The sequence below is a fragment of the Streptomyces sp. NPDC002206 genome (assembly GCF_053593595.1).
The window spans coordinates 303,023-359,765 of sequence record NZ_JBSFCW010000005.1; the positions used below are offsets into that span (position 1 = coordinate 303,023).

The 56,743-nt window shown below is 70.3% G+C and carries 48 protein-coding genes and 3 pseudogenes (2 of these 51 cut by a window edge); 28 read left to right on the forward strand and 23 right to left on the reverse strand.

What is annotated here, in order from left to right:
* Positions 1–641 carry the 3' portion of an HTTM domain-containing protein gene (locus ACWCP8_RS13635; RefSeq protein WP_451116014.1) on the forward strand. 607 nt of this gene lie to the left of the window's left edge, so the window shows 641 of its 1,248 coding nt (coding positions 608–1,248); the start codon falls outside the window, past its left edge; it ends in the stop codon at positions 639–641.
* A gap of 113 nt (positions 642–754) precedes the next feature.
* A complete protein-coding gene (locus tag ACWCP8_RS13640) occupies positions 755–1,393 on the forward strand; it encodes a TrmH family RNA methyltransferase (RefSeq protein WP_451116079.1) in 639 nt (212 codons plus the stop codon).
* Positions 1,394–1,486: 93 nt separating this feature from the next.
* On the opposite strand, the gene paaN is transcribed toward ACWCP8_RS13640, so the two are convergent.
* Positions 1,487–3,187, reverse strand: a complete 1,701-nt coding sequence (gene paaN / locus ACWCP8_RS13645) for a phenylacetic acid degradation protein PaaN (protein WP_451116016.1) — start codon at positions 3,185–3,187, stop codon at positions 1,487–1,489.
* Positions 3,188–3,311: 124 nt separating this feature from the next.
* Between paaN and ACWCP8_RS13650 the strand changes: the two genes are divergently transcribed.
* Positions 3,312–3,905, forward strand: a complete 594-nt coding sequence (locus ACWCP8_RS13650; RefSeq protein ID WP_451116018.1) for a TetR/AcrR family transcriptional regulator — start codon at positions 3,312–3,314, stop codon at positions 3,903–3,905.
* 138 nt (positions 3,906–4,043) lie between these two features.
* Here the strand turns inward: ACWCP8_RS13650 and ACWCP8_RS13655 are convergent, their stop codons facing one another.
* Positions 4,044–4,550, reverse strand: a complete 507-nt coding sequence (locus tag ACWCP8_RS13655; RefSeq protein WP_382829386.1) for an Lrp/AsnC family transcriptional regulator — start codon at positions 4,548–4,550, stop codon at positions 4,044–4,046.
* A gap of 264 nt (positions 4,551–4,814) precedes the next feature.
* On the opposite strand from ACWCP8_RS13655, the gene pdhA (ACWCP8_RS13660) reads away from it, so the two are divergent.
* The 7 genes from pdhA (ACWCP8_RS13660) to ACWCP8_RS13690 all read left to right on the forward strand — a co-directional run bounded on the left by pdhA (ACWCP8_RS13660) (position 4,815) and on the right by ACWCP8_RS13690 (position 13,528).
* The gene (gene pdhA, locus ACWCP8_RS13660; RefSeq protein WP_352263875.1) at positions 4,815–5,978 is read left to right on the forward strand and encodes a pyruvate dehydrogenase (acetyl-transferring) E1 component subunit alpha; all 1,164 of its coding nucleotides are present in this window, start codon (positions 4,815–4,817) and stop codon (positions 5,976–5,978) included.
* A complete protein-coding gene (locus tag ACWCP8_RS13665; RefSeq protein ID WP_355999664.1) occupies positions 5,975–7,003 on the forward strand; it encodes an alpha-ketoacid dehydrogenase subunit beta in 1,029 nt (342 codons plus the stop codon). Before pdhA (ACWCP8_RS13660) ends, ACWCP8_RS13665 begins: the two co-directional genes overlap by 4 nt.
* Complete coding sequence (locus ACWCP8_RS13670) at positions 7,003–8,391, forward strand: dihydrolipoamide acetyltransferase family protein (protein WP_451116020.1); 1,389 nt, start codon at positions 7,003–7,005, stop codon at positions 8,389–8,391. The genes ACWCP8_RS13665 and ACWCP8_RS13670 overlap by 1 nt, the downstream gene beginning before the upstream one ends.
* A gap of 65 nt (positions 8,392–8,456) precedes the next feature.
* A complete protein-coding gene (locus ACWCP8_RS13675) occupies positions 8,457–9,305 on the forward strand; it encodes an NTP transferase domain-containing protein (protein ID WP_352263869.1) in 849 nt (282 codons plus the stop codon).
* 260 nt (positions 9,306–9,565) lie between these two features.
* Positions 9,566–11,302, forward strand: a complete 1,737-nt coding sequence (locus tag ACWCP8_RS13680) for a molybdopterin molybdotransferase MoeA (protein ID WP_451116081.1) — start codon at positions 9,566–9,568, stop codon at positions 11,300–11,302.
* Positions 11,260–12,393 carry a potassium channel family protein gene (locus tag ACWCP8_RS13685; RefSeq protein WP_352263867.1) on the forward strand — a complete coding sequence of 378 codons (1,134 nt, stop codon included), beginning with the start codon at positions 11,260–11,262 and terminating at the stop codon, positions 12,391–12,393. Before ACWCP8_RS13680 ends, ACWCP8_RS13685 begins: the two co-directional genes overlap by 43 nt.
* Before the next feature lie 148 nt (positions 12,394–12,541).
* Positions 12,542–13,528, forward strand: a complete 987-nt coding sequence (locus ACWCP8_RS13690) for an NAD(P)H-quinone oxidoreductase (protein WP_352263865.1) — start codon at positions 12,542–12,544, stop codon at positions 13,526–13,528.
* 103 nt (positions 13,529–13,631) lie between these two features.
* On the opposite strand, the gene ACWCP8_RS13695 is transcribed toward ACWCP8_RS13690, so the two are convergent.
* From ACWCP8_RS13695 to ACWCP8_RS13710, 4 genes are all read right to left on the reverse strand, one after another.
* The gene (locus ACWCP8_RS13695; RefSeq protein WP_352263863.1) at positions 13,632–14,177 is read right to left on the reverse strand and encodes a bacterial proteasome activator family protein; all 546 of its coding nucleotides are present in this window, start codon (positions 14,175–14,177) and stop codon (positions 13,632–13,634) included.
* A 134-nt stretch (positions 14,178–14,311) separates the two neighbouring features.
* Positions 14,312–17,170 carry an FtsX-like permease family protein gene (locus ACWCP8_RS13700; RefSeq protein WP_352263861.1) on the reverse strand — a complete coding sequence of 953 codons (2,859 nt, stop codon included), beginning with the start codon at positions 17,168–17,170 and terminating at the stop codon, positions 14,312–14,314.
* Complete coding sequence (locus tag ACWCP8_RS13705; RefSeq protein WP_352263859.1) at positions 17,167–17,952, reverse strand: ABC transporter ATP-binding protein; 786 nt, start codon at positions 17,950–17,952, stop codon at positions 17,167–17,169. Before ACWCP8_RS13705 ends, ACWCP8_RS13700 begins: the two co-directional genes overlap by 4 nt.
* A gap of 144 nt (positions 17,953–18,096) precedes the next feature.
* The gene (locus ACWCP8_RS13710; RefSeq protein ID WP_451116024.1) at positions 18,097–18,714 is read right to left on the reverse strand and encodes a PadR family transcriptional regulator; all 618 of its coding nucleotides are present in this window, start codon (positions 18,712–18,714) and stop codon (positions 18,097–18,099) included.
* 112 nt (positions 18,715–18,826) lie between these two features.
* On the opposite strand from ACWCP8_RS13710, the gene ACWCP8_RS13715 reads away from it, so the two are divergent.
* Complete coding sequence (locus tag ACWCP8_RS13715; protein WP_451116026.1) at positions 18,827–19,651, forward strand: hypothetical protein; 825 nt, start codon at positions 18,827–18,829, stop codon at positions 19,649–19,651.
* Positions 19,652–19,906: 255 nt separating this feature from the next.
* Here ACWCP8_RS13715 and ACWCP8_RS13720 read toward each other — a convergent pair whose 3' ends face one another.
* Positions 19,907–21,562 carry a protein kinase domain-containing protein gene (locus tag ACWCP8_RS13720; protein WP_352263853.1) on the reverse strand — a complete coding sequence of 552 codons (1,656 nt, stop codon included), beginning with the start codon at positions 21,560–21,562 and terminating at the stop codon, positions 19,907–19,909.
* Positions 21,563–21,863: 301 nt separating this feature from the next.
* On the opposite strand from ACWCP8_RS13720, the gene ACWCP8_RS13725 reads away from it, so the two are divergent.
* Positions 21,864–23,429 (forward strand): protein kinase domain-containing protein, encoded by a 1,566-nt coding sequence (locus tag ACWCP8_RS13725; RefSeq protein WP_451116028.1) that lies wholly within the window; start codon positions 21,864–21,866, stop codon positions 23,427–23,429.
* A 23-nt stretch (positions 23,430–23,452) separates the two neighbouring features.
* Here the strand turns inward: ACWCP8_RS13725 and ACWCP8_RS13730 are convergent, their stop codons facing one another.
* The 3 genes from ACWCP8_RS13730 to ACWCP8_RS13740 all read right to left on the reverse strand — a co-directional run bounded on the left by ACWCP8_RS13730 (position 23,453) and on the right by ACWCP8_RS13740 (position 25,745).
* Complete coding sequence (locus tag ACWCP8_RS13730; protein WP_355999699.1) at positions 23,453–24,436, reverse strand: phosphotransferase; 984 nt, start codon at positions 24,434–24,436, stop codon at positions 23,453–23,455.
* Between the two features lie 63 nt (positions 24,437–24,499).
* Positions 24,500–24,934, reverse strand: a complete 435-nt coding sequence (locus ACWCP8_RS13735) for a pyridoxamine 5'-phosphate oxidase family protein (protein ID WP_352263849.1) — start codon at positions 24,932–24,934, stop codon at positions 24,500–24,502.
* Between the two features lie 151 nt (positions 24,935–25,085).
* Positions 25,086–25,745: a response regulator transcription factor gene (locus ACWCP8_RS13740; RefSeq protein ID WP_352264251.1), complete on the reverse strand. Its 660-nt coding sequence runs from the start codon at positions 25,743–25,745 to the stop codon at positions 25,086–25,088.
* 338 nt (positions 25,746–26,083) lie between these two features.
* On the opposite strand from ACWCP8_RS13740, the gene pdhA (ACWCP8_RS13745) reads away from it, so the two are divergent.
* The 3 genes from pdhA (ACWCP8_RS13745) to ACWCP8_RS13755 are packed head-to-tail and all read left to right on the forward strand — an operon-like array spanning position 26,084 to position 29,663.
* Positions 26,084–27,232: a pyruvate dehydrogenase (acetyl-transferring) E1 component subunit alpha gene (gene pdhA / locus ACWCP8_RS13745; protein ID WP_352263847.1), complete on the forward strand. Its 1,149-nt coding sequence runs from the start codon at positions 26,084–26,086 to the stop codon at positions 27,230–27,232.
* Between the two features lie 2 nt (positions 27,233–27,234).
* Positions 27,235–28,215, forward strand: a complete 981-nt coding sequence (locus tag ACWCP8_RS13750; RefSeq protein WP_030930280.1) for an alpha-ketoacid dehydrogenase subunit beta — start codon at positions 27,235–27,237, stop codon at positions 28,213–28,215.
* A gap of 11 nt (positions 28,216–28,226) precedes the next feature.
* The gene (locus ACWCP8_RS13755; RefSeq protein WP_451116031.1) at positions 28,227–29,663 is read left to right on the forward strand and encodes a dihydrolipoamide acetyltransferase family protein; all 1,437 of its coding nucleotides are present in this window, start codon (positions 28,227–28,229) and stop codon (positions 29,661–29,663) included.
* On the opposite strand, the gene ACWCP8_RS13760 is transcribed toward ACWCP8_RS13755, so the two are convergent.
* Positions 29,650–29,859: a hypothetical protein gene (locus tag ACWCP8_RS13760; RefSeq protein ID WP_451116032.1), complete on the reverse strand. Its 210-nt coding sequence runs from the start codon at positions 29,857–29,859 to the stop codon at positions 29,650–29,652. The two genes, ACWCP8_RS13755 and ACWCP8_RS13760, sit on opposite strands and share 14 nt — an antisense overlap.
* 105 nt (positions 29,860–29,964) lie before the next feature.
* On the opposite strand from ACWCP8_RS13760, the pseudogene ACWCP8_RS13765 reads away from it, so the two are divergent.
* A pseudogene (locus ACWCP8_RS13765) lies at positions 29,965–30,096 on the forward strand (Scr1 family TA system antitoxin-like transcriptional regulator); the annotation flags it as partial.
* Positions 30,082–30,225, forward strand: coding sequence for a DUF397 domain-containing protein (locus ACWCP8_RS13770; protein WP_451116083.1), 144 nt, complete (start codon positions 30,082–30,084; stop codon positions 30,223–30,225). The pseudogene ACWCP8_RS13765 and the gene ACWCP8_RS13770, both read left to right, overlap by 15 nt.
* 51 nt (positions 30,226–30,276) lie before the next feature.
* Here the strand turns inward: ACWCP8_RS13770 and ACWCP8_RS13775 are convergent, their stop codons facing one another.
* Positions 30,277–31,176, reverse strand: coding sequence for a D-alanyl-D-alanine carboxypeptidase family protein (locus tag ACWCP8_RS13775; protein ID WP_451116034.1), 900 nt, complete (start codon positions 31,174–31,176; stop codon positions 30,277–30,279).
* A 173-nt stretch (positions 31,177–31,349) separates the two neighbouring features.
* Between ACWCP8_RS13775 and ACWCP8_RS13780 the strand changes: the two genes are divergently transcribed.
* On the forward strand, positions 31,350–32,024 hold the full coding sequence (locus ACWCP8_RS13780) for a GntR family transcriptional regulator (protein WP_352263839.1): 675 nt from the start codon (positions 31,350–31,352) through the stop codon (positions 32,022–32,024).
* Positions 32,021–33,331 (forward strand): MFS transporter, encoded by a 1,311-nt coding sequence (locus ACWCP8_RS13785; RefSeq protein ID WP_352263837.1) that lies wholly within the window; start codon positions 32,021–32,023, stop codon positions 33,329–33,331. Before ACWCP8_RS13780 ends, ACWCP8_RS13785 begins: the two co-directional genes overlap by 4 nt.
* A gap of 73 nt (positions 33,332–33,404) precedes the next feature.
* Here ACWCP8_RS13785 and ACWCP8_RS13790 read toward each other — a convergent pair whose 3' ends face one another.
* Positions 33,405–34,229: a maleylpyruvate isomerase family mycothiol-dependent enzyme gene (locus ACWCP8_RS13790; RefSeq protein WP_451116037.1), complete on the reverse strand. Its 825-nt coding sequence runs from the start codon at positions 34,227–34,229 to the stop codon at positions 33,405–33,407.
* 183 nt (positions 34,230–34,412) lie between these two features.
* On the opposite strand from ACWCP8_RS13790, the gene ACWCP8_RS13795 reads away from it, so the two are divergent.
* The gene (locus tag ACWCP8_RS13795) at positions 34,413–35,213 is read left to right on the forward strand and encodes a carbon-nitrogen family hydrolase (protein ID WP_355999624.1); all 801 of its coding nucleotides are present in this window, start codon (positions 34,413–34,415) and stop codon (positions 35,211–35,213) included.
* Between the two features lie 195 nt (positions 35,214–35,408).
* Positions 35,409–37,226 carry an NHL domain-containing thioredoxin family protein gene (locus tag ACWCP8_RS13800; RefSeq protein ID WP_451116039.1) on the forward strand — a complete coding sequence of 606 codons (1,818 nt, stop codon included), beginning with the start codon at positions 35,409–35,411 and terminating at the stop codon, positions 37,224–37,226.
* Between the two features lie 41 nt (positions 37,227–37,267).
* On the opposite strand, the gene ACWCP8_RS13805 is transcribed toward ACWCP8_RS13800, so the two are convergent.
* From ACWCP8_RS13805 to ACWCP8_RS13825, 5 genes and pseudogenes are all read right to left on the reverse strand, one after another.
* Positions 37,268–37,468: a hypothetical protein gene (locus tag ACWCP8_RS13805; protein WP_451116041.1), complete on the reverse strand. Its 201-nt coding sequence runs from the start codon at positions 37,466–37,468 to the stop codon at positions 37,268–37,270.
* Between the two features lie 98 nt (positions 37,469–37,566).
* Positions 37,567–37,788, reverse strand: a complete 222-nt coding sequence (locus ACWCP8_RS13810; protein WP_382829309.1) for a DUF6458 family protein — start codon at positions 37,786–37,788, stop codon at positions 37,567–37,569.
* Between the two features lie 221 nt (positions 37,789–38,009).
* Positions 38,010–39,308, reverse strand: coding sequence for a M18 family aminopeptidase (locus ACWCP8_RS13815; protein WP_352263829.1), 1,299 nt, complete (start codon positions 39,306–39,308; stop codon positions 38,010–38,012).
* A 69-nt stretch (positions 39,309–39,377) separates the two neighbouring features.
* Positions 39,378–39,746, reverse strand: a pseudogene (locus ACWCP8_RS13820) (hypothetical protein).
* Between the two features lie 117 nt (positions 39,747–39,863).
* Positions 39,864–41,690: an acyl-CoA dehydrogenase gene (locus ACWCP8_RS13825; protein WP_328626994.1), complete on the reverse strand. Its 1,827-nt coding sequence runs from the start codon at positions 41,688–41,690 to the stop codon at positions 39,864–39,866.
* Positions 41,691–41,863: 173 nt separating this feature from the next.
* Between ACWCP8_RS13825 and ACWCP8_RS13830 the strand changes: the two genes are divergently transcribed.
* From ACWCP8_RS13830 to ACWCP8_RS13840, 3 genes are all read left to right on the forward strand, one after another.
* The gene (locus ACWCP8_RS13830; protein WP_030930244.1) at positions 41,864–42,304 is read left to right on the forward strand and encodes an SseB family protein; all 441 of its coding nucleotides are present in this window, start codon (positions 41,864–41,866) and stop codon (positions 42,302–42,304) included.
* A 173-nt stretch (positions 42,305–42,477) separates the two neighbouring features.
* The gene (locus ACWCP8_RS13835) at positions 42,478–43,440 is read left to right on the forward strand and encodes a pirin family protein (RefSeq protein ID WP_352263823.1); all 963 of its coding nucleotides are present in this window, start codon (positions 42,478–42,480) and stop codon (positions 43,438–43,440) included.
* Positions 43,441–43,527: 87 nt separating this feature from the next.
* On the forward strand, positions 43,528–44,661 hold the full coding sequence (locus ACWCP8_RS13840; RefSeq protein ID WP_451116044.1) for an AI-2E family transporter: 1,134 nt from the start codon (positions 43,528–43,530) through the stop codon (positions 44,659–44,661).
* Between the two features lie 43 nt (positions 44,662–44,704).
* Here the strand turns inward: ACWCP8_RS13840 and ACWCP8_RS13845 are convergent, their stop codons facing one another.
* The gene (locus ACWCP8_RS13845) at positions 44,705–46,783 is read right to left on the reverse strand and encodes an ATP-binding SpoIIE family protein phosphatase (protein WP_451116046.1); all 2,079 of its coding nucleotides are present in this window, start codon (positions 46,781–46,783) and stop codon (positions 44,705–44,707) included.
* 173 nt (positions 46,784–46,956) lie between these two features.
* On the opposite strand from ACWCP8_RS13845, the gene aspS reads away from it, so the two are divergent.
* The 3 genes from aspS (at position 46,957) to ACWCP8_RS13860 (ending at position 50,934) form a co-directional block, all read left to right on the forward strand.
* A complete protein-coding gene (gene aspS / locus ACWCP8_RS13850) occupies positions 46,957–48,774 on the forward strand; it encodes an aspartate--tRNA ligase (protein WP_451116048.1) in 1,818 nt (605 codons plus the stop codon).
* A gap of 142 nt (positions 48,775–48,916) precedes the next feature.
* The gene (locus tag ACWCP8_RS13855; RefSeq protein ID WP_406428550.1) at positions 48,917–49,858 is read left to right on the forward strand and encodes an intradiol ring-cleavage dioxygenase; all 942 of its coding nucleotides are present in this window, start codon (positions 48,917–48,919) and stop codon (positions 49,856–49,858) included.
* Positions 49,859–50,112: 254 nt separating this feature from the next.
* Positions 50,113–50,934: a hypothetical protein gene (locus ACWCP8_RS13860; protein WP_451116050.1), complete on the forward strand. Its 822-nt coding sequence runs from the start codon at positions 50,113–50,115 to the stop codon at positions 50,932–50,934.
* A gap of 123 nt (positions 50,935–51,057) precedes the next feature.
* Here ACWCP8_RS13860 and metG read toward each other — a convergent pair whose 3' ends face one another.
* Positions 51,058–52,662: a methionine--tRNA ligase gene (metG, locus tag ACWCP8_RS13865; protein ID WP_352263815.1), complete on the reverse strand. Its 1,605-nt coding sequence runs from the start codon at positions 52,660–52,662 to the stop codon at positions 51,058–51,060.
* Positions 52,663–52,851: 189 nt separating this feature from the next.
* Between metG and ACWCP8_RS13870 the strand changes: the two are divergent.
* Positions 52,852–53,093: pseudogene (locus tag ACWCP8_RS13870) on the forward strand (two-component sensor histidine kinase); the annotation flags it as partial.
* Here the strand turns inward: ACWCP8_RS13870 and ACWCP8_RS13875 are convergent.
* The 3 genes from ACWCP8_RS13875 to ACWCP8_RS13885 all read right to left on the reverse strand — a co-directional run.
* Positions 53,024–54,697 (reverse strand): VWA domain-containing protein, encoded by a 1,674-nt coding sequence (locus tag ACWCP8_RS13875; RefSeq protein ID WP_451116053.1) that lies wholly within the window; start codon positions 54,695–54,697, stop codon positions 53,024–53,026. The pseudogene ACWCP8_RS13870 and the gene ACWCP8_RS13875 overlap by 70 nt on opposite strands.
* 358 nt (positions 54,698–55,055) lie before the next feature.
* Entirely contained in the window at positions 55,056–56,024 is a 969-nt protein-coding gene (locus tag ACWCP8_RS13880; RefSeq protein WP_451116055.1) for a hypothetical protein, read from the reverse strand.
* Positions 56,024–56,743, reverse strand: partial view of an APC family permease gene (locus tag ACWCP8_RS13885; RefSeq protein ID WP_451116085.1) — the final stretch only. Its footprint extends 768 nt past the window's final position; only the last 720 of its 1,488 coding nucleotides appear in the window; its start codon lies beyond the right edge, outside the window — the gene reads right to left on this strand; its stop codon occupies positions 56,024–56,026. The genes ACWCP8_RS13880 and ACWCP8_RS13885 overlap by 1 nt, the downstream gene beginning before the upstream one ends.

The window sequence follows — 56,743 nt, forward strand, 5'->3', positions numbered from 1 at the left end:
GCACCTGGTGGCTGCCGGCCCTCTTCTGGGGGATGTGGATCGGCCACGGGGCCTGGTGGGCCGTGAACCGCTACGCACCGCAGAGCGAGCCGCGCACACTGCTCGATGTCATCGCCAACCTCGTCCACAACGCCACGCTCGTCGTGATCATGGCCGAGGTCTGTCTGATCTACGCGACAGCGGGTTGGTACAAGATCCAGGGATCGCGGTGGCAGGACGGCACGGCGCTGTACTACCCGCTCAAGCTCGACTACTTCACGCCCTGGCCCGCACTGTCCGACATCCTCGCGTCCAGCGGTGTGATGGTCATGATCCTGACGTACGGCACGGTCGTCGTGCAGGTCGCCTTCCCCTTCACCCTCTTCAACCGGCGTGTCAAGAACGTCCTGCTCGTCGCCATGATGTGCGAGCACGCCGGCATTGCCCTGTTGCTGGGTCTGCCCTTCTTCTCGATGGCGATGATCGCCGCAGACTCCGTCTTCCTGCCGACGGTCTTCCTGGTCTGGCTGGGAGACCGGGTGACGCTCGGGCGGCAGCTGCTGTTCTCGCGCGCGGACCGGGTGGTGCCCGAGCAGCGGCGCAGCGGCGACGAGGAGGCCCCGCAGCACAGCGGAAGCGGTGGCCATACGCTCGTCGGGTGAGCAGCGATACCGGCAGCACCGGCCGTACCAGCAGTAGCAGCAGTCCCAGCAGTCTCAGCAGCGAGGATCCGTCGAACGCAGCCCTTGCCGCGGGTGAGCCGCCCGTGGAGCCGATGCAGTACGACGACGGGTTCGGGGCGGAGATCGGTGTCGGGCCGCATGCGCTGCCCTGGCCCGAGGGCGAGCGGTACGACCCGGGGCTGCTCGCCCACGGCGACCGGCGCAATGTAGGCGACGAGTACCGCTACTGGACGCGGGAGGCGATCGTCGCCGATCTGGACCTACGACGGCACGACTTCCATGTGGCGGTGGAGAACTGGGGACACGACTTCAATATCGGATCGGTGGTGCGCACCGCGAACGCTTTTCTCGCCAAGGAGATCCACATCGTGGGCCGACGGCGCTGGAACCGGCGCGGCGCGATGGTCACCGACCGGTACCAGCATGTGCGGCACCATCCCGACACGGCCGATCTGACCGCCTGGGCGGCGGCCGAGGGGCTGCCGATCATCGGGATCGACAATCTGCCGGGGGCGGTGCCGCTGGAGCGGACCGAGCTGCCGCGCCGGTGTGTGCTGCTCTTCGGGCAGGAAGGACCGGGGCTGACGGAAGAGGCCCGCAAGCACGCGACGATGGTCTGCTCGATCGCGCAGTTCGGCTCGACGCGGTCGATCAATGCGGGGGCTGCGGCGGCCATTGCCATGCATGCGTGGGTGCAGCGGTACGCCGATATTCCGGAGGCCGGGGTCTGAGGGGCCGGGGACACTGGAGCCAGGGGGTTCTGCCTGCCCCCTGGCTCCTGCTCCTGCGCCCCCAGCGCCGGAAGGACTGAATACGGGTCCTTGCTAGGCCTGGCGGCGGACCTCCACCATGCGGAAGCGGTTCGATACGAATGCTCCGTCGCACAGGGCGGCGTTTGCCGCAGGGTTGCCGCCCGAGCCGTGGAAGTCGGAGAAGGCTGCTGTCTGGTTGACGTACACCCCGCCCGTCAGGTTCAGCGAGAGCTGGGCCGACTCGTCCAGGCAGACGTCCTCCACCGCGCGCTCCACCTCCGGCGAGGTCGTGTACGCACCGACCGTCATCGCGCCCTTGTCGCGGATCGTGCGGCGCAGCAGCTCCACCGCGTCCGCCGTCGAGTCGACCGCGACCGCGAAAGCGACCGGTCCGAAGCACTCCGAGAGATAGGCCGCCTCGTCGTCCGGCTTGGTGCCGTCGAGCTTGACGACGAGCGGGGTGCGGACGACCGCGTCGGGGAACTCCGGGTTGGCCACCTCGCGCGACGCCAGGGCGATTTCGCCCAGTCCGGCCGCCGCCTCCAGCCGGGCCTTCACCTCCGGGTTGACCAGCGCACCGAGCAGTGCGTTGGCCCGGGCGTCGTCTCCGAGCAGGCCGGTGACCGAGGCGGCGATGTCACCGACCACCTCGTCGTACGTCTTGTCGCCGGCGTCCGTCGTGATGCCGTCGCGGGGGATCAGCAGGTTCTGCGGGGTGGTGCACATCTGGCCGCTGTACAGGGAGAGGGAGAAGGCCAGATTGGCCAGCATGCCCCGGTAGTCGTCGGTGGAGTCGACGACGATCGTGTTGACCCCGGCCTTCTCCGTGTAGACCTGGGCCTGGCGGGCGTTGGCCTCCAGCCAGTCGCCGAAGGCGGTGGATCCGGTGTAGTCGATGATCCTGATCTCGGGTCGGACCGCCAGGGCCTTGGCGATGCCCTCGCCCGGCCGCTCGGCGGCCAGACAGACCAGGTTGGGGTCGAAGCCGGCCTCACTCAGCACCTCGCGGGCCACCTGCACCGTGAGCGCCAGGGGAAGCACGGCGCGCGGATGCGGCTTCACCAGGACGGGATTACCGGTGGCGAGGGAGGCGAAGAGGCCCGGATAGCCGTTCCACGTGGGGAACGTGTTGCAGCCGATCAGCAGCGCGATGCCGCGGCCTGCCGCGATGAACGACTTGTGCAGCTGGAGTGGGTCGCGCTTGCCCTGGGGCTTGGACCAGTCCGCGGTCCGCGGGGTGCGGATCTGCTCCTCGTACGCATACGTCACCGCTTCCAGGCCGCGGTCCTGGGCGTGCGGGCCGCCCGCCTGGAACGCCATCATGAAGGCCTGCCCGCTCGTGTGCATCACGGCGTGGCCGAACTCATGGGTGCGGGCGCTGATCCGCGACAGGATCTCCAGACAGACCAGGGCCCTGGTCTCGGGCCCCGCCTCGCGCCAGGCAGCCATCCCCGCACGCATCGCCGGAAGCAGTACGTCCAGGTCAGCATGCGGATATTCGATGCCGAGCTCCGGACCGTAGGGAGAGACCTCCCCGCCCGTCCAGCCGTCGGTGCCCGGCTGGCCGAGGTCGAGCCGGGTGTGCAGCACGGCGTCGAACGCGGCCTTGCCCTCGGCAGCGCTCAGGCTGCCCGGGGCGCCGCCGTCGCCGTACGCCTTCGGATGCTCGGGATGCGGGGACCAGTAGGCGCGCGTACGGATCGCGTCGAGGGCCTGGTCGAGCGTGGGGCGGTGCTTCTCGGACAGCAGTTGCGGGGAGAGCTCGGCGGCCATGACGGACCAACTCCTCATCGAGCTGGGCAGGGACGGGCGGACAGAGTTAGAGTAACCGAACGATCGGTCGGGACAAGGGGGGCCCACGGAACCTGTGGACAACTCGTAGGGGAGGATCGCGGACATGACCACGGCCAAGCGGGACACGTACACCCCGGAGACTCTCCTCACCGTCGCCGTCCGTGTCTTCAACGAGCGCGGTTACGACGGCACGTCCATGGAGCACCTGTCCAAGGCGGCCGGCATCTCCAAGTCGTCCATCTACCACCATGTCGCGGGCAAGGAAGAGCTTCTGCGACGTGCGGTCAGCCGGGCGCTGGACGGGCTCTTCGGGATTCTCGACGAGTCCGGGGCGACGCGGGGGCGCGCGATCGAGCGGGTCGAATACGTCACTCGCCGTACCGTCGAGGTGCTGATAGCCGAACTGCCCTACGTCACGCTGCTGCTGCGCGTGCGGGGCAATACGACGGCCGAGCGCTGGGCCATGGAGCGAAGGCGCGAATTCGACCAGCGGGTGGCCGAGCTGCTGAAGGCGGCGGTCGACGATGGTGATCTCCGCTCCGACGTGGACATACGGCTGGCGACGAGGCTGCTCTTCGGGATGGTCAACTCCCTGGTGGAGTGGTACCGGCCGCAGCCGGGCGGCGGCGCCGAGGGGGAGCAGCTGGCGGACACGGTCGTTCAGCTGGCATTCGAGGGGATGCGTTCCAGCCGCTGAACCGCCCACGGTCGTACCGGGAAGACCGCCACCCTGCCCGCCGGCTGTCGTCCTGCGTGTGCCTGTCTTCCTGAGCGCTGCAGTGATGCTCGCGACCGGCGGTGGGGGCAGCGGGGGCGCGGCTGTGCGTGATTCGCGCTAGCTGAGTTCGGTGGGGCGGTCCGGGCCCGGGGCCAGGTCGGTCTCCTCGAACACCAGGAGCGTGCGGGTGGAGAGCACCTCCGGGATGGCCTGGATCCTGGTCAGGACCAGCTCGCGCAGCGACCGGTTGTCCGGGGTGTGCACCAGCAGCAGTACGTCGAAGTCGCCGCTGACCAGCGCGATGTGTGTCGCCCCCGGCAGTGCCTGGAGCTGCTCGCGCACCGTCCGCCAGGAGTTCTGGACGATCTTGAGCGTGATGTATGCGGAGGCGCCCTGCCCCGCCCGCTCATGGTTCACGCGCGCGCTGAAGCCGCGGATCACTCCGTCGTCGATGAGCCGGTTGATCCGGGCGTAGGCATTGGCGCGCGACACATGGACGCGGTCGGCCACCGACCGTATCGAGGCTCGGCCGTCCGTCTGGAGCAGTCGGAGGATGTCGCGGTCGATGGAGTCGAGCGGGCGCGCGGGCGGAACCTGGCCCGGGTCCTCGGCCCCGTCGGCCATTTGTTCAGCTGCCATGTCCCCGTGCCTCCCTGTCTTGGACGACCTGCCCCTATCCCAGGCTGTGGAGAACCGTTTGTCCACAGGCTGACGGTGCCTGTAGCCAAAATGCGCTCGCGACCGAACAATCGGTAGGTGAGGCACACCACATCCGCGCCTCGGACAGTGCTCGACATTTCGACGTATTCAGCCACCCCCCGATATTGGGCGACCCCTCGATATCGCCAGACGCTGCTCGATATCCCTCGATGCCAGGAGGTGCTTGTCATGACGGTCCAAGAGCTGCCCGGCGCGGCCGCCTACCGGCCCACGCCGCCCCCGGCCTGGAAGCCGCTCACCGACCCCGCGCCGCTGCTCCCGGACCCCGAGCCGTACCGCGTTCTCGGTACGGACGCCGTGGCCGACGCAGACCCCGAGCTGCTGCTGCGGCTCTACGCCGAGCTGGTGCGCGGGCGGCGGTACAACGCCCAGGCCACCGCCCTCACCAAGCAGGGCCGGCTCGCCGTCTACCCGTCCAGCACCGGACAGGAGGCCTGCGAGATAGCTGCGGCGCTGGTGCTGGAGGAGCGCGACTGGCTTTTCCCCAGCTACCGCGACACCCTCGCGGCGGTGGCGCGCGGCCTCGACCCGGTCGAGGCACTGACCCTGCTGCGCGGTGACCGGCACACCGGTTACGACCCGCGCGAGCACCGCATCGCCCCGCTCTGCACCCCGCTCGCCACCCAGCTGCCGCACGCGGTGGGCCTGGCCCACGCGGCGCGGCTCAAGGGGGACGACGTGGTGGCGCTCGCCATGGTCGGCGACGGCGGGACCAGCGAGGGCGACTTCCACGAGGCGCTGAACTTCGCGGCCGTCTGGCGGGCCCCGGTGGTCTTCCTGGTGCAGAACAACGGCTTTGCGATCTCCGTACCCCTGGCCAAGCAGACGGCGGCGCCGTCGCTGGCGCACAAGGCGGTGGGGTACGGCATGCCGGGCCGTTTGGTCGACGGCAATGACGCGGCCGCCGTGCACCAGGTGCTCGGCGAGGCGGTGGCGCGGGCCCGGGCGGGTGGCGGTCCGACCCTGGTGGAGGCCGTGACCTACCGGATGGACGCGCACACCAACGCCGACGACGCCACGCGCTACCGCGGCGAGAGCGAGGTGGAGGCGTGGCGGGCGCACGACCCGATCCAGCTCCTGGAGCGGGAACTGACCGCGCGCGGGCTGCTCGGTGAGGACGGCATCGAGGAGGCGCGCGCGGCTGCGGAGCGGATGGCGGCCGGGCTGCGCGAGCAGATGAACGCCGATCCGGTGCTCGACCCGATGGACCTCTTCGCCCATGTCTACGCGGAACAGACCGCGCAACTGCGGGAGCAGGCAGCCCGGCTGCGGGTGGAGCTGGACGCCGAGCAGGGCCAGGACGGTACGAGTGGTGCGGGGGACGGCCGATGACCACGGCGGCGATGGCCGGCAAGCAGACGGACAAGGCCAAGCCGGCCACCATGGCGCAGGCTCTCGGGCGTGCGCTGCGTGACTCGATGGCCGAGGACCCGGCGGTGCACGTCCTCGGTGAGGACGTCGGCACGCTCGGCGGGGTCTTCCGGATCACCGACGGGCTGGCGAAGGAGTTCGGCGACGACCGCTGTACGGACACGCCGTTGGCCGAGGCGGGCATCCTCGGTGCGGCCGTCGGCATGGCGATGTACGGGCTGCGGCCTGTGGTGGAGATGCAGTTCGACGCGTTCGCCTATCCGGCGTTCGAGCAGCTCATCAGCCATGTCGCCAAGATGCGGAACCGGACCGGGGGCGCCATGCCGCTGCCGATCACGGTGCGGGTGCCGTACGGCGGCGGGATCGGCGGGGTCGAGCACCACAGCGACTCCTCGGAGGCCTACTACATGGCGACGCCGGGCCTGCATGTCGTCACGCCTGCCACGGTCGACGACGCATACGGGCTGCTGCGGGCCTCGATCGCCTCCGACGACCCGGTGATCTTCCTGGAGCCGAAGCGGCTGTACTGGTCGAAGGCGGCATGGTCGCCGGACGCGCCGGTGGAGGTCGAGCCGATCGGGCGAGCCGTTGTCCGCCGTCCCGGGCGCAGCGCGACGCTGATCACGTACGGGCCGTCCCTGCCGGTCTGCCTGGAAGCCGCGGAGGCGGCCGTCGAGGAGGGCTGGGACCTCGAAGTGGTCGACCTCCGTTCGCTGGTGCCGTTCGACGACGAGACGGTTGCCGCTTCCGTGCGGCGTACCGGTCGAGCGGTTGTCGTTCATGAGTCGTCCGGGTTCGGCGGCCCCGGTGGGGAGATCGCAGCTCGGATCACCGAGCGCTGCTTCCACCACCTGGAGGCGCCGGTGCTGCGGGTCGCCGGGTTCGACATCCCGTATCCGCCGCCGATGCTGGAGCGGCACCATCTGCCGGGCGTGGACCGGGTGCTCGATGCGGTCGCGCGGCTGCAGTGGGAGGCGGAGAGCTGATGCCACAGGTGCTCGAATTCAAGCTGCCCGACCTCGGCGAGGGCCTGACCGAGGCGGAGATCGTCCGCTGGCTGGTGGAGGTCGGCGACGTGGTCGCCATCGACCAGCCGGTCGTCGAGGTCGAGACGGCCAAGGCGATGGTGGAGGTGCCATGTCCCTACGGGGGCGTGGTGACCGCCCGCTTCGGCGAAGAGGGTGCGGAACTTCCGGTCGGCGCACCGTTGTTGACGGTGGCTGTGGGGTCCACGGCAGGCGACCTTCCCGGGGATCTCTCCGGCAAGGCCGCTGCAGGGGCCGAGTCGTCCGGCAATGTGCTGGTGGGGTACGGGACGGGGGCGCCGGCGGCGCGACGTCGGCGGGTGCGGCCCGAGGCGATCTCGGTTGCCGCGGAGCCGGGCCCGGTGCCTGTGATGGCTCCTGCTCCGGCACCGGGACCGGCCCCTGCGTCGGTTCCCGATGAGGTGTCGGGACCCGTGGCGGTCGTCTCTCCGTTGGTACGGAGGCTGGCGCGGCAGCACGATCTCGATCTGCGGCAGTTGACGGGGTCGGGCCGCGACGGGCTGATTCTGCGGTCCGATGTCGAATCCGCGATCAGGGCTGCGGCGAACGGGACGGCGGTGGCGCCGCCGGTGCCGGTCCCGGTGTCGCCCTCTGCCTCGGGGCCGGCCCCGGTGTCGGCCTCGGCTGCCGGGGAGCGGATTCCGTTGCGCGGTGTACGGGGCGCGGTCGCCGACAAGCTGGCGCGCAGTCGGCGCGAAATTCCCGATGCCACGTGCTGGGTCGACGCGGATGCCACCGAGCTGATGGCTGCCAGAGCCGCGATGAACGGCGCCGGTGGTCCGACCACGGGGCCCAAGGTGTCGGTGCTCGCCCTACTGGCCCGTATCTGTACGGCGGCCCTGGCCCGATTCCCCGAGCTCAACTCGACGGTGGACCTGGACGCCCGGGAGATCGTGCGGCTGCCCGCCGTCCATCTCGGCTTCGCGGCCCAGACGGAGCGAGGGCTGGTCGTCCCTGTCGTACGGGATGCGCAGTCCCGTAACGCGGAGTCGATCGGTGCCGAGATCGGCCGGCTGACCGAGGCGGCCCGGACGGGCACGCTGACCCCGGCGGATCTGACCGGCGGTACGTTCACGCTGAACAACTACGGGGTGTTCGGGGTCGACGGGTCGACGCCGATCATCAACCACCCCGAGGCGGCGATGCTGGGTGTCGGCCGGATCGTGCCCAAGCCGTGGGTGCACGGGGGTGAGCTGGCCGTGCGCCAGGTCGTCCAGCTCTCGCTGACCTTCGACCACCGGGTCTGCGACGGCGGCACGGCGGGCGGCTTCCTGCGGTACGTGGCCGACTGCGTGGAACAACCGGCGCTGCTGCTGCGCACGTTGTAGGAGGAGGACGAGGAGGGAGGGGGCGGGGAGGTTCAACGGGAGCGTGTGGCACGCATACTCGGGGCATGACCGCGTATGACGCCATCGTTCTTGCCGGAGGGGCCGCCAAGCGCCTCGGGGGTGCCGACAAGCCGGCCGTTCGGGTCGGTGGCCGGGCACTGCTCGACCGGGTGCTCGCCGCCTGCACCGATGCCGCCACCACCGTCGTGGTGGGCGGTCGCCGGCCCACCCCGCGCGCTGTGACCTGGACACGCGAAGAGCCGCAGGGCGGGGGCCCGTTGGCGGCACTCGGCGCCGGGGTACGGCATACGAGCGCGGAGCGCGTGCTCGTACTCTCCGCCGACCTCCCGTTCCTGGGGGAGAGCACGGTCGAGGCGCTGCTGGCCGCCGCCGGGCACGGGGACCGTGACGGGGCCCTGTGCGTCGATCAGGACGGCCGGGACCAGCCCTTGGTCGCGGTCTACCGCGCCGAACCGCTCCGCCGCGAGCTGGCTCTGCTCGCCACCGAGCACGGCGGTCTGGCCGGACTGCCGCTGCGGTTGCTGACACACGAACTGGACCTCGCCCGCGTCGAGGCGGGTCCGCTCGCCTCGTTCGACTGCGACACCTGGGAAGACATTGCTGCAGCCCGGGCCCGTATCAGAGAGCATGGGACCGTGCTGGACGAATGGATCACCGCAGTCAAGAACGAACTGGGCATCGAACTCGACGTCGACACCGGCGTCCTGCTCGACCTCGCCCGCGATGCCGCCCACGGCGTCGCCCGGCCCGCCGCGCCCCTGACGACGTTTCTGGTCGGGTACGCGGCGGCGAAGGCGAGCGACGGTGGGGGCGGACCCGAGGCGGTGGCCGAGGCTGCTCGAAAGGCGACCGCGCTCGCCCTCCGCTGGGCGGACGAGGCCGAGACGCCATGACGGCGTACCCACGCAAGGCCGAAGATGGCCCGGCGGCGGAACGGGCACCGGCTCCTCCGCCGGACCCGGGGAGCAGGCGCCCGACGGCTGAGTATGCCGCCGCGGTTACTCCGCCGGCGGTCGGGGCGGCCGGGTCGGTTGAGGCGGTCGGGGCGGCCCGGGTGAGCCGCGCCGCGGAGGAGGCCGGTGCCGTCGAGCCGGCCTGCCCGACGGACTCAGGCCGGGCGGCCGGGGTGGCTCACGGCGACGGGCAAGCCCCGATGGCGGAAGTGCCCCGTGCTGCCGATGCGACCCGTGCTGCCGACGTGCCCCGTGCTGCCGACGCGACCCGTGCCGCTGAGCAGGCCCGTGCCGCCGAGGAGGACCGTGCTGTCGATCAGGCTCTTGCGCTGGTTGCGGGGCAGTCTTCGCGTGAGCCTCGATTCGTGGCTCAGTCGCAGCCCCAGGTCGGGGACTCGGCGCAGAGCCCCTGGCAGAGCACTGGTCCCAGTTCCGGCCAGAGCCCCGAACACGGACCCGGCCCCAGCGCCGCCAGTTCCGGGGGCACTCCTCGCCAGGTTTCCGACCACAGTTCTGACCACCGTTCCGACCACAGTTCTGGTCACAGCGCTGCCCCGAGCCCCGGTCACAGCCCTGATCAGAAGCCCGGCAACGGTCCTGGCAACGGTTCCGGTCACGATTCCGGCCGGAGTTCCGGTCAGGCCCCCGCTCGCGACCGGCGCAGACAGGCCACCGCCTGGCGTGAGGCTCGTGCTCTTGCCGCGCGGGCCGGGCGCGGCGCCGCCCCCCGTACCCAGCGTCTCCCCCTCGACCGGACACTCGGACACGTGCTGGCTGAACCCCTGGCCGCGCTCACGGATCTGCCGTCGTTCGATACGTCCGCCATGGACGGCTGGGTCGTCGCCGGACCTGGCCCCTGGGCGCTCGGCAAGGGCGAAGGCGGGAGCGGAGATCTGGGCATCCTCGCCGGGCACAGCACGCCGGCCCCGCTCCCCGACGGTGATGGCGTACGGATTGCCACGGGCGCCCGCATCCCGGCGAATGCCACTGCCGTGATCCGGAGCGAACACGCCCATGTGGACGAGGCCAAGGGGCTGTTGTACGCACAACGGCAGGTGGTCCCCGGGCAGGACATCCGGCCGCGCGGCCAGGAGTGCCGATCCGGCGATCAACTGCTGCCCGCCGGAACTCTGGTGACGCCCGCTGTCCTCGGCCTGTCCGCCGCTGCCGGATACGACGAGTTGGTGACGGTCCCCCGCCCGCGTGTCGACGTCCTCGTCCTCGGGGACGAACTGCTCACCGCCGGTCTGCCGCACGACGGGCTGATCCGGGACGCTCTGGGCCCCATGATCGGACCCTGGCTGCGGGCCCTGGGCGCCGAGGTCTCCGCCCCCCGCCGTCTCGGCGACGACGCGGAGGCTCTCCAACACGCTCTCACCACCTCCGAAGCGGACCTTGTCATCACCACCGGGGGCACTGCGGCGGGTCCGGTCGACCATGTCCACCCGGTCCTCGCCAAGATCGGCGCCGGGCTGCTGGTCGACGGCGTAGCCGTGCGCCCCGGCCACCCGATGTTGCTGGCCCGGCTGCCCTCCGGTGGCCCGTATCTCGTCGGACTGCCCGGCAACCCGCTCGCTGCCGTCTCCGGTCTCCTCACGCTCGCCGAGCCTCTCCTGCGTGGGCTGGCCGGCCGCGCACCGGAGGAGCCGTACCGGGTCGTCGTACGCGACGAGGTGCACGGCCACCCGCACGACACCCGCTTGGTCCCCGTCGTCCATCGGGTCAGATCGGCAGAGGGCACCGGCAGCGCGGCCGGTGCCGGCGTCGAGCACGTCGTGCCTCTGCACTACAACGGGCCGGCCATGCTCCGCGGGATCGCCGCCGCCGACGGGCTGGCCGTCGTACCACCGGGCGGGGTGCGGTCCGGCACCGAGGTGGAGATCCTCGATCTGCCGTGGGCCCCGGCGACTCCGTGGACGGAAGGGTGTTTCACGTGAAACTTCCCGGCCACGACGCGATGGCCCGGCGGTTCGACGAGCACCTCGTGACCACCCGGATCCTGCTTCCGCGCCGAGTCGTCGACCGGCCTCTCCGGCAGGTCGCCAAGCGGCTGTTGATGGCGATACTGGTCCTGGCCGCCACGGTGCTGATCGTCTGGCTCGACCGTGCCGGCTACCACGACGCTGCCGATGGCTCGGTGGATCTGCTGGACGCCGTCTACTACTCGACGGTCACCCTCTCCACCACCGGGTACGGCGACATCACTCCGTACAGCGACACCGCACGGCTGACCAATGTGCTGCTCGTGACACCGCTGCGCGTGCTCTTCCTGATCATTCTGGTCGGCACCACCCTGGAGGTCCTGACGGAGCGGACCCGGGAGGACTTCCGGCTGAACCGTTGGAGAACCAACTTGCGTGACCACACCGTTGTCGTCGGCTTCGGCACCAAGGGCCGGTCGGCGATCCAGACGCTCTGCGCCACCGGTCTGAAGAAGGAACAGATCGTGATCGTCGACCCGGCGACCAAGGTGATCGAGTCCGCCAACGCCGAGGGGTTCGTGGGGGTCGTCGGCGATGCGACGCGCAGCGATGTTCTGCTGCGGGCCGAGATCCAGAAGGCGCGACAGGTCATCATCGCCACTCAGCGCGACGACACGGCGGTGCTGGTCACACTGACCGCGCGGCAGCTCAATCGCGGCGCGAAGATCGTCGCTGCGGTTCGCGAGGAGGAGAACGCCCCGCTGCTGCGGCAGTCCGGAGCCGACGCCGTGATCACCAGCGCCAGTGCGGCAGGCCGGCTGCTCGGCCTCTCCGTCCTCAGTCCCAGTGCGGGCACGGTGATGGAGGATCTCATCCAGCAGGGCACCGGCCTCGATCTTGTCGAACGGCCGGTGATAAAGGCCGAGGTCGGCAAGAGTGTCCGGGAGACCGATGATCTGGTCGTGAGCGTGCTGCGCGGCCACCGGCTGATCGGTTACGACGATCCGGCTGCCAGTCCGCTGCAGTTGACGGATCGCCTGATCACGATCGTGCGTGTCTCGGGCCGCGCCACGCCACTGAATACGCCGCGCCAGCAAGGGGCGTGACAGCCTGTGGTGACTAGTCCGCGATCGGTCGCGCGCCTCGGACAGAAGGCGGGCAACGTGTCGTCCGCCTCGGACGGCAGGCGACCGCGACGCGTCGTAACCCCGCCACCGACCCGTCGCGCCGCCGCCACGGAGTAGCCTCGCCGCCATGCATGCGATCACAATCCCCGCACCCGGCGGCCCCGAGGCGCTCGTATGGGCCGAGGTCCCCGATCCCGTACCCGGCGAGGGCGAGGTCCTCGTCGAGGTCGTGTCCAGCGCGGTCAACCGCGCCGATGTTCTGCAACGGCAGGGCTTCTACAACCCACCGCCCGGCGCGTCCCCGTACCCCGGTCTGGAGTGCGCCGGCCGGATCGCGGAGGTCGGCCCCGGTGTCACCGGCTGGTCGGTCGGCGACGAGGTGTGTGCGCTGCTCGCGGGCGGCGGTTACGCGGAGAAGGTCGCCGTACCTGCCGGGCAGCTTCTGCCCGTGCCGGACGGCGTCGATCCGGCAGTGGCCGCGGCACTGCCCGAGGTGACGGCCACGGTCTGGTCGAACGTGTTCATGGTGGCCCATCTGCGCCCCGGCGAGACGCTGTTGGTGCACGGAGGCTCCAGCGGTATCGGCACGATGGCGATCCAGCTCGCCAAGGCCGTGGGCGCACGGGTCGCGGTGACCGCGGGCGGTCCCGAGAAGCTGGCGCGGTGCGCGGAGCTCGGAGCCGACATCCTGATCGACTACCGGGAGCAGGACTTCGTCGAGGAGCTGAGCAAGGCGACGGACGGGGCGGGCGCGGACGTCATCCTCGACATCGTCGGTGCGAAGTACCTGGACCGGAATGTGAAGGCGCTCGCCGTCAACGGCAGGCTCGCCATCATCGGCCTCCAGGGTGGCGTCAAGGGCGATCTCAATCTGGGCGCTCTGCTGAACAAGCGCGCCGCGATCACCGCAACGTCCCTGCGCGGGCGTCCGCTCGCCGAGAAGGCCGCCATCGTCGCCGCCGTGCGCGAGCATGTGTGGCCGCTGATCGGCAGTGGCGTGGTCCGACCGATCGTGGACCGTACGCTGCCGATGCCGGACGCCGCGGAGGCTCACCGGGTGGTGGAGTCCAGCACCCACATCGGCAAGGTGCTCCTGCGCACGCCGGCGGCCTGAACGCGGCCGGAGAGACAGCGGGCCCGGCACACGCTCCTGTGTGCCGGGCCCGCTGTTCGTATGTACGTGGATGAGGTTGAGGTACGGAAACCGGCGTACGGCCTTACAGGTACGGGCCCGATCGGATCGCTCCGTGCGGGTCCGAGTCGTCGTCCTCGTGACCGCTGCCCGGCGGAAGCGCGCGGCGCATCTGTTCCAACTGCGCTCGGGCCGCCATCTGCTGGGCGAACAGTGCCGTCTGGATGCCGTGGAAGAGACCCTCCAGCCAGCCCACCAACTGGGCTTGTGCAATCCGGAGTTCCGCTTCGGAGGGGACCGACTCCTCAGTGAACGGCAGGGAGAGCCGTTCGAGCTCCTCCACCAGTTCCGGCGCGAGGCCGTCCTCCAGCTCCTTGACGGAGCTTGCGTGGATCTCCTTCAGCCGGACCCGGCTCGCCTCATCGAGAGGAGCCGCCCTGACCTCTTCCAGGAGCTGCTTGATCATGCTGCCGATGCGCATGACCTTCGCGGGCTGTTCGACCATTTCTGTCACCGGGACCTCACGCGATTCGTCGTCAGTACCACCACCGCCGCCGATCGCCATGCCGTCCTGTCCCACTACGAGGACTTGGGGGTGCTCGTGCGACCGTTCATTCCTCGGCATCTCCATGCCGCCATTGTCTCGCACACGTGCTGTTCAACAGGGTGGTGCCCCCGAATACGGTTGATCCACCATTCTCGGGGGCAATGAAACCGCCCGGTCAGCCCCGCAATCAGCCGTCGACCACAGTGTCCGGCCGCGCGTCACCCGGCCCGGCGCGCCACGGTCTGCCGTGAGCGGGTGAACGCCGCCGCACCCAGCCCGGCCAGCAGCGGTACCACCACGGCCAGCAACCCAATGGTTGCCCACGGCAGCACGATCGGCGTGTATGCGGATGCCATCGGCTCCGCCCGCATGTTCTTCAGCGCCTCACGCAGATCGATGAGCCGGAGCGCCACCGCGGGCACCAGACCGGCCGCCGTACCGAGCAGGACGCCGGTGAGCGCGACGACCAGGCACTGGAAACCGGAGAGGGTGCGCCGCACGCGTGGGGGTGCACCCACCGCGCTGAGCGTGGTGAGGTCTGCCTCCGCGTCGGCCTTGGCGAGACCGGTCGCGATCGCGGCCGCGCCCAGGGTCACCACACCGGCGAACAGGGAGAGGAACAGCAGGATCGTGTCCTCCCGCCCGGACGGACCCGTCTCCGACTGGAGATAGATCCCACCACCGGCCACTTCGATCGCCGCCGAGACCCGCTGGTCCTCGCTGTCCGTCGGCTCATGGGCGACCGCGTAGACATTGCCGTTCATCGCGGTGTGCAGACCGAGCTGTTCCGCTGTCTGCAGGGGCAGGATCATGCGGACCCCGGGTGTGGTGGCGTACCGCTCGGGTGCCTGATACACCTTCAGCCGGTCGGTACGGGTTTCGGCCTTGCCCGGGTGCAGCTTGCGGTTCTTCTTGTCGCGGTCGCTGTACCTGTGGACGGCCTTGAGGGTGACCTCGCCGTTCTTCGCGTACGCCGGGTTGAGCAGCACGGGCGTGCCGGCCTCCAGGGCCTTGGCGGCCGCCGGGTCCTGGAGCTTCACATAGGTGGAGAGGAACTTGGCGTCGCCCAGGACGACGCCGTCCGCCATGCCGATGAACGGGCCCGCGTACATGAGTTCGTCCAGGCAGGCGGGGGACCGCATCAGCTTCCTGTGCTCTTCCGCGGAGAGACTCGCGGCGAGCTCTTTGGCGCCCTTGCCGACGAGCGGGCAGGAGTGGCCCTTGCCGGCGGGCTTGATCAGCTCGACCGAACCGCAGTCGTCCCCCTCCTCGTAGTAGACGTTGCAGTCGCTGCCCGCCCAGACCCGGCCGACGTCGGCGTGTCCACCGGTGACGGCGAGGTTGCGTTCGACGGCGGCGCGGGCGAGCGGGAGCCGGTCGGCCGCCTTGCCGTCGGAGGCGACGAGCGCGACCGTGCCCGGGGTGAGGTTCGCGGTGTACTCGAACTCCGACTCGGCCTGGCCGCTGGACATGTAAGTGGCGATGGCCACCGAACCCGCGACGGCTGCCATCACGGCTGCGACCGCGGGGGCCGTACGCCCCCGGTTGCGGGCCGCGTCGCGCAACGCCATCCGCGGGGAGAGCGGCAGCCGGCGGCCGAGCCGTCCGAGGAAGCCGACGATCACCGGGATGCAGCCGAGCAGGCCGAGTTCGGCGACGACCGACCCGCCGGCGACCAGTGTCGAGTTGCCGCTGGTGCCGCCGTAGACCGCGACCGCGATGCCGATCAGCAGGGTGATGGAGCCCAGCACCGGCAGTACCCGGGAGCTGCGGCGGATGCCGCGGCGGCCACTGAGCGACTCCAGCACGGACTGCCGGCTCGCCACGATCGCGGGTACGAGCGCTGCCAGCAAGCCCGTGACGAGACCGATCACGGCGATGATCAGCAGCTCCGACGGGCGCACGGCCAGCGATCCGAAGCGGTTTCCGGCCCAGCCCTCGATCATCGGGCGGAACACCGCCGTGAGCGCGAATCCGGCCGCGACACCGGCCACGGCACCGACGCCGCCGAGTACCAGCCCGCCGGAGAGCACCACGGCCCGGACATGGCGCCGGTCTCCACCGCACGTACCGACGAGGCCGAGCTGGCGGCGGGAGCGGCGGGCGCCGACCGCGAAGGCCGGTCCGGCGAGCAGCACGAGCTCCAGGACGGCCATGGCGACCACGGTGATCAGCGCCGCGCTGAGCTCCTCGGAACCGCCGTACGAGCTGCCGCTCATGGTCCGGGCCATCGGGACCTCGGAGTCCGGCGGCGGGTCGAGGACGACCTGCCGGGACACGACGAGGATGCCCCGCGCGTTGGCGGCGAGCACGTCGGACCAGCTCACGCCGGCTCCGTCGGCCCCCTTGACCAGCCAGTCCCTGGAGTCGGCATTCGGCGGCAGCACCTTCTTGTCGTGCTTGGCCATGCTCGTCCACGGGGCGATGACCGCCCCCGGCTCGGCGTACAGCGCCGCGGACTTGAGGTCGTCGGGCTGTTCCACGACACCGGTGATGGTGTACGTGCGCTCGGCGCCGTGCAGAGTGGTGCGCGAACCGACGTGCAGCCCCGACTTCGTCAGGAAGGGCTCGGTGGCAGCCATCTCGCCGTCGCCGTGCGGGAAGGCGCCCCGCACGAGGGTGACCTTGCCGCGGGCCATCGGGTCCGACGTCCGGAACTCGACGATGTCGGCGGTGGTGATGCCGTACTTGGTGGTGACGGTGGCCGGGACGGACTGGATGCTGATTGCGTGCGCACCTTTGGGGAGTGCGGCCCTTATGTCGATCGGCGGAACGGGTTCGCCGCCCGGCCGCGCGCTGTCCTCCGAAGCCGGGCCGTACGACTGCCCGTCGGGCATCTGCTGAATCGCGCCCGCCCCCATCCCCGGATCGCTGAACAGCGCGTCCGCGGAGCCCATCGAGGCCTTCAGCTTCTCGGCCCGGGTCGGCTCCACACTGCGGTACGTCACATCGGCGGCCGTCACCCCGAGCACCGGCAGTGCGATCATCGCGACGACCAGTGCGCTGCGGCCCTTGGCCCGCATCGCGTCGCGCCGGGCGATCCTGAGGGCGGCACGCCAGCCCGTGAACACGCTCACTTGGCGCCCTCGGCGGCGAGCAGCGAGTCGGCACCGGCGGTCAGTGTCTGGTCGACGATCGAGCCGTCCCGGAGGAACACGACCCGGTCCGCCCAGGCGGCGTACCGCGGCTCATGCGTCACCATCACCCCGGCCGCACCCTGGTCGCACCGGTTGCGCAGCAGGGCGAGGACGGCCTCACCGGTCTCCGAGTCGAGCGCCCCGGTCGGTTCGTCGGCGAGCACCAGGCGCCGGTCCCCCACCAGCGCGCGGGCGATCGCGACCCGCTGCTGCTGGCCGCCGGACATCTCGTCGGGGAACCGGTCGGCGATCTGCAGGAGGTTCATCTCCTCCAGCGCGGCCCGCGCCTCCTTGCGTGCCTTGCGAACGGAGACCCCGTCGAGTTCGCGCGGCAGCGAGATGTTCTCGGCGGCGGTCAGCGCCGGGATCAGGTTGTAGTCCTGGAAGACATAGCCGACGCTGCGCCGGCGCAGGGCCGCGACGCCCTTGCGGCCGAGGGTGGAGATGTCCTGACCCTCGATGATCACCTGACCGCCGGTCGCGGTGTCGAGACCACCGGCCAGGGTGAGCAGGGTGGACTTGCCGGAGCCGGACGGGCCCATCACGGCGACGAGTTCACCGGTGTGCACCGAGAGATTGATGCCGCGCAGGGCGTGCACCTCGGCGATGCCGGTTCCGTGGGTACGTGTGAGGGCGCGGAGTTCGAGCACGGGAGCGTCGACCGGCAGGGGCGCGGCGGACAGCCGGGGCGACGGGGTTGCGGACGGATCGTGCGAGGACATGGTGAGTGGTTCCCCCCTCGGGAATGGTCTGTGGTCAATACCGCGCAGGCGGGCGGTCGGCGATGCGGTCGAAGGCGGTGGATGCCGCGCAGGCGGGCGGGCAGCGCTGCGATCGAGGACAGCCGGTGCCGCGTACGCGGGTGGTCAGCGCCGTGTACGCGGGCGGGCGGGTGTGCGCGCCTGGGCGGGGTTGGCGGTACGCGCCTCCGGTACCGGATCCGTGGCGGCGGCCTCGGCGAGGCGGACCAGCCGCGACTCGCAGTGGTCCAGCCAGCGGGCCTCGGCCTCGGCCTGGAAGATCAGCTGTTCCAGTACGAGCAGCCAGGCCACCTCGTCGCGGTTGCCCGGGACGTCGGCGAGGGCCTGCGCCTTCAGCCGGGTGTAGTCCTGCATCGCCTTCACGGTGTGGTGGCGCTGGGACTGGATGACGGCCCGGATGTCGACTCCGGGCGCACCGACGGCCATGGCGAGCTTGATCGCCAGCTCGTCGCGGGGCGGGCTGCTGCGGTCGACGGGCGTCTCGAACCAGTTCCGCAGTTCGGTGCGGCCGTCGTCGGTGATCGAGTAGAGGGCGTGTCCCTGATCGTCCTCGCCGTCCTGGACGACCATGCCGTCGCGTTCCAGCCTGCTGAGCGTGGTGTACACCTGGCCGACGTTCAAGGGCCAGGTGGAGCCGGTGCGCGACTCGAATTCGGTGCGGAGCTGGGAGCCGTAGCGAGGCCCGCGCTCCAGGAGGGCCAGGAGCCCATGACGGATCGACATACTCAGTATGTATACCGAGTATGTTGGTGGGTGCAAGCCCTGCGCCGTTCAGTTCGTGCGGCGCAGACGGAGCCCGAGGAAGCCCAGACCCAGCCCTATCAGGGCGATTCCGGTGCCCAGTGACACCAGCCGTACCCGCCGCACGGCGGGCTGTTCGAGGGCCTGCGGCGCGAGCCGGCCCGGCACCGGGGAGCCGCTGGCCGTGGTGGTCGCGGTGATCGTCGCCGAGGGCGGCGCCGCCGGGGCCGTCGCGGCGGGCAGCTGGTCGGACTGTTCGAAGGAGTCGTCCCGTTTCGCGAGCTCCCGCGGGGTGTACGGCCGCCCGGGCCGCAGCCGCCCTTCCCCGGCCTGCCGCCCGGCGAGCGGGGGCTGCGCCTTGGGGTGCGCGGGCCGTCGGGTGGACGGACTGGCGGAGGGCGAGGGCCGGTCGGAAGCGGAGGGCGAGGGCGAGGGCCGGTCGGAAGCGGAGGGCGAGGGCGAGGGCCGGTCGGAAGCGGAGGGCGAGGGTGAGGGCCGGTCGGAAGCGGAGGGCGAGGGTGAGTCGGAAACGGAGGGCGAGGGTGAGGGCGACGGCGGGTCGGAAGCGGACGGCGACGCCGACGCCGACGCCGAGGCGGAGGCGGAGGGGGTGGCCGGGGCGCTGTCGGACGGGGTCGCAGCCGCCGGAGTGCGAGGTTTCGACGGCGGTTCGGCCGAAGGGGCGAGGGGCCGCTCGGCCGGTGGGACTATGAGCGTATCGGCCGAAGGGGCGGCGGGCGGATCGGCCGGGGGAGCTGCGGCCGGATCGGCCGGGGAGTCGACGGACAGCCCGTTGGACGGAGAGGAGGGGGGAGTCGTGGGGGTCTCGGGGGCCGCCGGAGCGGCTGCCGAAGGGCTGGGCGACCTGCGTGCCGACCCCGGTATCCAGCCGGTTTCGCGCTGGTCCGCGCGTGCCTGACCCTGCACCGGCCCTAGCGCCGCCCCCGTCGCTATCACCAGACAGGCCAGGCACCTCGAAGCCCAGGGGGGGAGGAGTTCTGAAGCCATGAGGTCAGCGTCACATGTCCCGATATGTCCGGCATCCGGTGGATCGGGAGGCGAACCGGCCCGGCACACCTCACGCATGCCGGGCCGTCACTTCCGTATGAACAGCGCCGCCGCCGAGCAGTGGTACCGCTGAACGGGCTACCGCCGAACAGCGCTACCGGCTTGCTCAGGCCGGGTCGCCCGTGGAGATGCGCAGCTCGAAGTGGGCGCCCTTCTCGGGGATGGCGGTACCCGCAGAGGGGAACTGGTCGATGATCTGGTCCTCGGCATAGGTGTTCCCGGCGACCTCGATCGTTTTGATCGTCCAGCCCGCGGCCAGGGCGCATTCCTTCGCGGAGACGATGTCCTTGTACAGGAAGCTCGGCGCGTCGACCTTGTTCGGGTCGTCGTTGTCCTCCATGGCGTCCGTGCAGTCCTCGGTCTTCATCGTCCGGTTCCGCTCCGGATCCTTGTGCTCGCCGGCCACCGCCGAGCTGCTCGGGTCGCCGCCGTTGTCCGAGTCCGAGCCCGGGTCGTCCTTCAGTGACAGCACCGTGATCAGCCCGCCGATCGCGATCAACGCGACCACGATCGAGCCCACGATCACGGGCATGTTCCGCTTGCTGCCACCACCGCTGCCGGAACCGCCGCCACCCACCGGCTGCGGTGCGATGTCGTACGGCGCCGGTGTCCGGTACTGATGCTGCATCGGCGCCGGGGTCCCGTATGCCGGGTTCGCCTGCGGGTAGCCGTACGACGGCGAAGAGGCAGGGGCCGGTGTCGGCGGGCCGTACGGGCCGGGCTGCTGCTGGTACTGCTGCGGCTGGTAGGGCATCTGCACGCTCTGCGGCGCCGGTGTGGACTGGTCGACCGGCGGGAAGACCGCCGAGCCGACGCCCGAGCCGCTGTTCGCCGGTGCGCCGCCGCCGACGATCACCGGGGCGCCCGTCCGGCCGCCCGCGTTCAGCACGCGCGTGATCTCGTCCTGCATCGCCGCGGCGCTGGGGAAGCGCTCGTTCGGATTCTTCTTCAGCGCGCGGGCCACCAGCGCGTCCATCGCCGGGGTGATCGACCGGTTGATGGAGGACGGCGCGACCGGCTCCTCCTGGACGTGTGCGTACGCGATGGCGAGCGGAGAGTCCGCGTCGAACGGAATCCGGCCGGTCAGCAGCTGGAACAGCATGATGCCGACCGAGTACAGGTCGGAGCGCGCGTCCACGCCACGGCCGAGGGCCTGTTCGGGAGAGAGGTACTGGGGAGTGCCGACGACCATGCCGGTCTGCGTCATCGACGTGACGCCCGACTGCATGGCGCGGGCGATGCCGAAGTCCATGACCTTCACGACACCACGCTTGGTCACCATGACGTTACCGGGCTTGATGTCGCGGTGGACCAGGCCCATTTCGTGGCTGGTGTCCAGCGCGGCCAGCACGTCGCCGGTCACCTTGAGCGCCTTTTCGGCCGGCATCGCACCGTGATCACGAATGTCCGCCTGGAGTACGGAGCCGAGCGGCTCCCCCTCCACGTACTCCATGACGATGTACGGCATCAGCGCGCCGCCGAGCTCGTCCTCGCCGGTGTCGAAGACCGAGACGATGTTGGTGTGCTGCAGCTTGGCAACAGCCTGCGCCTCGCGCCGGAACCGCTCACGGAAGGACTGCTCGCGCCCCAGCTCGGTGTGCAGCGTCTTGATCGCCACCTGGCGGTCGAGTGCGGAGTCGTACGCCAGATATACGGACGCCATTCCGCCTTCGCCGAGCAGGTCACGGAGCTGGTAACGGCCGCCGGCGACCGAACCGCCCGCGTAGCGACCCCGGGCACCGTGTGCGCCGTCCTGGCTCATGACTTGCTCCCCCTCGGCGCGCGTCTCACGCGAAGATCCCTATTACGCGCCAAGTCTGCCCGAGGGGTACGACACGTCAAGCCGGGTGCCCGTTCCGTGACCCTACGCACAGGAAGCGTCTCGGAAGCGTTACAGGAACCGCATGGAATTTGCGTGAGCGGTGCGGCAGCCGGTTGGATGGCCCGTCCCTCTCGAAACGGGGTGTCCGGCAGAGGCTGTAGCGTGACGTGGCAATGCAGCAAGGCAAGCAAGACACCGTGAGAACGCGCGGAAGCGCGGACAGATACGACGGCGAGGACTGATGGCACCCGAACCCGAAGCAAGCGGCGGCGGAGTTTCGGATGCGGCCGACTCCTGGGGCATCGGCGGTGTGGTCGGTGACGGACGTTATCGGATGACGCACCGGCTCGGCCGGGGCGGCATGGCCGAGGTCTTCGCGGCCGAGGACGTCCGGCTCGGACGTACGGTCGCAGTGAAGCTCCTCCGTTCCGATCTTGCCGAGGACCCGGTCTCCAAGGCCCGGTTCACACGTGAGGCACAGTCGGTCGCGGGCCTCAACCACCATGCGATCGTCGCGGTGTACGACTCCGGCGAGGACGTCGTGGGCGGCCAGACCGTCCCGTACATCGTGATGGAGCTCGTCGAGGGCCGCACCATTCGTGATCTGCTGCTCAATGCCGAGGCCCCGCCGCCGGAGCAGGCGCTGATCATCGTCTCGGGGGTGCTGGAGGCCCTCGCCTACTCGCATCAGCACGGCATCGTGCACCGTGACATCAAGCCGGCGAACGTGATCATCACGCACTCCGGTGCGGTCAAGGTGATGGACTTCGGCATCGCCCGTGCGCTGCACGGCGCACAGTCGACCATGACCCAGACCGGCATGGTCATGGGCACGCCGCAGTACCTCTCCCCCGAGCAGGCACTCGGCAAGGCCGTCGACCACCGCTCCGATCTGTACGCCACCGGCTGTCTGCTGTACGAACTCCTCGCGCTGCGGCCCCCGTTCACGGGTGAGACGCCGCTCTCCGTCGTCTACCAGCACGTCCAGGACATCCCGGTCCCGCCGTCCGAGGTCGCGGACGTGGTGCCGCCGGAGCTGGACGGGCTCGTCATGCGTTCGCTCGCGAAGGACCCGGACGACCGGTTCCAGAGCGCCGAGGAGATGCGCGGGCTGGTCCAGTACAGCCTGCAGATGCTTCAGGTGCAGGGCGGTCACACGGGCACCTGGAACACCGGCCCGGTCGCCATGCACGAGGGCGGCCACACCCCCGCCATGGGCATGGCGGGCGGCACGATGGCGATGGGGCACCCGCAGCACGGCGACACCTCGCAGGGCCCGATCCTGCCGCCGATGAACCCGGACGACGGCGGATACGACGGCGGTCACGGGGGCGGCGGCGGCCGCGGCAAGCTCTGGCTGTTCGTCGTCCTCGCGCTGATCGCGATCGGGGCCGGTGTCGCCATCGCGGTCAACGCGGCGAACACCGGCGACAACAATCACAAAAAGACGCCGACCACGACCTCCAGCTCCCCGGCGCCGACGAAGAGCTCGGAGGCGCCCAGCGACGAGGAGACGAAGGTCGTCCCGCCGCAGGACGAAACCACCGGTGGTGAGCAGCAGCCGAGCCGACAGCCGTCCACCACGCCGTCCACCACGCCCAGCAAACCGACCGAGGCCCCGTCCGAGACGGCCTCCCCGCCGGACACCGGCACGTCCGGCGGCACGACGAACGAGGGCGCGACCGGTGGCGAGAGCCCCGTGCCGAGTGACACGGCCACCGCTCCGGGCACCCCGGGCGGCAGCGACGTCGCCGGTGCGGACGGCGCCAGCACCGGTGACAGCGCGGCCGGCGGTACGTCCCAGTAGAGCCCCTGTGGCCCTGCCCGCCCTCACTCCGTGAAGGCCTCGCGCACCGCCTCGTACTCCCGCGTCCACCAGACCGCCAGGGCCGACACCGCAGGAAACTGTGGGTCGGCCCTTCGGTCGTGCAGGCGGTACCGCCAGTGCAGTATCCAGAAGTCGTTGAGCCGCTCCCACCACACCCGGTGCACCGCGGCGGCGAGTTCGGCGGCGCTCGCCCCGGCTGCCCGCCGGTAGGCCCGCGCGTACGCCCGTACCTTCTCCAGTTCCAGCTTCCCGGTCGGCTGCACGAAGAAGATCGCCGCGGCTCTTACCGCCTCCTCGGCGCGCGGCTGCACCCCCAGCCGGTCCCAGTCGATGATCGCGACCGGGTCCGCGTCCCGGTACAGCACGTTCAGCGGGTGGAAGTCGCCGTGCACCCAGCCGGTCGCCGGGATGTCGGGGGTGGGCGGCCGGTGGTCGGCGTACTGCTCCAGCAGGGCGCGCCGCTCGACGAGGCGATGTTCGGCCAGCTCGTCGAAGGCGTCCCGGGGGCGCCGGCCGCGCGCCGCGGCCAGCAGATCGTCGATCAGGGTGAACGTGTCGGCGGCGTCCGGGCCGGCATGTCCGCGCGCCTGGGCCACCCCCCTCTCCATCACTTGCGCGAGCCCGGTGTGTACGGCTCCGAGGAGTGCCCCGAGCCGCTGCGACTGGGCGGTGGTCAGCTGGGCGCCGACCCGGTGCAGTCCGTCGACCCAGGGGTGCAGGGCGTAGCACCGGCCGCCGATCTCCGTGACCGTGTCGCCCTCCGTGTCCTCGACGGGCGGAGCGACAGGCACCCCGAGCGACTGCAGCCGCTGGGTGGCGCGGTGCTGGCGCACGATCGTCGCGCGGTCGCCGGTGGAGTCGTCGAGGTGGTGCTTGAGGAAGTACGAGCCGCGGGTGGTGGAGACGCGGTAGCCGTGGTTGAGGAGGCCCAGGGTGATGGGCTTGCAGGTGAGGGGCTCACCGGCGTTCGGATAGCGGCGCAGCACCTCGCCGACCGGCGGAACAGGCGGGAGGGTTACAGATGAGCGCGGCACTCACCAAATGTTAGATCACGCTGCGTGGTGGGTCGGTTGACTTGCGTGGAAGTCCAGAGTGTGCATGGTGACGAAGTGCGGGTCGAGGCGGAGATAGACCGGCTCGAACCGTTCGCCGTTGACCTGCAGCGGCGCCGCACCGAAGCGCGTGCGCTGCTCCTCCGTGGGGTGCACGACCTCGGCGGGCCCGGTGAACTGCACCGACCACAGGGCGTCGCTGTCCTCGCCGCCGCCCTCGCCGGTGGCTGCCGCGTCGAAGTTGTCCACCCCGTACGCGACCACGGTGCCGTCGCACGACTCGTGGTGCCCGAGACCGCTGTGCATCCGCAGGACCACGCGCCCGTCGATCACGAGATGGCGGGCCACCGCCAGGAACGGGAGAGCCCGGCGGGTGGTCGCCAGCCGGCCGTACCGCACCCGGCGGATCAGCTCGATCGCTCGGACTTCCATCACTTGGGCTTCCATCGCTCGGGGTTCCGCAGAGGACATGGGTCCACTTTCCGGTACCGCGACGGGCGCAGAAAGAGGCCGCAGGCCCCGGTGATCGGGGACCAAGGTCCCGAAACCCGCAAATCCCCTCGCGAAGCCCCGCCCGCGCGGCTCAGCGTCGCTCCGCCTGCAGCCGCGCCACATAGGCGGCGGCCTGCGAGCGCCGCTCCATGCCCAGCTTGGACAGCAGACTGGAGACATAATTCTTGATCGTCTTCTCGGCGAGATGCAGCCGTTCGCCGATCACCCGGTTCGTCAGGCCCTCGCCGATCAGATCGAGGATGCGGCGTTCCTGGTCGGTGAGGGCGGACAGCTTGTCGTCGCCCCGGGCCACCTTGCCCTCGCGCAGCCGCTCCAGCACGCGCGCGGTCGCCACAGGGTCGAGCAGCGACTTTCCGGCCGCCACGTCCCGTACCGCGGTCAGCAGCTCATTGCCGCGGATCGCCTTCAGCACGTATCCCGACGCGCCCGCCATGATCGCGTCGAAGAGGGCCTCGTCGTCGGCGTACGAGGTCAGCATCAGGCATTTGATGCTCTCGTCCTTGGAGCGGATCTCCCGGCAGACCTCCACCCCGCTGCCGTCCGGCAGCCGCACGTCGAGCACCGCCACATCGGGCCGGGTGGCGGGGATGCGGAGCAGCGCGTCCGCCGCCGTGCCCGCCTCGCCGACGACCTCGATGTCGTCCTCGACCGCGAGCAATTCGTGCACTCCGCGGCGGACGACCTCATGGTCATCCAGCAGAAATACGGTGATTTTTCCTTCTTCGCGCACAAATGCAGTCTCACACACTCCCCCCTTCCCTGCCGCTGAACGGCGGGATAACGTGCCGTTGTTCCGGCGGCCTGCAAGGCTGTTACCAGTGCTGTGACCAGCGAAAGTTCCCGACTTTTTCGATTTACTTGGAAATCCAAGCAAAATCGCAGGTCAGATAGGGTTTCACAGTTGTGCGACGCACTGGGTAACGTGCCTTTGACAGGACGCTCGCCGGGGCACCTGTCACGCCTGTTCCCGGCCGAGCGGCACCCACCCCGTGCACGGGTACGGACACAGGCGAGCCGCACTGGTCTCCCGGCAGACCCCGGGGGCCGGACCGACGGAGGAGCACGCACGTGACCGTGGAGAGCACTGCCGCGCGCAAACCGCGACGCAGCAGCAAGCGGACCAGCGCCGCGAAGATGCCACAGAGTTCCGAGCCCGAGCTCGTACAGCTGCTGACGCCCGAGGGCGAGCGGGTGGAGCACCCGGACTACACGATCGACCTGACCGCGGACGAGCTCCGCGGTCTGTACCGGGACATGGTCCTGACCCGCCGCTTCGACGCCGAGGCCACCGCGCTGCAGCGTCAGGGCGAGCTGGGCCTGTGGGCCTCGCTGCTCGGCCAGGAGGCCGCCCAGATCGGCTCCGGCCGGGCGCTGCGCGACGACGACTATGTCTTCCCGACCTACCGTGAGCACGGCGTCGCCTGGTGCCGCGGGGTCGACCCGACCAATCTGCTCGGGATGTTCCGCGGTGTGAACCACGGCGGCTGGGACCCGAACACCAACAACTTCCACCTGTACACGATCGTCATCGGCTCGCAGACCCTGCACGCCACCGGCTACGCCATGGGCGTCGCCAAGGACGGCGCGGACTCGGCCGTGATCGCGTACTTCGGTGACGGCGCCTCCAGCCAGGGCGACGTCGCCGAGGCGTTCACCTTCTCCGCGGTCTACAACGCGCCCGTGGTGTTCTTCTGCCAGAACAACCAGTGGGCGATCTCCGAGCCGACCGAGAAGCAGACCCGGGTGCCGCTCTACCAGCGCGCACAGGGCTTCGGCTTCCCCGGCGTCCGGGTCGACGGCAACGACGTACTCGCCTGCCTGGCCGTCACCAGGTCGGCGCTGGAGCGGGCCCGCCGGGGCGAGGGCCCCACCCTCGTCGAGGCGTTCACCTACCGGATGGGCGCGCACACCACCTCCGACGACCCGACGAAGTACCGGGCGGACGAGGAGCGCGTCTCCTGGGAGGCCAAGGACCCGATCCTGCGGCTGCGTACGTACCTGGAGAAGCAGGAACTCGCCGACGAGGCGTACTTCACCGGGCTGGACGAGGAGAGCGAAGCCCTCGGCAAGCGGGTCCGCGAAGCGGTACGGGCCATGCCCGACCCCGACCGGATGGCGATCTTCGACCACGCCTACGCCGACGGGAACCCCCTCGTCGACGAGGAGCGCGCCGAGTTCGCCGCCTACCAGGCTTCGTTCGCCGAGGAGGGCAACTAGTCATGGCCACCCAGAAGATGTCCCTCGCGAAGGCGCTCAACGAGTCGCTGCGCAAGGCCCTCGACACCGACCCCAAGGTCCTCATCATGGGTGAGGACGTCGGCAAGCTGGGCGGAGTCTTCCGGATCACCGACGGACTCCAGAAGGACTTCGGCGAGGACCGGGTCATCGACACCCCGCTCGCCGAGTCCGGCATCGTCGGCACGGCGATCGGTCTGGCCCTGCGCGGCTACCGGCCGATCGTGGAGATCCAGTTCGACGGCTTCGTCTTCCCGGCGTACGACCAGATCGTCACGCAGCTCGCGAAGATGCACGCCCGCGCGCTCGGCAAGATCAAGCTGCCGGTCGTCGTCCGGATCCCGTACGGCGGCGGCATCGGCGCCGTCGAGCACCACAGCGAGTCGCCCGAGGCCCTGTTCGCGCATGTCGCGGGGCTGAAGGTGGTCTCGCCGTCCAATGCCTCGGACGCCTACTGGATGATGCAGCAGGCCGTCCAGAGTGACGACCCGATCATCTTCTTCGAGCCGAAGCGGCGCTACTGGGACAAGGGCGACGTCGAGACCGACCTCATCCCCGGACCGCTGCACAAGGCCGCGACGGTACGGGAGGGCTCGGACCTCACCCTCGTCGCGTACGGTCCGATGGTGAAGGTCTGCCTCGAAGCGGCCGCGGCCGCCCAGGAGGAGGGCAAGTCCATCGAGGTCCTGGACCTGCGGTCGATGTCCCCGATCGACTTCGACGCCGTCCAGGCGTCGGTCGAGAAGACCGGCCGGCTGGTCGTGGTCCACGAGGCGCCGGTGTTCTACGGCTCCGGGGCCGAGATCGCCGCCCGCATCACGGAGCGCTGCTTCTACCATCTCGAAGCACCGGTGCTCCGGGTCGGTGGCTACCACGCCCCGTATCCGCCGGCGCGCCTCGAGGACGAGTACCTGCCGGGCCTGGACCGCGTGCTCGACGCCGTCGACCGCTCGCTGGCGTACTGAGGAGAAGGTTCGTGACGACGATGACCGAAACGTCTGCTCGCTTCCGTGAGTTCAAGATGCCCGATGTGGGCGAGGGACTGACCGAGGCCGAGATCCTCAAGTGGTACGTCCAGCCGGGCGACACCGTCACCGACGGCCAGGTCGTGTGCGAGGTCGAGACCGCCAAGGCGGCCGTGGAGCTGCCGATCCCGTTCGACGGGGTGGTGCACGAGCTGCGCTTCCCCGAGGGCACGACCGTCGACGTCGGTCAGGTGATCATCGCGGTGGACGTGGTGCCCGGCGGCGGCGAAGCAGCGGCGGAGCCGGCGGCTCCGGCCGTGGCCGAACCGGAACCGGCTGCGGAACCGGAGGCACCGAAGGGCCGCCAGCCCGTGCTGGTGGGCTACGGCGTGGCCGAGTCCTCCACCAAGCGGCGCGCCCGCAAGGGAACCGAGCCGCCGGCTGCCGCGGCTGCCGCGATCCAGGGCGAGCTGAACGGCCACACCACGGCCACCGCCGTCCCCGCCCCCGCCTCCACCGTCGTCCCGGAGAGCCGCCCGCTCGCCAAGCCGCCGGTGCGCAAGCTGGCGAAGGACCTGGGCATCGATCTGGCGACGGTCACCCCGACCGGTCCGGGCGGGATCATCACCCGCGAGGACGTGCACGCGGCGGCCACGCCCGTACCGGAGCCGGCAGCCGCACCCGCCGCCCCGGCCGCGGCACCCGAGGCTGTTGCGGTGCCCGTTGCCGCAGCCCCCGTCCCGGGCGCCCGGGAGACCCGTATCCCGGTCAAGGGCGTACGGAAGGCCATCGCGCAGGCGATGGTCGGGAGCGCGTTCACGGCGCCGCATGTCACCGAGTTCGTGACGGTCGACGTCACGCGCACGATGAAGCTCGTGGCGGAGCTCAAGGAAGACAAGGACATGGCGGGGGTCCGGGTCAACCCGCTCCTGATCATTGCCAAGGCGCTCCTGGTCGCGATCAAGCGGAACCCGGAGGTCAACGCCGCCTGGGACGAGGCCAACCAGGAGATCGTGCAGAAGCACTACGTGAACCTGGGCATCGCGGCCGCCACTCCGCGCGGTCTGATCGTGCCGAACATCAAGGACGCGCACGACAAGACCCTGCCCCAGCTCGCCGCGGCGCTGGGCGAGCTGGTCACCACGGCGCGCGAGGGCAAGACGTCCCCCGCCGCCATGGCGGGCGGCACGGTGACGATCACCAACGTCGGCGTCTTCGGTGTCGACACGGGTACGCCGATCCTGAACCCGGGCGAGTCCGCGATCCTTGCGATCGGTGCGATCAAGCTGCAGCCGTGGGTCCACAAGGGCAAGGTGAAGCCCCGCCAGGTCACCACGCTGGCACTGTCGTTCGACCACCGACTGGTCGACGGCGAGCTGGGCTCCAAGGTGCTGGCGGATGTCGCCGCGATCCTGGAGCAGCCCAAGAGGCTGATCACCTGGGCCTGATGGCCTTCGATCCCGCACCACCGGTGGGCCTGCGCGTCTCGACGCGTAGGCCCACCGTCGTCTGCCCGGACGGTGGCGCCAGGGCGAGTTCGGCGAAGACGATCTTGCCGATCGTGCGGGGTTCGACGCCCCGGTGGTCGGCGAGTTGGGCGACGATCAGCAGCCCGCGTCCGTACCTCTCGTTGGCGGTGGCCACGCGCAGGCCCGCCAGCCGTTCGCCGCGCGGATCGCTCGCCTCGATACGGAGGGCGGCGGCCGTGAGGATCAGGTGGACCCGGAAGAGTCGGTCACGCAGACAGCCGTGCAGTCGATGGTGGAGTACGTGGCCTTGGAGGACATCGCCACCGGTCTGCGTGCCTGGCAGCTTTCCATCGTTCCCGGCCTGCTTCAGACGCCTGATTACGCCCGAGCCCTCGCCGTGGGCAACGGCTCCTGCGTCGAGGTTGCTCGCAACATCCCCGACACCGCCGCCGTCCGCGACTTCAAGCGCCCCACCGGACCCGTCCTGATCATCGCCCCCACCGCGTGGGACGCCTTCCAGGCCGACCTGCGCCGGCCGTAGGTACAGCAAGAGGGGCCCTGCAGCGCAGGGCCCCTCCTCCGTGCCGCAGGACTACTTGCTGAAGCCGTAGTCCATGAGCTTCTTCGCGTCCGCCGTCCGGTTCGTCTCGGAGGTGGAGGCGAGGACGGTGCCGATGACCGTCTTGCTGTTGCGGGTCGCGGCGAAGACCAGGCAGTACTTGGCCTCCGGGCCGGAACCGGTCTTCACGCCGATCGCGCCGCTGTAGCTGCCGAGCAGCTTGTTGGTGTTGGTCCACGACATGTAGCGGTAGCCACCGCTCTTCGTGGTGACCTTCTGCGTCGTCGACTGTGTCTTCACGACCGTGCGGAACGTGGTGTTCTTCATCGCACTGCTGGCGATCTTCGTCAGGTCGCGCGGCGTCGAGTAGTTCGAGCCATTCCCTATGCCGTCGAACGAGTCGAAGTGCGTGTTCTTCAGGCCGAGGGCTGTGGCGGCGCTGTTCATCTTGCCGATGAACGACTTCACGCGGGCCGCGCGGGTGGTGCCGGAGCCGAACTTGTCGGCCAGCGCGTACGCGGCGTCGCAGCCGGACGGCAGCATCAGACCGTAGAGGAGCTGGCGGACGGTGACCTTGTCGCCCACGATCAGACGGGCCGAGGAGGCGTTCTTGGCGACGATGTAGTCGCTGTACGCCTGCTGGATCGTGACCTTGGAATCCAGGTTGAGATTCGTCTGCGACAGGACCACCTTGGCGGTCATGATCTTGGTGGTGGAGCCGGTCGAGCGACGGGTGTCCGCGGCCTTGGTGAAGAGGGTCGTCCCCGTGCCGTTGTTCATCACGTAGCCGCCCGCGGCGACGATCGTGGGCGTCGGCAGTGTGGCGGCCTGTGCCGTGGAGGCGAACGCGCTGCCCGCGATGACAGCACCCGCGGTGAGAGCCACAGCGGTAGTGGCAGAAATGCGGTGTATGCCCTTAATGCCGATTTTCAACTTGAACGCTCCAAATGCCCCTGGAATGCGGCTACATGAGGGTGCCGCTCGGTGGTGAGACTCATGAGGCGAGCAGAAGGATGTGCCGATTCCCGAGGTAATTTCCGGGGCTTTACCGTCCGGATCCCGGACAGGGTCCCGGCGCGCACGCATGTTGTATCTATGCTGTGTGCATGCCTGCCGCACCCCCTGCCGTGACCCGCCCGCCCGTCAAGCAACCGCCCGCCGCCGAGCGCGTCTACACCCACATCAAGCAGGCGGTTCTCGACCGCCGGTACGAGGGCGGGACGCTGCTCACGGAAGGGGACCTGGCGGAGGCCGTCGGCGTCTCCCGTACCCCGGTGCGCGAGGCGCTGCTGCGACTGGAGGTCGAAGGGCTGATCAAGCTCTACCCGAAGAAGGGGGCGTTGGTGCTCGCCGTCTCCGCGCAGGAGATCGCGGACGTGGTGGAGACCCGGCTGCTGGTCGAGGAGTTCGCCGCCCGCAAGGCCGTGCCTGCTTCGGCGAAGCTGATCTCCCGGCTGGAGGAGCTGCTCGACGAGCAGCGGCAGCACGTTGCGGCCGGGGATCTCGCAGCCGTCTCGGTCGCGGACCGCTGCTTCCACGCCGAGATCGTGCGCCACGCGGGCAACGAGATCCTGTCGCGCCTCTACGACCAGCTGCGCGACCGGCAGCTGCGGATGGGCGTCGCAGTGATGGAGGCGCATCCCGGCAGGATCGCCGCCAACATCACCGAACACGGCGAGCTGCTGGACGCGATCAGGGCCGGTGACGCGGACGGTGCCGCACAGGTCGTGCGGCGCCACGTCAGCCGGGTCAAGGTGCTGGTCCGGGGTGAGGACCGGTGAGTTCTGCCGCCGCTCCCAGCCTGTCCCTGCCCGGTGATCCGCCCGGCGGCCGGCGCGCCGCCCGGGTCTGGGGCATCGGTGTCGCCGTCTACTTCGTCGCGATCATCTTCCGTACGAGCCTCGGGGTCGCCGGCCTGGACGCCGCCGACCGGTTCGGCGTCAACGCCTCCGCCCTGTCGACGTTCTCCATCCTTCAGCTGCTCGTCTACGCGGGCATGCAGATACCTGTCGGCCTGATGGTCGACCGGCTCGGCACCAAGAAGGTCCTCACCATCGGGGTCGTCCTGTTCACCGTCGGGCAGCTCGGCTTCGCGCTCTCCCCGTCGTACGCCACGGCGCTGGCCTCCCGCGCGCTGCTCGGCTGCGGCGACGCGATGACGTTCATCAGTGTGCTGCGGCTCGGCGCCCGCTGGTTCCCGGCCCGGCGCGGGCCGCTGATCGGCCAGATCGCCGCGCTCTTCGGCATGGCGGGCAACCTCGTCTCGACGCTCTTCATCGCCCGCGCCCTCCACGGCTTCGGCTGGACTGCCACGTTCGCGGGCAGCGCGGTCGCCGGGGTCGTGGTGCTGGTGCTGCTGCTCCTCTTCCTGAAGGACCACCCCGAGGGGCACGAGCCGCCACCCGTCGAGCACGCCGGCGCGGCATATGTGCGCAAGCAGATCGCCGCCTCCTGGCGGGAGCCCGGTACCCGGCTCGGGATGTGGGTGCACTTCACCACGCAGTTCCCGGCCATGGTGTTCCTGCTGCTGTGGGGGATGCCGTTCCTGGTGGAGGCGCAGGGGCTGAGCAGGTCCACCGCCGGTGAGCTGCTCACCCTGGTGGTGCTCTCCAACATGGCCGTCGGCCTCGTCTACGGGCAGGTCATCGCCCGCCACCATGCCGCGCGGGCCCCGCTGGCCCTCGGCACGGTCGCGTTGACCGCCGCCCTGTGGGCGTCGGCCATCCTGTACCCGGGCGACCATGCGCCGATGTGGCTGCTGACCACGCTCTGCGCGGTGCTCGGCGCCTGCGGTCCCGCCTCGATGATCGGCTTCGACTTCGCGCGCCCGGCCAACCCGCCGGAGCGGCAGGGCACCGCGTCGGGGATCGTCAACATGGGCGGCTTCACCGCCTCGATGACCACCCTGTTCGCCGTCGGTGTGCTGCTCGACGCGACGGGCGACAACTACCGCATCGCCTTCGCCTCCGTCTTCGTGCTGGAGGCGCTCGGGGTCGTCCAGATTCTGCGGCTGCACGCCCGCGCCACGCTGCGGGAGCGGAACCACCATGTGATCAGCCGCGTGGAGGCCGTGCACGTACCCGCGTGACCCCTGCGGCAGCCGGCTCGGCGGCGCGCCCGTCTCTTCACTTCACGAAAGACGGGCGCCGCCGACCGTGCCGTTACGGGGTCACGGCAAAGTTCTGCAGGATCGCCGTCGCCAGCTCCTGGTCGCCCTCGACCTTGATCCGGTCCGCGACCGCCGCCGGGCGGACCCGGCCGCAGGCCAGCCGGACGTAGGTCTCCCAGTCCATCGACAGCGTCACCGCGGGCCCCAGCGAAGGCGAACCGTCCACCGAACCATGGCCGTCCGCGTCGACCCTGACCGTCCGCAGGAACTCCACCGGCCCGTGCACATCGAGCACGACCGCCGAGTTGGGCGGCGCGCCCGCGTCCTTGGCGACCACCTTCGGCAGCGCGGCGAGCAGCGTGTCCCGGGCGATGGTGGCTCCGGGGGAGTCCAGGTTGCCGGGCCTGCCCAGCGTCGTCCGCAAATCCTGCTCGTGCACCCAGACGTCGAAGGCCCGCATCCGCAGCGCCAGTTCCAGGGTCTGCTCGGTGCCGAGCGGCGCGCGGGTCATGGTCTCCGGGTCACGCGACTCGTTCCGCAGCTGACGGGAGCGGCGGATGATCGTGTACTCCAGCTCGGAGGTCATCTCGGGTGCGGTGTGGTGGCGCCGCACATCGACCTGCATCTCCATGTAGCGGGTGAAGTCGCTCTGTACGTGATAGAGATCGCGCGGCAGCGTGTGGATCGGCCGCGGATCGCCGAGCTGCTCGCACTCCATGCCGATGACGTGCGAGACGATGTCGCGCACCGACCAACCGGGGCACGGTGTACGGCCGTTCCACTCCCCCTCGGCGAGCGGCTTCACCAGCTCGGCTATCGACTCGACGGAGTGGGTCCAGGCATCGGCGTAGGTCTGGAGGCTGGGATGGACGGTCACGGGACCCCTCGTGCGGTTCTTCGGTGCATGGGCTGGACTGCTGGGCGCGGTCGGCGGGCGGCGGCTGCGGGCTGCGTGGGAGGCTCGGTCGCTAAGTTACGCTGCGAGCAGGCACCCCGGCAGTGCTTTCGTGTGACGATCGTAGGCCTGTGTTGACGGCTCGAATGCCAGGACGGTGGTAGTGTGCGCGCCTCCCTCATCCAGATCGCAGTAGACCCGGACGAATCCGTCAATTCCCGCAGGGATCGCGTGGCGTCGTTGGTCGCGGACCAACGTGGCGCCGATCTGGTGGTCCTCCCCGAACTCTGGCCGGTCGGCGCGTTCGCGTACACCGCCTTCGCCGATGAGGCCGAACCGCTCCGCGGGCCCACCCATGACCTTATGGCGAAGGCCGCGGCCGACGCCGGAGTCTGGCTGCACGCCGGCTCCTTCGTGGAGCGCGCCGACGACGGCACGCTCTACAACACCTCGCTGGTCTTCACCCCGGAGGGCGAGCGGGCAGCCGCCTACCGCAAGATCCACCGATTCGGCTTCGACAAGGGCGAGGCGGTGATGATGGGCGCCGGCGAGGACCTCGTGACGGTCGCCCTGCCGCAGACCACGCTCGGCCTGGCCACCTGCTACGACCTGCGCTTCCCCGAGCTGTTCCGCGGCCTCGTCGACGCGGGCGCGCAGACGCTCGTCGTCCCGGCGGGCTGGCCGGAGCGGCGCCGCGCCCACTGGACGCTGCTGGCCCAGGCGCGCGCCGTCGAGAACCAGGCGTACGTCCTGGCCGTCGGCACCGCGGGCACCCACGCCGGGGTCGAGCAGGCCGGGCACAGCATCGCCGTCGACCCGTGGGGCGAGGTGCTCGCCGAGGCGGGCTCGGACGAGGAGGTGCTCACCGTGGAGTTCGACCCGGCCGGGGTCGCCGCCACGCGGGAGCAGTTCCCGGCGCTCAAGGACCGACGGCTGGGACTTGCCCCGCCGTCGAGCGGCCGCTGACGCATCGGTCGGACCGGAGATCGCACCACCGCCGGGTATCCGCTGACGTATCCGTCGGGCCGGGCCTCGCCCCAGCGTCGGGCGGGGCCAGGTTTCACGTGAAACGTCCCGGTGGGACTCTCCAACGTGTGGGGCCTCAGCCCTGCCTGAGACCCTCCGGAATGCGGCCGCACTGCGGTGATGTTGACTGTTCACATGGCAACACGTACGCGCGTCAGGGCCCCCGAGCTGATCGGCAAGGGTGGCTGGCTCAATACCGGCGACCAGCAATACACTCTCGCTGACCTGCGAGGACGCATCGTCATTCTGGATTTTTGGACGTTCTGCTGTGTGAACTGTCTGCATGTCCTCGATGAGCTGCGCGAACTGGAGGAGAAGCACCGCGACACCGTGGTGATCATCGGTGTCCATTCGCCGAAGTTCGTCCACGAGGCCGAGCACCAGGCCGTCGTCGACGCCGTCGAGCGGTACGAGGTCCACCACCCCGTCCTCGACGACCCCGAGCTCGCCACCTGGAAGCAGTACGCCGTACGCGCCTGGCCGACGCTCGTCGTCATCGACCCCGAGGGCTATGTCGTCGCCCAGCACGCCGGCGAGGGCCATGCGCACGCCATCGAGCAGCTCGTCGAGGAGCTGGAGGCCGAGCACGCCGCGAAGGGCACGCTGCGCCGCGGCGACGGCCCGTACGTGGCGCCCGAGCCCGTCGCCACGCATCTGCGCTTTCCCGGCAAGGCCCTGCTGCTGCCGGACGGCGGCTTCCTCGTCTCCGACACCACCCGGCATCGCCTCGTCGAGATCGAACGGGACGGTGAGACGGTCCGCCGTCACTTCGGCACGGGGGACCGCGGGCTCGCGGACGGCGGGCCCGGCGAGGTCCGGTTCAGTGAGCCGCAGGGGCTCGCCGTGCTGCCCGACGGCCGGATCGCCGTCGCCGACACCGTCAACCACGCCATCCGCGCCCTCGACCTCACGACCGGGGTGACGACGACCCTCGCGGGCACCGGCCACCAGTGGTGGCAGGGCTCCCCGACGTCCGGCCCGGCGCGAGAGGTCGACCTCTCCTCCCCGTGGGACGTCGCCTGGTTCGCCGACCGGCTGTGGATCGCCATGGCCGGCGTCCACCAGCTGTGGTCGTACGACCCGGAGTCCGGCACCGTGCAGGTCGCCGCGGGCACGACCAACGAAGGACTTGTCGACGGTCCGGCCGACGAGGCCTGGTTCGCCCAGCCGTCCGGGCTTGCCGCCTCGGCCGATGGCGACCGGCTCTGGGTCGCCGACTCGGAGACGTCCGCGCTGCGGTACGTGGACCGGGACGGGACCGTGCACACGGCCGTCGGCACCGGCCTCTTCGATTTCGGTCACCGCGACGGCGCCGCCGACCAGGCGCTCTTCCAGCACCCGCTGGGCGTGACCGCACTGCCCGATGGGTCCGTCGCCGTCAGCGACACGTACAACCACGCCCTGCGCCGTTACGACCCCGCCACCCGCGAGGTCACCACGCTGGCCACGGATCTGCGCGAGCCGAGCGATGCCGTGCTGGTCGACGGCGATCTCGTCGTCGTCGAGTCCGCCCGGCACCGGCTGACCCGGCTGCGGCTGCCCGAGGAGGCCGTACGCGTCGCCGACCAGGCGCACCGTACCCAGCGCGCGGCCACCGAGATCGCCCCCGGCACGCTCCGGCTGGACGTGGTCTTCCAGGCGCCCGCCGGTCAGAAGCTGGACACCCGGTACGGTCCCTCGACCCGGCTGCTGGTCTCGTCGACCCCGCCCGAGCTGCTGGCGGAGGGCGCCGGCCCCGGCACCGATCTCTTCCGCGACCTGGTCCTGGCCGACGGCGTCACCGAAGGCGTCCTGCATGTGTCCGCGATGGCGGCGTCCTGTGACGACGACCCGGAGAACGAGTACCCGGCCTGCCACGTCCACCAGCAGGACTGGGGCGTCCCCGTCCGCTTGAGTGCGCAGGGGACGTCGCGGCTGCCGCTGGTGCTCGCCGGAATGGACGAGCAGGCCTGACGGGCCGACGGGCTCAGAAGTCGTCGGCGCCGTTGCGGAGCTCAGGCGTCCAGTAGCCCGTCGCGCACTTCGCGGGCCGGTGGTTCGTCCTCCCGCAGGGCGTCCACCAAGTGGCTCATGGGGACGGGGGCGTTGGGGTTCAGGAGCAGTGCGGCGAGCAGACTGCGGCGCTCGGCGGGGCCGAGTGACAGATCACCGGACTCGGTGGCTACGGACATCGCACCGAGCAGGTGGAACTTCACTGTCACTCTTCCTCCGGGCAAAGAACTGAGATCACCGCCCGGGGCCCCGCCGAACCGCTGTGAGCTGCGCCGCAACAGCAAAGAGGCCGGAAGTCGGTTCAGATTCCGCGGCGCTCGTCCTCGGCCACGACCGTGGTGCTGGGCGGTACGACCATCCGGCGGCGCCGCGCGATGCTCGCGTAGACGATGACTCCGATGATGCCGACGATCATCATGATCCAGCCGACCAGGTCGACATTGACGGTGTCCATCTGCCAGTCGGTGGCGAAGGTGAGTATCGCCCCGACGGCGATGAGGATGATAAATCCTCCGAGTCCCATGGGTCACGCCTCCTCGGCGGTCCGGAGGCTCCGGACCGTGCACGGATCGCGTACCCGGCCCGGCGACAACCATGTGTGGAAGGCGGATCGGCCCGCGAAGGTGCCGGTCCGGTCCACCCACCCGCCCGGCGCACCCGACTCGGCGACCGGCCCGGCCGCCGGTGCACGGGCAGGCCCCGACGGAAGGGCCGGCCCGGCAACAACCGTGTGCGGAAGGCGGATCAGCCCGCCAGGAACGCCGCCAGCGCGTTCGCCAGCAGATAGGGGTCGTCCGCGCCGCACAGCTCACGCGCACTGTGCATCGACAGGATCGCGACGCCGATGTCCACGGTCTGGATGCCGTGCCGGGCCGCCGTGATCGGACCGATCGTCGTGCCGCACGGCATCGAGTTGTTGGAGACGAACGTCTGCCACGGCACGCCCGCCTTCTCGCACGCCGCCGCGAACACGGCCCGGCCGCTGCCGTCCGTCGCGTACCGCATGTTGACGTTGACCTTGAGGATCGGCCCGCCGTTCGCCACCGGGTGGTGTGTCGGGTCGTGGCGCTCGCCGTAGTTGGGGTGGATCGCGTGACCGGTGTCGGAGGAGAGACAGACGGTCCCCGCGAAGGCCCGGGCACGGTCCTCGTACGTGCCGCCGCGGGCGAAGACGGAGCGCTCCAGCACCGTGCCGAGCAGCGGTCCGTCCGCGCCGGTGTCCGACTGCGAACCGTTCTCCTCGTGGTCGAACGCGGCCAGCACCGGGATGTACGGAATCTCGTCGTCCGGCTGTCCGGCGACGGCGGCGAGTGCGGCCGTCGCCGCGTGCACGGAGAGCAGGTTGTCCATCCGCGGCCCGGCCAGCAGTTCGCGGTCCCGGCCCAGGTAGGCCGGCGGCTCCACGGCGTGCGGCATCAGGTCCCAACCGGTCACGTCTTCGGCGTCGACGCCCGCCTCCTCGGCGACGAACCGGATCAGGCCGCCCTCCTCGACGTCCCCGAGCCCCCAGATCGGCTGCATGTGCTTCTGCCGGTCGAGCTTGAGACCGTCGGTGTTGGCCGACCGGTCCAGATGCACGGCCAGTTGAGGCACGCGCAGCAGCGGCCGGTCGATGTTGACCAGCCGGTGCGTGCCGTCGCGCAGGCTGATCCGGCCCGCGAGACCGAGGTCCCGGTCCAGCCAGGTGTTGAGCAGTGTGCCGCCGTACACCTCGACGGCGATCTGCCGCCAGCCGTACGACCCCGTGTCGGGCAGCGGCTTCACCCGCAGATTCGGCGAGTCGGTGTGCGCCCCGGCGATCCGGAACGGGGTGTGCGCCCCGGCGCCCTCCGGCACGTACCAGGCGATGATCGCCCCGCCGCGCAGCACGTACTTCCCACCGGTGGACGCGTCCCAGGCCGCGGTCTCCTCGACCTGCCGGAAGCCGGCCTTCTCCAGCCGCGCCGCGGCGGTGGCCACGGCGTGGTACGGGGAGGGGCTGGCCATCAGGAAGGCCATCAGGTCGTCGGTGTGACCGCGGTCGAAGCGGAGGGGAGAACTCATGTTCTTCACTGTAACGACGATGGGCCGGGAAGAATCCGCGTACCGCCACCCCGCCCTGTGGGCCGAGGTCTACAGCTCGTCGATTGCCGTCAGGTCGATGTCGATGTCGTGCGGGGCGGAGAGCTCGAGCCGGTCGTGGTGGACGCCGGTGGAGATTTACGTCCTGTTGACCAGGTCCAGCTCGTACGTGACGACCATGGGCCGGTCGTGCTCGCGGGCGTTCCGCTTGCGGAGCTCGACGGCCATCTCCCGCCGTACCCGAAGATCGTCGGGCACGTGCCGGCGCAGCCCCTGCTCCAGCAGATACATCGCCGGCGTGTGGAACTTGCGCTGCGGACTCACGAACACCAGGCTCGCGTCGATCAGCTCCGTGTGCGGCGAGAGGTCGAGCGTGAAGAAGTCGTCCACGGTGTAGCCGTTCTCCGGCGGGACCGCCACGGGGAATAGTCGCGCCGTGGCTGCGACGAGTCGGGCCCACCCAGCCGATACGACGGCGCCGCCACCCGAAAGTATTCGGGTGGCGGCGCCTCGTTGATCAATGCGGCGGGCCGAAGGCTAGAACGCGGCCTCGTCCAGGTCCATCAGCGAACCGTCGACCGCCTCGGCGAGCGCGCGCTCGGCCGAGACGCCCGGCAGGACGTTGGCCGCGAAGAACTTCGCTGCGGCGATCTTGCCCTGGTAGAAGGCGACGTCCTTCGCGGAGGCGGTCGGCAGCTTCTCGGCCGCCACGGCCGCGCCCTTCAGCAGCAGGTAGCCGACGACGACATCGCCGGAGGCCAGCAGCAGGCGGGTGGTGTTCAGGCCGACCTTGTAGATGTTCTTGACGTCCTCGCCGGTCGCGGTGAGGTCGGTGATCATCGTGCCGACGATCGCCTCCAGGTCCACGGCCGCCTTGGCGAGCGAGTCCAGCGCACCGGACAGCTCCTCGTTGCCCTGGGCGCCGGCGAGGAACTTCTTGATCTCCTCGGACAGCGCGTTCAGCGAGGCACCCTGGTCGCGGACGATCTTCCGGAAGAAGAAGTCCTGGCCCTGGATCGCCGTGGTGCCCTCGTAGAGGGTGTCGATCTTGGCGTCCCGGATGTACTGCTCGATCGGGTACTCCTGGAGGTACCCGGAGCCGCCGAACGTCTGGAGCGACTGCGCCAGCTGCTCGTACGACTTCTCGGAGCCGTAGCCCTTCACGATCGGGAGCAGCAGGTCGTTGAGGCCGTGCAGCGCCTTCGCGTCCTCGCCCGCGGCCTCCTTCTCCTGGATCGCGTCCTGGACGGAGGCGGTGTACAGCACGAGGGAGCGCATGCCCTCCGCGTACGCCTTCTGCGTCATCAGCGAGCGGCGCACGTCGGGGTGGTGCGTGATGGTGACCTTGGGCGCGGTCTTGTCCATGAAGTTCGCCAGGTCGGTGCCCTGGACCCGCTCCTTGGCGTACTCCAGCGCGTTCAGGTACCCCGTCGAGAGGGTGGCGATGGCCTTCGTGCCGACCATCATCCGGGCGAACTCGATGATGCGGAACATCTGGCGGATGCCGTCGTGCTTGTCACCGATCAGCCAGCCCTTGGCGGGGTGCTGGTCGCCGAACGTCATCTCGCACGTGTTGGACGCCTTGAGGCCCATCTTGTGCTCGACGTTCGTCGCGTACACGCCGTTGCGCTCGCCCAGCTCACCGGTGGTCCAGTCGAAGTGGAACTTCGGGACCATGAAGAGCGACAGACCCTTCGTGCCCGGACCTGCGCCCTCGGGGCGGGCCAGCACGTAGTGAATGATGTTCTCGGACATGTCGTGCTCGCCCGAGGTGATGAAGCGCTTCACACCCTCGATGTGCCAGGAGCCGTCCTCCTGCTCGACGGCCTTCGTGCGGCCCGCGCCGACGTCCGAACCGGCGTCCGGCTCGGTCAGCACCATCGTCGAGCCCCACTGCTTCTCGACGGCGATCTCGGCGATCTTCTTCTGCGCCTCGTTGCCCTCGTCGAAGAGGATGCCGGCGAACGCCGGGCCCGAGGAGTACATCCAGATGGCCGGGTTCGAGCCGAGCAGCAGCTCCGCGTAGGACCAGATCAGGGAGCGCGGGGAGGTCGTGCCGCCGATCTCCTCGGGCAGGCCCAGGCGCCAGTACTCGGAGTCCATGAATGCCTGGTACGACTTCTTGAACGTCTCCGGGACCGGCGCGGTGTTGGTCTCCGGGTCGAAGACCGGCGGGTTGCGGTCGGCGTCGGCGAAGGAGTCGGCCAGCTCGTTCTCCGCGAGGCGGGCGACCTCGTCGAGGATGCTCTTCGCCGTCTCGACGTCCATCTCGGCGAACGGGCCGGTGCCGTACAGCTTGTCGCGCCCGAGGACCTCGAAGAGGTTGAACTCGATGTCGCGGAGATTCGACTTGTAGTGCCCCATGGGAAGGCTCCGTAATCAATAGCAGTGGCGCGCAGCGCCCCGGTCAAGGGGTGAGGGCCAGGTGGGCGACGAGCTGGCGGTAGGCATATCAGCTGACCTCCCCGATAATGCTACCCGTCAGTAATAAGACGCAACCCCTCGAGGGGTGGATGTGTCCCATTACTCTTTGGGGTATGTACGGCTACGACCAGAACCAGGGCGCACAGCAGCAGATGGGTGGCGGCTACGGCGAGCAGCCGCTGTATCCCGAGCCCTCGCCGCCCTCCCTCGGTGACGCGGTACGGGCCTTCACCACCGGATCCCTGTCCGCCGAGGACTTCCAGCAGATCTTCGCGACCTCGAAGGTCTACTGCCCGCGCGGCGACAACCCCGGCTTCCTCGCGCTGCACAACACCCAGCAGCCGGTGATCCCCATGTTCACCACGCTCAAGGAGCTGCGGCTGTACGCAGGCAAGGAGTCCAAGTACTTCGTGATCACCGGCGCCGAGGTGATCGATCTGCTGCCCACCGGTTACGGCTTCGTCCTCGACATGGAGGGCGAGCACCGCATGGTCTTCGACGCCAAGGCCGTGGAGCAGATGGTCGACTTCGCGATGCGCCGCATGTACGGCTAGGGCCTTTCGCCCGCAGACGGCTGACCGTCTGCCTTCCGGACGCCAGGAGGGGCCCGTACCACTCAGGTACGGGCCCCTCCTGCTGCGTGTGACGGGCCGGGAATGCGGCGCCCCTTGCAAGATGTTCACTGTTCAACTAAATTGAAGCCAGGACAATCCCGGAGGTGGCTCCCATGCCCGCAGTGACCGTCGAAAACCCACTGACCCTGCCCAAGGTCGCCGTCTCGGGCGACGCCACGGCGCGCCCCGTGCTCGCCGTCACCACGGCGCCGAGCGGATTCGAAGGCGAAGGCTTCCCGGTTCGCCGCGCGTTCGCCGGGATCAACTACAAGTACCTCGACCCGTTCATCATGATGGACCAGATGGGCGAGGTGGAGTACGCGCCGGGCGAGCCCAAGGGCACTCCCTGGCACCCCCACCGCGGCTTCGAGACCGTGACGTACATCATCGACGGCACCTTCATCCACCAGGACAGCAACGGTGGTGGCGGCACCATCCGCGACGGTGACACCCAGTGGATGACGGCCGGGTCCGGCCTCCTCCACATCGAGGCCCCGCCGGAGTCCCTCGTCATGTCGGGCGGCCTCTTCCACGGCCTCCAGCTCTGGGTGAACCTGCCCAAGGCCGACAAGATGATGGCCCCCCGCTACCAGGACATCCGTGGCGGCCAGGTCCAGCTCCTCGCCTCCCCGGACGGCGGCGCACTGCTCCGCGTCATCGCCGGTGAGCTCGACGGGCACGAGGGTCCGGGTGTCACCCACACCCCGATCACGATGGTCCACGCCACCGTGCGCCCCGGCGCCGAGGTGACCCTGCCGTGGCGCGAGGACTTCAACGGACTCGCGTACGTGCTGGCCGGCCGCGGCACGGTCGGCGAGGAGCGCCGCCCGGTCCACATGGGGCAGACCGCGGTCTTCGGCGCCGGGTCCTCGCTGACCGTCCGCGCGGACGAGAAGCAGGACGGCAACACTCCTGACCTGGAGGTCGTGCTGCTCGGCGGCCGTCCGATCCGGGAGCCGATGGCGCACTACGGGCCGTTCGTCATGAACAGCCAGGCCGAACTCAAGAAGGCGTTCGAGGACTTCCAGGCCGGCCGTCTCGGCACCGTGCCCGCGGTCCACGGCATGGGTGAGTGATCCTGCGGCAAGGGCCGCGCTGACGGTCCGTCACCCGTACGGCCGTGCAGGCGGGACATGACCGCCGCACCGTGATCGGGTGGGAGGGTGCATACCCCGCAGCCCCTCCTGCCCGACGCCGCGCGGCGGACAGCCGCCTGGTGCGCCGTACTTCTGCTGGTCACCGGTGTCGCCGCGGTCGCGATCTGGCTGTGCGTCGTCCTCAAGACCGCGGTCACACCCGTGCTGCTCGCCCTGCTCGGTACGGCGCTGCTCGGCCCCGTCCACCGGTGGCTGGCCGAGCACCGGGTGAACCGGTCGGTGGCCGCCGGGCTGACCTGCGCGCTGCTCGTCGCGGTGGGCGGCGGCGCCGGGTACATCGTCGTGACCGCGCTCATCGACACCGGCGGCCAGATCGTCCGGTCGCTGAAGGACGCCGGTCAGTGGGTCATCGACCACTTCGGGTTCGCGCGCGACATCAATGTGGACGACCTCGCCGCCAACGCGCAGAAGCTCGTCGAGAAGTTCGGCGCAAGCGCCGCGGGCGGGCTGCTCACGGGGATCAGCCTGGTCGGCTCGCTGATCGCGACCGGCGTCCTCGCCCTGCTGCTGACCTTCTTCTTCCTGCGCGACTCCCACCGGGCCGTGGGCCTCGCCCACGCCATCGCCCCGCGCGGCACCGGTGAGCTGGTCGAGGCGATGGGGCGGCGGGCCTTCGAGGCCGTCGAAGGTTTCATGCGCGGCACCACATTCATCGCGCTGATCGATGCCGTCTGCATCACGGTCGGCCTGCTGATCCTGCGGGTGCCGGGTGCGGTGGGGCTCGGGGCGCTGGTCTTCGTCGGCGCGTACATCCCGTACCTCGGCGCGTTCCTCTCGGGCGCTGTCGCCGTCCTGGTCGCGCTCGCGGACCGGGGCGTCGTGATCGCGCTCTGGGCGCTCGGAGTGGTGCTCGCGGTCCAGGTGCTGGAGGGGCACGTGCTGCAGCCGGTGATCCAGAGCCGTACGGTCCAGATGCACCCGGCCATGATCATGATCGCGCTGACCGCGGGGGCGAGTGTGGCGGGCCTGCTGGGGATGCTGCTGGCGGTACCGGTGTGTGCGGCGGCCTTCGGCGTCCTCGGCGAACTCCGCAAGGGCTACAGCCCCGACCCGAACCCACCGTCCCCCTCCACCCCGCCCGACCCACCGACGCCGCCGGACACACCACCGCCTGGCACATCGAGTCCGCCCGGCGTTTGAGGACGGAGCGGCCACCGGACGTACCCGGCCCGCCCCCGCCCCCCTACGACTCGTGCAGCTCGAACCAGATCGACTTCCCCGCCCCTCGCGGATCCACCCCCCACGCATCGGCCAGCATCTCCATCAGCACCAGGCCCCGCCCGCTGGAAGCCATCTCGCCGGGCCGCCGCTTGTGCGGCAGTTCGTCGCTGCCGTCCGCCACCTCCACCCGCAGCCGCCGTTCGCCCCGCTCCCCGGTGGCCTCGGCGACCATCAGCGCGTCGCCGTCCGTGTGGACGAGGACGTTCGTGGTCATCTCGGAGACCATCAGCACGGCCGCGTCGATCTGTTCCGGGTCCTCCCAGTCGTGCAGCAGTTCCCGCAGCTGCTGCCGGGCGGCCGAGACCCGCTCGGGTTCGGCCTGGGCGATGGTCATCGCGGTGCGGCGCGGCGCGGTCCGTGGCATGGTGCCGGCCTCGCGACGCAGCACGAGCACCGCGATGTCGTCCTCGCGGCGGTCGGCCAGCGGGCCCGTCGTGTAGTGCGACGTCGGCCCGTGCACGGCCTGCACCAGCTCGTCGGCGAGTTTCTCCAGGTCACCGCTCTGTTGCTCCAGGACCGGCCGGAGCCGGTCCCAGCCGCTGGCCATGTCGTGGCCGCCGGTCTCGATCAGCCCGTCCGTGCACAGCATGATCGTTTCGTCGGTCTCCAGGACGAGCCGGGTCGTCGGATAGTCGGCGTCGGTCTCGACGCCGAGCGGCAGCCCGCCGCCGGTCTGCCGGATCACCGCGGTCCCGTCGCTGCTGATCACCACCGGGTCGGGGTGGCCGGCCCGGGCGATGTCGAGCGCGCCGGTCTCCGGGTCAACCTCCGCGTACAGACATGTCGCGAACCGCGGACCGGTCTCCTCCCCGTCGTCGTACGCGTCGGTGAGCCCGGAGAGGAACCGGGAGGCACGGGAGAGCACCGCGGCCGGGCGATGCCCCTCGGAGGCGTATGCGCGCAGGGCGATCCGCAACTGGCCCATCAGCCCGGCCGCCCGCACGTCATGGCCCTGGACGTCGCCGATGACAAGGGCGATACGGCCGTTGGGGAGCGGGATCATGTCGTACCAGTCGCCGCCCACCTGGAGTCCGCCGCCGGTCGGCACATACCGGGCGGCGACCGTCATGCCGGGGATCTCGGGCCCCAGGGTCGGCATCATCGACCGCTGGAGTCCCTGCGACAGCTCCCGCTCGGTCTCGGCCTCCCCGGCCCGTGCCAGGGCCTGGGCGAGCATCCGGGCCACCGTCGTCAGCACCGAACGCTCGTCCGGCGAGAACGACACCGAGTGCCGGAACCCTGCCATCCAGGCACCCATCGTGCGGCCCGACACGATCAGCGGAAGGAAGGCCCAGGAACGGCGCCCGAAGCGGCTGGCCAGCGGCCAGGTGGCCGGGAAGCGGCGGTGGTACTCCTCGGGCGACGGGAGATAGATCGCCCGCCCGGTTCGTACGACCCGGGCGGCCGGGTAGTCGGTCGCCAGGTGCATGTCGTTGAACGGGTCCTCGTCGCCCGCGTTGTGCCCGTGGTGGCCGATGATCGTCAGCCGTTCGCCGGCGACACCGAAGACGGCGAGCCCATCCGGTGAGAACCCGGGCATGGAGAGCGAGGCGGCGACCCGCAGCACCTCCGCCGTGGAACGGGCCTCGGCGAGCGCCCGCCCCGCGTCCAGCAGGAATGCCTCGCGGGACCGGCGCCAGTCCCCGGTGATGGGGGTGTGTGCCCCGGTGGTGCCCGGCTGAGGTTCGGCGACCTCCTGGAGGGTGCCGACCAGTACGTAGCTCTCGCTGCCGGCTGATGCGACCGGCAGCGGTTTGGAGCGGCTGCGTACGGTACGCAGCACCCGGCCGCCTCCGTCCACGATCCGCAGCCTGGCCTCGGCCAGGGTGCCCTTGGCGAGTGCGAGGTTCACCACCCCGTAGATCTCGTTCCAGTCGACCGGGTGGAAACGCGCGCGCACCGCGGTCTCGCGGAAGACGCCGGCCTCGGCCGGGAGCTCGAGCAGCCGGGCCGCCTCCGCATCGAGCGTGACCGAACCGGCTCCGTGGTCCCAGCGCCACAGGCCGGTCGCCGTCGCGGCCAGGACTTCCTCGGTGCGCATTGCCCCACTTTATGAAGATGTGCGCGGCCGACGCCACCGAGGGCGGCCGTCGGCGGGTGGTCCTGACCTCGCCGGATGATCTTGAAGTGACTATGACAATGAAGTCGTGGGGGCGTGGGCGGTAGCCTGGGGAGGCTGAATCCACCCCAACCGCGAAGACTGGATGAACGACGATGCATCGGTACAGGTCCCACACCTGCGGCGAGCTCCGCGCCTCTGACGTCGGCACCGACGTCCGGCTGAGCGGCTGGCTGCACAATCGTCGAGACCTGGGCGGCATCCTCTTCATCGATCTGCGCGACCACTACGGTCTCGTGCAGCTCGTCGCCCGCCCCGGCACACCCGGCAACGAAGCCCTGTCGAAGCTCACCAAGGAGACCGTCGTCCGGATCGACGGCAAGGTCTCCGCACGTGGCGCCGAGAACGTGAACCCGGACCTCCCGACCGGCGAGATCGAGATCGAGGTCGCCGAGGTCGAGGTGCTGGGCGAGGCCGCCCCGCTGCCGTTCACGATCAACACCGACGACGGGGTCAACGAGGAGCGGCGTCTGGAGTACCGCTTCCTCGACCTGCGACGCGAGCGCATGCACCGCAACATCATGCTGCGCTCCGCCGTCATCGCCTCGATCCGCTCGAAGATGGTGGCTCTCGGCTTCAACGAGATGGCGACCCCGATCCTCACCGCGACCTCCCCCGAGGGCGCCCGTGACTTCGTCGTCCCGTCCCGGCTGAACCCCGGCAAGTTCTACGCGCTGCCGCAGGCCCCGCAGCAGTTCAAGCAGCTGCTGATGATCTCGGGCTTCGACCGCTACTTCCAGATCGCGCCGTGCTTCCGCGACGAGGACGCCCGCGCCGATCGCTCGCCCGGCGAGTTCTACCAGCTCGACGTCGAGATGTCGTTCGTCGAGCAGGAGGACGTCTTCCAGCCGATCGAGAAGCTGATGACCGAGCTCTTCGAGGAGTTCGGCAACGGCCGCCACGTCACGTCGCCGTTCCCGCGGATCCCGTTCCGCGAGTCGATGCTGAAGTACGGCAACGACAAGCCCGACCTGCGCGCCAAGCTGGAGCTCGTCGACATCTCCGACGTCTTCGCCGGCTCGGAGTTCAAGGCGTTCGCCGGCAAGCACGTCCGCGCCCTTCCGGTGCCGGAGACCGCGGGCCAGTCCCGTAAGTTCTTCGACGGGCTCGGTGAGTACGCCGTCGAGCAGGGCGCCAAGGGCCTCGCCTGGGTCCGCGTCGGCGAGGACGGCACCCTCGCCGGTCCGATCGCCAAGTTCCTCACCGAGACGGACATCAAGACCCTCACCGAGCGCCTGGCGCTCGTCCCGGGCCACGCCGTCTTCTTCGGCGCCGGCGAGTTCGACGAGGTCTCCAAGATCATGTCGGCCGTCCGGGTCGAGGCCGCCAAGCGCGCCGGCCACTTCGAGGAGGGCGTCTTCCGGTTCTGCTGGGTCGTCGACTTCCCGATGTACGAGAAGGACGAGGAGACCGGCAAGATCGACTTCTCGCACAACCCGTTCTCCATGCCTCAGGGCGGCCTGGAGGACCTGGAGACGAAGGACCCGCTGGACATCCTTGCCTGGCAGTACGACATCGTCTGCAACGGCATCGAGCTGTCCTCCGGCGCCATCCGTAACCACGAGCCCGAGCTGATGCTCAAGGCGTTCGAGATCGCCGGTTACGACCGCGAGACCGTCGAGCACGAGTTCGCGGGCATGCTCCGCGCATTCCGTCTCGGCGCCCCGCCGCACGGTGGCATCGCCCCCGGTGTCGACCGCATCGTGATGCTGCTGGCCGACGAGCCGAACATCCGCGAGACGATCGCTTTCCCGCTCAACGGCAACGCGCAGGACCTGATGATGGGCGCGCCGACCGTGCTGGACGAGGCGCGGCTGCGCGAGCTGAACATCCAGCTCCGCAAGCCCGCCGCGACGGTGAAGGAGAAGGCCGAGGCCAAGGACTCGGTAGCGAGGGACACCGGCGCGAAGTAAGCGTCAGCGGTTCCGCTTCTGTTCCACGTGAAACAGCCCCTGGCCGTCGGTCAGGGGCTGTTCCGCGTCATGGCCGCCTTCCACAGCAACGCACAGCTGACACACACGCCCCTGCCAGCTCCCCTGCCTAGCCTCACTTCGCATGACAGAGACTCAAGGACCCGCACACAAGAAAGACATGACGCGTCGCCGGATGGTGTTCGCCGGTGGTGCGGCGATCGTGGCCGCCGGGATCGGGGCGGGCGTGGTTGCCGGTGCCTCGGCCGACGAGGTCACGAGCAGCGGCAGTGGGAAGAAGTCCGCCGCCGGGCAGGGCGAGGAGTGCTACCGGCTGACCTCGGAGACCACCGAGGGCCCGTACTACATCGACGCCGACAAGATCCGGAAGGACATCACCGAGGACAAGGAGGGCATCCCGATGACCCTCCGCCTCAAGGTGATCGACTCGGACACCTGTAAGCCCGTGAGCCGGGCGGCCGTCGACATCTGGCACTGTGACGCGCTGGGCATCTACTCCGGTTACGAGTCGATGAGCTCGGGCGGCCCCGGCGGTGGCGGCACTCCGCCGAGCGGTGCCCCGACGGATGCCCCGACCGGCACCCCCACCGACGCCCCGACGGGTACGCCCCCGTCCGGCGGACCCGGTGGCGGCGGTGGCGGGCACTCGGAGCCCACCGACGACGAGCGCTATCTGCGCGGCACCCAGCTCACCGACAAGCACGGCTATGTGGAGTTCAAGACGATCTTCCCGGGCTGGTACCAGGGCCGCTGTGTGCACATCCACACCAAGGTGCACGTCGGCGGGAAGATGACCGACGCCGGGTACGAGGGCGGACGCACCTGCCACACCGGTCAGTTCTTCTTCGCGGAGTCCGCGGTGCTCGACTCGGCGAAGGTCGCGCCGTACTCGACCAGCACCACCACGCGTACCACCCTCACCGAGGACACCATCTACGACCAGAGCGGTGTCACGGGCGGGCTGATGAAGCTCTCGTACCGCAAGAACCACATGGCGCGTGGCGTCGTCGGTTCGATCACGATGGGCGTGGACCCGGACGAGACGCACGACGGCACGGACCTCTGACGCCCCGTTCCCCCGCGGAGGGGACGGGCCCGGAATCGCCACGACAGGGCGCGGTTCCGGGCCCTTTCCCCTGCGTGCGGGCCGCGTTCGCACAGCAGGACAAGCCCGAAACGACCGATCGCACCGGGTCAGATGCGGCCGTATGGCCGCTTTGTCTGATTAATCGTCGGCCGACTCGGCAAAGACTGGCTCGGGGACTTCGGTGCGGGGATCTCTGTCCCCGCCGTCCTCGACGCCGACTGCTAGGAGCCCCCGTGCCTGTACCCGAACCCGTGGTGCCCCGTCCCGGCCCTCGCGCGTCCGGACGTCCCACGTACACGGTCTGTGCGGCGCTCCTCCTCCTGCTGACCGGGTGCGCAGCGGCAGGCACGGCACCCGGACCCACCGCCGTGCGCGCCGACGCCCACGCGCCCACCGGCGGCGTGGGCGCGGCGGGCCCCGGGGCCGCTGCCGCGCGCGGGCCGGCCGCCCCGACCGGGCCCCTCGAAATCCGGATGCTGGGGCAGACGGCCAGGTCCGCGATCCCGGCCGAGTCCCGGCAAGCGCTCGTCGTCACCGGGAACTCCCCCCACTCCAGCGAGGCCACGGCCGTCCTCTACACCCGCGACGACCCCACGGTGGGCTGGCAGCCGGCCGCCGGCCCGTGGCCCGCCCACAACGCCCTGCACGGCTGGACCGACGAGCACCGGGTGAACGACCTCCGGACCCCCATCGGCGTCTACGGGTTGACGGCCGCGGGCGGTCTGCTCGAAGCGCCGGGCACCGAGCTGCCTTATGTACAGAGCCCGGCCTTCACGGTGAGCGGCGAAGGGTTCGACGGGGAGTCCCTGGAGGGGTCGTTCGACTACGTCATCGCCATCGATTACAACCGCGTCCCCGGCGCCTCCCCGCTGGACCCGACCCGTCCGCTCGGCGAGGAGCGGGGCGGCGGCATCTGGCTCCATGTCGACCACGGCGGGCCGACCCAGGGCTGCATCTCGCTTCCCGAGGACCGGATGGAGGAGCTGCTGCGCATCCTCGACCCGGCAAAGGTTCCGGTGATCGTGATGGGTGACGTGGCGGCGCTGACCCGCTGACCGGATGTCACGTATACGAGTTGCCCGTACGCACGCATACGAGAGGGGCCCGGACCATCGCCGTCCGGGCCCCCATCTGCGTACCGAGCCCTGTGCGGGCCCTCCGTGTACCGAGCTGTGGCCCTACGCGGGCTTCTCCTCCAGGCGCGGGAACAGCACCGCACCCTTCGTCACCGTGGCGCCCGCCGGCAGCTGCCCCCAGTCGCCCGCGTCCTGCACACGCTGGTCGGGCAGCGCACCCAGGGACTCCTCGGCGCCCAGCGACTCCCACAGCTTCTGCGAGGTCTCCGGCATCACCGCGTTCAGCAGGACCGCGACACCGCGCAGCGCCTCGGCGGCCGTGTACAGGATCGTCGCGAGCCGGGCCCGGCCCTCGGGCGACTCGTCCTTGGCGACCTTCCAGGGCTCCTGCTCCGTGATGTAGCCGTTGACCTGCTTCACGAACTCGAAGATCGCCAGGAGGCCGGCCTGGAAGTCCAGCTCCTCGCCGATCTTCCGGTCGGCCGTGGCGACGGCCTTCGCGAGACCCTCCTGGACTGCCTTCTCGGCCTCGCCGGCGGCGGTGGCCTCCGGGAGCGCGCCGCCGAAGTACTTGCCGACCATGGCGGCGACGCGCGAGGCGAGGTTGCCGTAGTCGTTGGCGAGCTCGGAGGTGTAGCGGGCGGTGAAGTCCTCCCAGGAGAACGAGCCGTCGTTGCCGTAGGCGATCGCCCGCAGGAAGTACCAGCGGTACGCGTCCACGCCGAAGTGCGAGGTCAGGTCCTGCGGCTTGATGCCGGTCAGGTTCGACTTCGACATCTTCTCGCCGCCGACCATCAGCCAGCCATTGGCCACGACCTTGCCGGGCAGCGGCAGGCCCTGCGCCATCAGCATCGCGGGCCAGATGACCGAGTGGAAGCGGAGGATGTCCTTGCCGATCAGGTGCACATCGGCCGGGAACGTCCCGTCGAACTTCTCCTGGTTGGCGCCGTAGCCGACCGCCGTCGCGTAGTTGAGCAGCGCGTCGACCCACACGTAGATGACGTGCTTCTCGTCCCACGGCACCGGGATGCCCCAGTCGAAGGTCGAGCGCGAGATCGACAGGTCCTGCAGGCCCTGCCTGACGAAGTTCACGACTTCGTTGCGGGCCGACTCGGGCTGGATGAAGCCGGGGTTGTTCGCGTAGAACTCCAGCAGCTTCGGGCCGTACTCGCTCAGCTTGAAGAAGTAGTTCTCCTCCTTGAGGATCTCCACCGGCTTCTTGTGGACCGGGCACAGCTTCGTGCCGTCCTCCGCCTCGATGAGGTCGCCGGGGAGCTTGTACTCCTCACAGCCCACGCAGTACGGGCCTTCGTACCCGCCCTTGTAGATCTCGCCCTTGTCGTACAGGTCCTGCACGAACTCCTGCACACGGTCCGTGTGCCGCTTCTCCGTCGTACGGATGAAGTCGTCGTTCGCGATGTTCAGGTGCTCCCAGAGGGGCTTCCAGGCCTCCTCGACGAGCTTGTCGCACCATTCCTGCGGGGTGACGTTGTTCGCCTCGGCAGTGCGCATGATCTTCTGACCGTGCTCGTCCGTGCCGGTGAGGTACCACACCTTCTCGCCACGCTGGCGGTGCCAGCGGGTGAGCACGTCGCCTGCGACGGTCGTGTAGGCGTGGCCCAGGTGAGGAGCGTCGTTGACGTAGTAAATGGGGGTCGAGACGTAGTACGCCGTCGCCCCCTGCTTCTCGGATCCAGTGGCCGCCATGGTCGAAATCCTAACGGCCCGTGGGTGATCCACTCACACCGATAAACGCCGCCGCCCCTTCCGGCGGCGATGACCAGTCCTGGAAGGGAGCGGAGATCCTCGCGGAACTCGTCGCCACGGGGCTGTGCCGGGCGGGAATCGTCCGCCGCAGCCGGAGCGGCACGGCGCCCGGCTCGACACGGTGCGGGGCGTCGTGGCCCGGGACGACCTGGAACTGGACCTGCCGCCGGAGGGGCGGGGTGGGGGCTCGGTCTTTCGACCGTACGTTCTGCAGCGGTGGTGCCCGGCGGTACGGTCACGGCGATGCCCTGCCCGAGGGCGGGCTCGCCGTGACCGTACGTGCGCCGGTCGACCTGCCTGGTCAGCCGTTGTCGGCGGCGTTCTCGCGGGCCGCGAGCCAGGCGGGGAGCGCGGCGAGGATCTCCTGGTAGAGCGTGGCGTCGGGCACCTCGCTCGGGGCGGGGCCGGCGTGGAAGAACGCGGCGTTCGGGGCGTCCAGCTTCCGCAGGAAGTCGAAGCCCTTCGCGTCCTCGTCGCCGAACGCGACGAACTGGAAGAACAGCGGCAGCCGTGCCGCCTCGGCGAGCGCCTGCTTGGCAGGCTGCTTGGCGTCCGGCGGTCCGTCCGTCTGGAAGATCACCAGGGCGGGGCCGGTGGCCTCCGACTTCTCGTAGTGCGCGACGACCTCCTCGACGGCGCGGTGGTAGCTCGTACGGCCCAGGCGGCCGAGGCCCGCGTGCAGTTCGTCGATCCGGCCCTCGTGATCGGTGAGACCGATCGTGCCGGTGCCGTCGATGTCGGTCGAGAAGAAGACGACGGGCACGGTGGCGTTCTCGTCGAGGTGCGCGGCGAGGGCGAGCGTGCGGTCGCCCAGGTGCTGGGCGCTGCCGTCCTTGTAGAACGGCCGCATCGAGCCGGAGCGGTCGAGCACCAGGTACACGGTGGCCCGAAGACCGGTCAGCCCGTGCGTCTCCAGCGCGGCCTGGGCCGCCTTGTAGGCGTCGACGAGCGCGGGTGCGCCGGCCTCGACCCGGGCGAGGGCGACGGCGGGGGCCTCGGTGACCTCTGTGGGTGCGAGTGCCTCGGCGGCAGCTTCGGGGGCGGGTGCCTCGGCGACCTCTGCCGGTGCGGGCTCGGCGTCCGGCTCGAGCGGCAGGACATCGGCGACCGGCTCGGTGACGGTTACGACGGTGACCGGCTCGGGCTCGGGCTCGGTGGCGGTGGCGGTTACGACGGTGACCGGCTCGGGCTCGGGCTCGGTGGCGGTGGCGGTTACGACGGCGACCGGCTCGGGCTCGGTGGCGGTTACGACGATGACCGGCTCGGGCTCGGGCTCGGTGGCGGTTACGACGGCGACCGGCTCGGGCTCGGGCTCGGTGGCGGTTACGACGATGACCGGCTCGGGCTCGGGCTCGGTGGCGGTTACGACGATGACCGGCTCGGGCTCGGGCTCGGTGGCGACCTCGGCGGCGGGGGCCGGCTCCAGGACCTGGGCGGCCTCGGCCTCGGTCTCGGCGGCGGTGACCCGTTCTGCTTCGGTCTTGGCCTCGGCCGGTGCGGTTTCGGCCTCCACCTCGGCGGCGGCCGGTACTGCCTCGGCCTCCACCTCGGCCGTGACAGTGACCGGCGCTACCTCCGCCTCGGCTTCGGCGGCGGCCGGCACCGGCTCCGCCTTCGCCTTAGCCGCGGCCTCGGCCGCGACGCGCTTCGAGGCCGAGCCCTGGGGCGGGACCGTGGGGGTGGGCTTCGGGCTGGGTGCGGATGCCTTGTCGAAGGCCTCCGCCACCAGGTCCGTCGCCAGGCCGCTGTCGCCCGAGAGGGTCCGGGGCGAGGCGGGAGCGGGTACCGAGACCTTTGCGGCCGACGCGGGTTCGACTGCCGGTGCGGTCTCGGCCACCGGCTCGTCCACCGCGACCGGCTCCGACTCCGTGGGCCGGGTGCGCTCCGTCTGGGGCGGGACCGTGGCCGTCGTCGGCTCGTCCTGCTCCGTACGGTCGCGGCCGAACACCTTGCGCAGCAAGCTCCGAATGCCCATGGGCGAGGCCTTTCGCATGAGTTGAGTGCGATGAATGTCCGTACTGCGGGAATTGATCCCTGGCCAGGGCGGATACGTAAGGTTAGCGGCCAGATCCGGCCGTTCGGTGACGCGGCCCGCCTCCGTGTCAATCGGACGGCGGTGGCCCGGACTTCACTCTGCATTCTTTTGGAGTCTCTCGTACCGCGTGATTGCGCACCTACCGTCACGTCGGACACGGCGAGCCGGGGCAGTAGCTGACCGTGTCGAGCGTCGCCGGGACCCGCGGTCCGCCGACCAGGACTGCCGGGTGCTCGTCGTCGTCCGGCGGAGGAGCGGCCGCGGCGTCGGCGCCGGGGTTCCATCCGCGCACTGCGGTTCACGCGGTGGCGACCTGGCGGCGCCACCGCGCGAACTGGGCCGCCGCGTCCCCGGTGTACGACCACGGCACCGGCACCGCCCGGCCGTCCAGCAGCCGGAACGCGTCCGCGGCCTCCGCCGGCCGCCCCGCGTAACACGCGGCGTGCGCCAGGTAGTTCAGCTCGCCGACCTCCTCCGCCTCCACCGGTCCGACCTCACGCATACCGAGCCACCGGTCCCAGGTGCGGCGCACGTCCGTGACGGCCAGTTCGTGGTTCCAGTGCTGCTGCCCGGTGAGCGGCGCGACGACGGGCCGTCCGTGCGTGGCGTCGGAGACGTACCGGTGTTCCTCGACCCTGGCGATCTGCACCAGCACCGGCAGCGGCGAACCGGGCGGCGCCGCACCCGCCGCGTCGCGCGCGAAGTCGTACATGGTGCCGTGGGTGCCGTGCCAGCGCGCCGAGTAGTACCGCAGCAGCTGGGTGTGTCCCTCCATGTGGTGCGGATCGCGGCGGAGCAGCTCGTCCCACCACTGTGTGACGCGTCGCCTGGCCCCGTCCTCGTACAGCCGGGCCGCTGTCAGCAGCGACGCCCAGGGCATCGGATCGGGCGGGCAGACGTCGGCGGCCCGCAGACAGCAGTCGACGACCCGGTCCACCCGGTTCCGGTCGAGTCCCGTGCCACGCCCCGCCGCGACGGCCCGGCCGAACAGCCGGACCACTTCGGTCGCTGCCTTCAGCACCTGCGCGTCGGCGCTCTTCGGCTCGGCGGCCAGCCAGGTCTCCACAGTGGTGCTGCCCGCGACGGCGTGGGCGAGGATCCGCATCCGGTGGGTCCGCAGGGCCCACCGGCTGCCGGTGGCGTGCAGCAGATCGCGCACGCCCTGCCAGCGGCCGATGATGATGTCCTGGCGGGCCGCGGTGAGCGGCCGGTCGCCGAGATCCGGGTCGAAGTGCACCGGTGGGGGCGTACGGCGGCGTACAGACATCAGTAATCGGTGACGATCGTGGTGGAGTGGGCGTAGTCGGACGGTTCCTCGGCCCGTACGGTCTGCGAGGCGTCGAGCTTCGCCGGCCGGTAGTACGAGCTGCCGCGTCGCCAGTACCAGAGCATCGGGACGGCTCCCACGGCGAGACTGCCGAGGCCGAGCGCGAGCGCCGTTGCGCTGAAGTCGCCGAGCGCCTCGAAGAAGATCCAGAACATGAAGAGCGAGCCGGCCAGCGGCCAGAGTCCGCCGAGGACGAGGTCCGCGACCGAGCGGCACAGCAGTTTGCGGTACGCGACGACCGCGGCCAGGCCGGCGAGGCCGTAGTACACGGCGATCTGCAGCCCGATCGCCTCGACGGCCACGCCCAGGATGTGGTGGACCGGGCCGAGGGCGAGGGAGGCGAGGATCAGGGCGAGGGCGACGCCTCCGACGGCGACGACCGCTACCCACGGGGTGTTCCAGCTGCGGTGCACCCGGCCGAACGCGGCGGGCATCGTGTGGTCGCGGCCCATCGCGAACAGCGAGCGCGTGACCTGGATGAGTGTGGTCTGCAGCGTGGCGACGGTCGACAGCATCACGGCCACCACCAGCAGCTTTCCGCCGACGCCGGGCCAGACCCGTTCGCCGAGCACGGTCAGTACGTTGGCGCTGTGCCGCTCGATGTCGTCGGCGGAGAGGACCACGTTCACCGCGATGGTGAACACCTCGACGAGCGCGAA

What these genes read in the sequence shown, in the direction of transcription:
- ACWCP8_RS13675 (WP_352263869.1), top strand. Translation starts at nt 8,457, where the DNA reads ATGACCGCGTATGACGCCATCGTTCTTGCCGGAGGGGCCGCCAAGCGC.
- pdhA (WP_352263875.1), top strand. Translation starts at nt 4,815, where the DNA reads ATGACGGTCCAAGAGCTGCCCGGCGCGGCCGCCTACCGGCCCACGCCG.
- ACWCP8_RS13725 (WP_451116028.1), top strand. Translation starts at nt 21,864, where the DNA reads ATGGCACCCGAACCCGAAGCAAGCGGCGGCGGAGTTTCGGATGCGGCC.
- ACWCP8_RS13835 (WP_352263823.1), top strand. Translation starts at nt 42,478, where the DNA reads ATGCCCGCAGTGACCGTCGAAAACCCACTGACCCTGCCCAAGGTCGCC.
- ACWCP8_RS13830 (WP_030930244.1), top strand. Translation starts at nt 41,864, where the DNA reads ATGTACGGCTACGACCAGAACCAGGGCGCACAGCAGCAGATGGGTGGC.
- ACWCP8_RS13880 (WP_451116055.1), bottom strand. Translation starts at nt 56,024, where the DNA reads ATGTCTGTACGCCGCCGTACGCCCCCACCGGTGCACTTCGACCCGGAT.
- ACWCP8_RS13780 (WP_352263839.1), top strand. Translation starts at nt 31,350, where the DNA reads ATGCCTGCCGCACCCCCTGCCGTGACCCGCCCGCCCGTCAAGCAACCG.
- ACWCP8_RS13695 (WP_352263863.1), bottom strand. Translation starts at nt 14,177, where the DNA reads ATGGAGATGCCGAGGAATGAACGGTCGCACGAGCACCCCCAAGTCCTC.
- ACWCP8_RS13655 (WP_382829386.1), bottom strand. Translation starts at nt 4,550, where the DNA reads ATGGCCGACGGGGCCGAGGACCCGGGCCAGGTTCCGCCCGCGCGCCCG.
- ACWCP8_RS13855 (WP_406428550.1), top strand. Translation starts at nt 48,917, where the DNA reads ATGACAGAGACTCAAGGACCCGCACACAAGAAAGACATGACGCGTCGC.
- ACWCP8_RS13665 (WP_355999664.1), top strand. Translation starts at nt 5,975, where the DNA reads ATGACCACGGCGGCGATGGCCGGCAAGCAGACGGACAAGGCCAAGCCG.
- ACWCP8_RS13650 (WP_451116018.1), top strand. Translation starts at nt 3,312, where the DNA reads ATGACCACGGCCAAGCGGGACACGTACACCCCGGAGACTCTCCTCACC.
- ACWCP8_RS13720 (WP_352263853.1), bottom strand. Translation starts at nt 21,562, where the DNA reads ATGAGCCAGGACGGCGCACACGGTGCCCGGGGTCGCTACGCGGGCGGT.
- ACWCP8_RS13815 (WP_352263829.1), bottom strand. Translation starts at nt 39,308, where the DNA reads ATGAGTTCTCCCCTCCGCTTCGACCGCGGTCACACCGACGACCTGATG.
- ACWCP8_RS13825 (WP_328626994.1), bottom strand. Translation starts at nt 41,690, where the DNA reads ATGGGGCACTACAAGTCGAATCTCCGCGACATCGAGTTCAACCTCTTC.
- aspS (WP_451116048.1), top strand. Translation starts at nt 46,957, where the DNA reads ATGCATCGGTACAGGTCCCACACCTGCGGCGAGCTCCGCGCCTCTGAC.
- ACWCP8_RS13705 (WP_352263859.1), bottom strand. Translation starts at nt 17,952, where the DNA reads ATGTCCTCGCACGATCCGTCCGCAACCCCGTCGCCCCGGCTGTCCGCC.
- ACWCP8_RS13845 (WP_451116046.1), bottom strand. Translation starts at nt 46,783, where the DNA reads ATGCGCACCGAGGAAGTCCTGGCCGCGACGGCGACCGGCCTGTGGCGC.
- ACWCP8_RS13735 (WP_352263849.1), bottom strand. Translation starts at nt 24,934, where the DNA reads ATGGAAGTCCGAGCGATCGAGCTGATCCGCCGGGTGCGGTACGGCCGG.
- ACWCP8_RS13750 (WP_030930280.1), top strand. Translation starts at nt 27,235, where the DNA reads ATGGCCACCCAGAAGATGTCCCTCGCGAAGGCGCTCAACGAGTCGCTG.
- ACWCP8_RS13680 (WP_451116081.1), top strand. Translation starts at nt 9,566, where the DNA reads ATGGCGGAAGTGCCCCGTGCTGCCGATGCGACCCGTGCTGCCGACGTG.
- paaN (WP_451116016.1), bottom strand. Translation starts at nt 3,187, where the DNA reads ATGGCCGCCGAGCTCTCCCCGCAACTGCTGTCCGAGAAGCACCGCCCC.
- ACWCP8_RS13690 (WP_352263865.1), top strand. Translation starts at nt 12,542, where the DNA reads ATGCATGCGATCACAATCCCCGCACCCGGCGGCCCCGAGGCGCTCGTA.
- ACWCP8_RS13640 (WP_451116079.1), top strand. Translation starts at nt 755, where the DNA reads ATGCAGTACGACGACGGGTTCGGGGCGGAGATCGGTGTCGGGCCGCAT.
- ACWCP8_RS13875 (WP_451116053.1), bottom strand. Translation starts at nt 54,697, where the DNA reads ATGGGCATTCGGAGCTTGCTGCGCAAGGTGTTCGGCCGCGACCGTACG.
- metG (WP_352263815.1), bottom strand. Translation starts at nt 52,662, where the DNA reads ATGGCGGCCACTGGATCCGAGAAGCAGGGGGCGACGGCGTACTACGTC.
- ACWCP8_RS13810 (WP_382829309.1), bottom strand. Translation starts at nt 37,788, where the DNA reads ATGGGACTCGGAGGATTTATCATCCTCATCGCCGTCGGGGCGATACTC.
- ACWCP8_RS13710 (WP_451116024.1), bottom strand. Translation starts at nt 18,714, where the DNA reads ATGTCGATCCGTCATGGGCTCCTGGCCCTCCTGGAGCGCGGGCCTCGC.
- ACWCP8_RS13800 (WP_451116039.1), top strand. Translation starts at nt 35,409, where the DNA reads ATGGCAACACGTACGCGCGTCAGGGCCCCCGAGCTGATCGGCAAGGGT.
- ACWCP8_RS13670 (WP_451116020.1), top strand. Translation starts at nt 7,003, where the DNA reads ATGCCACAGGTGCTCGAATTCAAGCTGCCCGACCTCGGCGAGGGCCTG.